Genomic DNA, 57,671 nt, shown 5'->3' with positions numbered 1-57,671 from the left:
CGAACTCATTCCTGAACGTGTTTCAGAAGCGGCTGATCGCGGCGGTTCCGAATGCGCTCGAGATCAATTTCGTCATGTACCTGCTGCTGAGTCTCGGGATGCTGCCTTTCGCGCCGGCGTTCCCGTTCGGGACGCTGCCGCCGGAATTCTGGTTCTGGGCCGCGCTGGTCGGCATCGCCGGCAGCTGCGGCAACGCGTGCATGGTCAAGGCGCTGGAACGCGGCGAGCTCTCCGTTCTCGGGCCGGTCAACGCCTGGAAGCCGGTGGTGGCCATGATCGGCGGCATTCTGCTGCTTTCCGAAATCCCGTCGGCGGGCGGCACCGCCGGACTCGGACTCATCGTCTGGGGCAGTTATCTCGTGCTCGGCGCGGATGAGGGGAAATTCCGATTCCGCATTCTGCTGCGGACGGATATCCGCTACCGGTTCGCCGCGCTGTTCTGCACGGCGCTCGAAGCCGTCTTTCTCAAGAAGCTCATCCTCCTGTCAAGTACCGGTCAGGCGTTTCTGGCGAACTGCTGGGCGGGGGCGGTTTTCTGTCTGCTCGGCACGCTTCTGCTGCCGCGGGGAGCGGTTTCTCCGGCCGTTCTGCTGCGGCCCCGGGGACACGCCGCCATGCTGATTTTGCTGGCACTCTGTTTCGGAGCGATGCAGTACGCGACGAACACCGCTTTTCTGCTGCTGCCGGTCGGGCCGGCGCTGGCATTGTTCCAGCTCTCCGCCGTGGTCAACCTGTGGCTCGGCTGGAAGCTCTTTCATGAAAGCGGGATGCGCAGGAAAATCGCGGGAACCGTCCTGACTGTCGCCGGGGCGGTCCTCATCATCCTTTTCAAATAGCGCCGGCGTGCCGGCACAATCCGGTTCCAGCTCCTTCAAGCGCACGTTTCCGGCTTTTATGCCGTAAAGTTCCTTTCGTCTCTTGCAAAACGACAAAATGGATTTATAGTTACTTTAAAATAAGGAAACTTTTCTCAATGATAAGGAAAACTCCAAGTGAAACGGCCATCCATCTACACCATCGCGCGGGAAGCGGGAGTTTCGACTGCAACCGTGTCGAAAATCGTCAACAACCACGGCAACATTTCGCGGGAGACCTCGGCGCGCGTGCTCGAGATCATCAAGAAACACAATTATGTTCCGCAGCAGCGCAAGCAGACCGAGAGCGCCGTCGGCGTCATCACCTTTCACAACAACCGGCGGCCGCTCGCTTCTCCGTTCACGGGGCGGCTGCTGAACGGCGTTTGCCTGCAGTGCTTCGAGGAGGGAAAAGATATGATCCTCATCGACGGAGACCGGCTCGCAACTTTTTCGCCGGAAGAACTTTACTGCTATTATGCGAGCAACTCGCTCGCGGGGCTCCTGATCTGCAACAAGGCGGCGGACGACCCGTTCTGCCTCCGGCTGCGGAAGTCCGGCATTCCGTTTATTCTGCTGGCCAACGCCGCGTCCGGCGGCGAGGTCAATTACGTGGCGACCCGGAATTATGAAGCCGTTTCGGAGCTGATCGACTATATGATCTGTCTCGGACACCGCCGCATCGCGTATGTCGGTTTGCTGAATCAGCTGCTCGACAGCCACCGCGAGCGGCTCCGGGCGTTCCGCGACATGCACAGGAAGCACGGCATCGACCTGCGCTCCGAGTTCGTTCTCGATTTGCCGGATGCCGAAAATGCGACTGTCAAGAACGCCCTGCTGCGGCTGCTGGCGCGCCCGGAACCGCCGACCGCCCTGTTCGTCGGAACGGATGAGTGCGTGAAGCTCTATCCGCTTCTGGCTGAAATGAAAATAGAGGTCCCTGAGACACTTTCCGTCGCCGGATTCCGCATGGAGTGCGACGAGGCTGAATCGGGGCGTGACTACTCCGGCATCGTCCAGCCCACCGAGCAGATCGGGCGACGCGGCGTCGCGGCGCTTCTCGATCTCGCCGCCGGCCGGTGCGACCATGTCTTCGAGCTGCTTGAAAATGCCGTGAATTTCGGGGAGACTGTAAAGCGAACCTATTGACGGGTTGAAAGAAAATTCCATTTTCGTCCATTTTCATCTTGACTTTTCAAGGTAAATCGCACATAATATAGATAACGAAACAGTTTATTAAGTAAGAGAAACATTTACCTGAAGAAAAGAGTGCGAATTTGATCATGCAGCGTTTCAAGGGAAACCCGATTCTGACCGCCGCCGACCTGCCGGCGAACACCGGCTATTTCATCCTGAATCCCGGTGCGGTGAAATTCAACGGCGAATATCTGCTGCTCGTCGATGTCTTTCATGTCGAGGGCGGCATCATCTTCTGGATTGCGCGGAGCCGGGACGGATACCGTTTCCGGTTCGATCCGAAGCCGGTGGACTGGCCGCGCCCGCCGTCCTGGTGGAATGAGAACGGCGTTTATGATCCGCGCATCACGCAGATCGGGGACGAATATTTCATCTGCTACGGCAGCCACGACAACACGCTCGGCACCCGGATCGCCTTCGCGAAAACACGCGACTTCGAATCATTCGAGTTCATTTCGGTCGGTTCGGAGATCAACAACCGCAACGGCGCGCTGTTTCCGGAGAAGATCAACGGTCTCTACTGCCGGCTCGACCGGCCGTTCGGCGGCGGCGAGCAGTCGCCGTGCGACATGTGGATGAGCTTTTCGCCGGACCTCGTCTACTGGGGCGGGAGCCGCCCGGTCATGACCACCCGGCCCGGCGGCTGGGATCAGCTCAAGCTCGGCGCCGGCGCTCCGCCGATCCGGGTGGACGAGGGGTGGCTGATCCTCTATCACGGCGTTTCGGCCAGCTGTGACGGGTCGATCTACTGCCTCTATGCGGCGATCCTCGACGCGAAGGAGCCGTGGAAGGTCATTGCGCGCTCGCCGCGCCCTCTGCTTTTCCCGGAGACGCCGTACGAGCGGAGCGGCCGTGCCGGAAACGTGGTTTTCGCCTGCAACGCGCTCGTCGAGCCGGACGGTATGGTCAAGGTGTACTACGGCGCGGCGGACGCCTGTGTCGGGCTGGCCGAAATGCCGCTCGCGAAGATGGTTGAAAGCTGTTACGAAACCGGTCGCTTCATGCGCTGACCATTAACGAAAAGGATTTCATGATGAGAAAAAACTTTACCCTGATCGAGCTCCTGGTCGTCATCGCGATCATCGCGATCCTCGCTTCGATGCTGCTGCCGGCGCTGAACCAGGCGCGCGAGCGCGGCAAGGCCGCCAACTGCATCAGCAATCTGCGCCAGCTCGGGCTCGGCGTCGGCCAGTATGTGAGCGACAACGCCGACTTCCTGCCGCTGACCTATGCGGAAGGCTGGACGATGCCGCGGCGTCTTTACACCGAGACGAAATATGTGCCGACCACCGGATTCGACTGCCCGTCCATGCAGCAGAGCTCCTACAGGCAGAACAAGGACGGCTGGTTCGCCCATTATGCCGTCAATGTCGGCGTCAACGGGGACAACGATACCGGGCGGCGCATGACGATGATCAAAAACGCGTCAGGCAAGCTCCACTTCCTCGACGCCTGGCAGAACAACGGTTCGACCGGAGCCGTGGAGGAGAACGGGTACTTCCGCGCTGCCTTCGACACTTCGGCGAAGGGCAATGCGAATTACGGACGCCCGGCCTCGCGCCATTCGAGCCGTGCGAATCTGCTCTATCTCGACGGGCATGCGGCCGTCGGCAACGCGACGAAAAATCCGCTCAATCCGTTCGACGTGGTGCCGTTCATTTACAGCACCGAACCGACTGAAAGCACCCGGGTCCTTTACTGGAATGTGAACTGATGCGGAAGCTTTGCGCCACTCTCTTCTGCTGTCTCGGCGCCGCGGTTCTGTCTGCCGCGCCGGGGAACGTCTTTGTCGAAGGGGAGACCGTCGCACTTGCGCTGCCCGCCGGAGCGACGGATATCCGTGTGACCGACGTCGACGGGAAAGCCTGTTCCTTCGACCCGGCGGCCGGCGGTTCCGTGCTCAGGCTCGGTAAACTCCCGGCCGGCTTCTACCGCATCGAATACAGGGACGGCGCCGGCCGGCCGGCGGTCGACGGCGCGGCGGTCCTGATCCGCCCGGTCGAAAAGCTGAACCCGGCCTCGCCGATCGCGGTTGACGCAGCCCTTTTTTATCCGTTTTACCTGCGGCGGATCGGCTCCATGAAGTTCGATTACACGCCGGGTGACGTCGCCGGGCTTCTGCGCAAGGCGAATCTCGGCTGCGTCCGCGAACGGATCATGTGGGAGGCGTTCGATTATCTCGACCCGAAACACTCCGACCGGCTCGTCGACGAGTTGACGGCGGCTTATGCGGAGCACGGCATCGAAATCGTCCAGAGTCTGTACGGCACGCCGGAACAGGACCGTTATCCCGCCGCGCTCTCCGCGCTCGGGGCCAAAAAGCCGCCGCTTGACCTGACGAAAATACACGATTACGCGAAGGCGGTCACGGCGCGCTTCGGGAAAAATATGCCGGCGCTCGAAAGCTGGAACGAGCCGGAGGGGATCGGCGGCAGTCTGCTTTCGTTCGAGATCGCGGCGGTCCAGAAGGCGGCGGCGCTCGGCGCGCTCCGCGCGAATCCCGCCGTCATCACCTTCATGGGCAGCGGCACGCCGGAACATCCGGCCGCGCTGGCGGAAAACCGGTTCAACGATTATCAGAATGTTTTCTGCTTCCATTCGCATTCGCGTCTTGAGGATACGGCGGCACGGGCCGCGAAGCTTGCTGCGGCAGCGGACGGACTTCCGGTCTGGCTGACCGAAGTCTCCACGGGCAGCTTTCCGACCGATCCGGAGACCGGCGAATTCGCGCCTGAAGCGGCGCGGCAGCAGGCGCTCGATATCCCGAAGGTCTGCGCGGCGCTGCTGGCGGAGGGGGCGGACAGGCTTTTCTACTTCTTCCTTTTCAACCATACGGAAGTCAGCGGCATGAGCTTCGGACTGCTGCGGCATCGTGATCTCTCGCCGCGCCCCGGTTTCGTCACGCTGGCTGTGCTCGCAAACTATTTCCAGAATTTCGGCGGAATCCGGCAGCTGGAAGAATTGCCGGCCGGTGTGACCGGCTACGAGGCGACCATCCTCCTCGACGGAACTCCGCACCGCGTCCGGCTGCTCTGGAGCGACTCCGGCAAGCCGGTCGCGGTCGAAACGGCTCAGGCGCAGTATGCCCGGGACGCCTTCGGGCGCCCGGTCGATATCGGAGGCGGGAAAATCGTCCTGACCGATATGCCGGTTTACCTGTTCCGGACGGCCGCCGGAATCGAGTTCGTCCCCATGCCGGTTCCCGAGCCGCTGAAAGCGCCGTCCCGGGTTGTGCTGAATCTCGAACTGCCGGACGGCATCAAGAATTCGGCCGCCGATACGTTTATGCTGCCGGTCGGGGAGGAGAGAAACTATCCGCTCGCGGTCTGCAACTTCTCCGATGCCCCGCTGTCGGGGAAAATATCGGTCGAGTTCCCGAACGGCGAAGCCGATTCATTCGAGCTGGCCGGAATCGAACTCCCGGCGGATTCACGCGTAGTGCTGCCGCTCAGGCTCAGGCTTGACCGGCTCTCCGGCACTGCGGCGCCGTCGCGGCTCGTCATTCGCGGAAACTTCGGCGGAGAGGGAGAGAGCGTGCTGGTTGCGAACTTCACTCCGGTTCGCACCCGCCTTCTGCCGGGGGACGCGGAGACTCCGGTTCCGGGGTGGGAGAAGGCCGGAAACTGGCGTAAATACCTCATCAAAGGCTCCGAAATGGAGATTTCCGCCGGAGACGGCGACATCCGGTTCGACTACCGTTTTCAGGAAGCGGAAAACCGGGTCGTCGGCCACGTCTGGGCTTCGCCGACGATGTCGCTCGATGTGCGCGATTTTCCCGAATATGTGCCGGATGCGTTCGCCTTCGAACTGCGGCTGCTGGAAGGGGAGGGGCTTGAAACGCTCGGGTTGAACCTGGTGGAAGCCGACGGCGCGACTTACTTCGCTACGCTGCCCTTCAAGACGGAGGAGCTGCGGCGCGGACAGACTTTCATCGTTCCGCTCTCGTCGATGGTGAATCCGAATTTCCGCAAGAAGGATATGAACGGGAAGCTGGATCTTGAAAAGCTCACGAGCTTCGAGCTGCCGCTCTGGGCCAAACCCGGTTCGCGCCTGCGGTTCGCCGTATCGAACCCGCGCTGGGTCAACTATAAGGAGACGAAAATGAAAAAACTCATGAGTTCACTGGTTGCGGCGACGGCACTGACGGCGGCAAATGCCGCCGGGCCGGCCAGAACCGTCCCCGTCGCCAACGCCGATTTTGCGCAGGCCAAGGCGGACGGAACGCCGGAAAAGTGGGGAATCAGTGCGAACAGCGACCCGAATTTTTCGGCGAAAATCGAAGACGGCGCACTGAAGCTTGAGGCGAAAAGCAGGACGAAGTGGTACTCCGTCTACCTGGCTCCGGCCGATGTCAAAGCGCTGCCGGCGCCGAAGGAGGGGGAGGTCTGCCGGATCGAGTTTTCGTACCGCCAGAAGAACGAGGGCCTGAAGGGGCATGCGTTCGGCACGGTCGAAATCCGTACCGGGGACCATAAGCGCCTGGCGCACAAGGACGGCATCGATCTTGCGCCGGATGCGGACTGGACGGAACGCAAGCTGGTTCTGGACCTCGCGGAGATTCCGGCGGACGGCAAGTACATTCTGCTCTCCTTCTTCCTCGGAGACGCGACGGGGACGGCCCGGTTCGACGACGTGAAACTGACCGTGCGGACCGTGAAGAAATGACGGAACTTCCGGCCGCCGCCGGGCGTTGCCCGGCCGGGCGGCGCGCCCCCGGAAGCGATGATGCGGAGGGGGCGCGTTTCTGCAATGTCCGCCGTTCTTACCCGAGGAAGATCGTTTCGCCGAGTTTGCGGGCGAAACGGGTTTTGTCCTCCAGCACCGGGCGGGGACAGCCGCGCTCGCCCGGAATCTCGAAGTTGATGAGACCGTCGTAGCCGGTTTCGCGGAGCGCCGCGGCGGTTTTCACCCAATCGACCGAGTTGCCGATATACGGCAGCCTGTGATCGTCCTTCACTCCGAAATTGTCCGCGATATGCAGCGCCTTCAGCGTTTTTCCGCAGTTGCGGATGAAGACGTCGTGCGGTTCGGCCTTCGAGAGCGCGAGATGCCCGGTATCGAGACAGATGCCGAACTGCGGCGAACCGATCCGGTCGATGATCCGGAGCAGGTCGGCCGACGAATAGGCCGGCTGGAGTTCATAATTTTCGCCGTACATGTTTTCGAGGCAGATCGTGACGCCGAACTTTGCGGCCTGTTCGCCGAGCTCCCGGAAACTCTCCAGCGCGACGGCCTGCGTCTGCTCCGCCGTCCACCCCGCCGCCCGCGCCTTTCTGCCGCCTGAATGCAGCACCATCGCGCGAACTCCGAGCACGGCAAAGAGCTCGATCTGCTCCTTCAGGCTGTCGATATGATGTCGCCGCGCCGCCGGATCGGGGTCCGCCGGGTCGCAGGTCACGAAGTCGAGATGCGCCTGCGGAATTGAGAAGCCGCGGTTATCGATATAGCTGCGGAATTCCGATCCGGCTCCGGCCGCGCTTCCCCGCTTGAGCAGCACGGCGGCGTGTTCGTACGAGAGCTCCGTCGCGGCGAGTCCGCAGCGCAGAAACGTTTCGACCGCCTCCTCCGGCGAAAGCTCCATGAACATCGATGACCAGACCGACAACATCTCCGTATTCATAATGACCGTCCTTTGATTGTTTTTTTATAAGTGAGTGGTCGCGGGTTTTCAGGTAAGTCCGGCAGAATGCCTGGTACGGCGCGATTCCGGCTCCGGCCGGAAACTGCCGGAGTTGAAGAAAGCGAGAAAAACTGCGCGGTCAGCTCCCGGATATCCACATCGTCGCGCGCCATCGCCCGCATCTCCGGCGAAATGTCGACGCCGCCCGACGCCGCAGCCGTGGTCGAGCAGGAGCTGGTTCTTCCTGAGATTGAGTTCGCGGCAGAGTCCGGCCGCAAGTGCCGGCGTCTCCTTCCGCCGGCACTCACCGGTATCCGCGGGACCTTCGTTCGTCAGAATGATCCGGCGCGCTTCGTCGAGATTGCGGACCCGGAAGATATCGGGGTTGTAACAGAGTTTTCCGTCGGCCACGGTTTCTCCTCTCTCCTCCCATGCGGGAGTTTCGCATTGACGGAAAAAAAGCCTTCCGGGCAGGCAGGGCTCCCGGAAGGCTTTGCGGCGGAATTACTTTTCGCAGCCGCATCCGCAGCCGCAGTCACCCTCTTCGCAACCGCATCCGCATCCGCAGTCGTCGTCCTCATCGGCGCAGACGAAGTGGTCGCCGATCCGGTCGAGCACGCCTTCCGGCGTGAAACCGAATTTCTCGGCCAGCACCTTGTACGGGGCCGACGCGCCGAAGTGGTCGAGTCCGATCGCGAGACCGTCGCGGCCGATGAAGCGTTCCCAGCCGAAGGTCGTGCCGGCTTCGATCGAGACGCAGCACATGCACCACGACGGCAGGACCTCCTCCTGATAGTCGATCTCCTGCTTCCGGAAAAGCTCCTGGCTCGGCATCGAAACGACGCGGACGCCGACGCCTTTTTCGCGCAGCAGCTTGGCCGAATCGAGCGCGAGGTTCACCTCGGATCCGGTGGCCACGAGGATGATGTCGAAATCTTCGTCCTCGTCGATCACATAAGCGCCCTTCGAGACGTCGACCTTCTTCGCCGTTTCGGCGTCATACGGGCGGAGGTCCTGGCGGGTCAGCAGCAGCGCGACCGGGCCGTCGGCTTCGAGCGCAACCGCCCACGCCTGTGCGACTTCGTGCGCCTCGGCCGGCCGGATGACCGTGAGGCCCGGAATCGTCCGCAGCATCGCGATCTGCTCGATCGGCTCGTGGGTCGGGCCGTCCTCGCCGACGTAGAAGCTGTCGTGGGTGAACACGTAGATCTCATGCAGCTTCATGAGCGACGCCAGGCGGATTGCCGGCTTCATGAAGTCGCTGAATACGAAGAAGGTCGAGGTGTACGGAATCGCCGTTCCGTAGAGCGCCATTCCGTTGCCGGCGCAGCCCATCGCGAATTCACGCACGCCGAAGTGGAGGTTGCGTCCGGCCGGATTCTCCGGCGTGAAGTCTCCGCCGCCCTTGATATCGGTCTTGGTCGAGGGCGCGAGGTCCGCGGCGCCGCCGAAGAGGGCCGGAACCAGCTCCGCCGCCTTCTGGAGCACGACGCCCGAAGAGGCGCGGCTCGCAACCGGCTTGTCGACCGGGGCTGCCGCAAGCAGCTGCTCCTTGATATCGGCCGGAACGGTCCGGTTCAGGTAGGCGTCGATCTGCTTCGCGCGGCTCTGGTCGGCATCGAGGAACGCCTGGAACTTCTTGTCCCATGCGGCGGCCTCTGCCACGAGCTCTTCGACGCGGCTGTGCAGGAATTCGGTCACTTCCGGCAGCACCTGGAATTCGCCTTCCGGCATGCCGAGGTTCCTGCGGAGCGCTTCGACCTCTTCGACGCCGAGCGGTTCGCCGTGGGCGCTGGATTTGCCCTGCTTGTTCGGGGCCCCGAAGCCGATCTGCGTTTTGCCGATGATCAGGGTCGGGCGGCCGTCGGTGTTCTGCGCTTCGGCCAGCGCCGCGTCGCAGAGCGCGGGGTCGTTCGCGTCGGCGAGCGTGATGACCCGCCAGCCGTAGGCCGTGAAACGGGCCGCGACGTTCTCGCTGAAAGCGAGGCTCGTCTGTCCTTCGATCGTAATGCTGTTGTCGTCGTAGAAGACGACGAGCTCATCGAGCTTCAGGTGCCCGGCGAGCGAGGCGGCTTCGCTCGCGACGCCCTCCATCATGCAGCCGTCGCCGGAGATGACGTAGATTTTGTTGTCGGCGAGCCCGGCCTTGTCGAGCCCGGTCTTCGCGGCGAAATGGCGCTTCGCGACGGCCATGCCGACCGCCGAGGCGAACCCGGTGCCGAGCGGTCCGGTCGTGATGTCGACGCCGGCGGTGTGGCCGAACTCGGGGTGTCCCGGCGTTTTGCTCTCCCACTGGCGGAAGTTTTTGAGTTCATCCATCGAAAGGCCGTATTCGAAGAGATGCAGCAGCGAGTATTCGAGCATCGAGCCGTGGCCGGCCGAGAGCACGAAGCGGTCGCGGCCGATCCAGGCCGGATTTTTCGGATTATGGCGCATGTACTTGTACCAGAGGGTCATGGCGTAATCCGCACAGCCGAGCGGCATGCCGGGGTGGCCCGATTTTGCCTTCTGAACGGCCTCCGCCGAAAGCATCCGGACGGTGTTGGCGGCAAGGCGCGCCTTCTTGAGATCGTACATCTGCTCGAATTCCTTTCTTTTTCTTTTGAGGAACTGGAAATTTTCCCGTTGTTGCGCTATCTTCTTTATATGACGTGACGATATTAAATTTAACACCTCTTCCGCCGGAAAACAAGTCATGCGGCGATACAATTTTATGAGATTATGACGGAACGATTCATCACATCGACCCTGAACAAGCGCGACCCCGCGAAGGAAACCAGTCTGCGCCCCCCGAAATTCGCGGATTTCCCGGGGCAGGAGAAGGTCAAGGACCAGCTCGAGCTCTTCGTCGCCGCCGCCAAGGCGCGCGGCGAGGCGCTCGACCATATCCTGCTCTGCGGACCGCCGGGACTCGGCAAGACCACGCTCGCCTACATCATTGCGAACGAGCGCGGCACGAACCTCAAGAGTTCGAGCGGCCCCGCCATCGAAAAGCCGGGCGACCTCGCCGGGCTCCTGACCGCGCTCGAACCCGGCGACATCCTGTTCATCGACGAGATCCACCGGCTCAACACGACGGTCGAGGAGTATCTGTACAGCGCGATGGAGGATTTCTTCATCGACATCATGCTTGAGCAGGGGGCGGGCGCCCGCTCGGTCCGGCTCACGGTGCCGCGCTTCACGCTGGTCGGCGCCACGACCCGGCAGGGGATGATCTCCTCGCCGCTGCGGTCGCGCTTCGGTTTGAATATCCGGCTCGATTACTACGACGTCGACAGCCTGACCCGGATTCTGAAGCGTTCGGCCGGCATCCTCGACATCGAGATCGACGACCTGGGGGCGCGGGAGATCGCCGGGCGCTGCCGCGGCACCCCGCGCATTGCGAACAACCTGCTTCGCCGCGCCCGCGACTACGCCCAGATCCGGGCCGACTCGGTTATTACCGGGCAGGTCGCGGCCGACGCGCTCGGCATGCTCCAGATCGACAACGACGGGCTCGACGAGATGGACGTGCGGATTCTCGAAACCATCATCGCAAACTTCCGCGGCGGCCCGGTCGGGCTCAAGAATATCGCGGTTTCGGTCGGCGAGGAGGAGGATTCGATCGAGGAGGTCTACGAGCCGTTTCTGATCCAGCGCGGCTTTCTCGTGCGCACCCCGAAAGGGCGCGTGGCGACCCCGAAAGCGTGGGAGAAGCTCGGGCTCAGCCCGCTTCGCGGCAGCGAACAGCAGACATTGTTCTGAAAACCAGGAAAGGCTGTCTGATGAAAATATATTGTCCGTTCTGCAACAAGGCGCATGAGGCGGAAGATGAATCCGCCGGCCGGGAAATCCGCTGTGACGGCTGCGGCCGTTTTTTCACGGTCCGTCCGCCTGAAGCCATGAATACCTGTCCGTTCTGTCTCGAAGAAATCAAGGCCGGGGCGCGGAAGTGCCGTTACTGCGGCGAATATCAGGAAGGCGCGGGGGCTCTTCCGGTCCGGTCCGTCCGGGCGAAAGCCTCCATCAAAGACGAGGTTCTCATTGCGGAACACCATCCTTCTTGGAAAAACTTCTACGGCGATATTATTTTCGTCGGGCTGTTGTGTTTCGTCGGAATTGGATTCGTCATCCTGCCGGTCATGCTGATCAACTATTGGCTGATCATTCGCTGTTACCGCTATGAGATCACGACGGCGCGCATCATCTGCAATACGGGTATCCTTCAGAAAAGACAGACCGAGATTCGAATCAGGGATATGCGGGCAGCCAAGCTGAATCAGATGTTCAAGCAGAGAATTTTCGGCGTCGGGGACATCATGATCGGAACGGCCGCCGGAGCGGGAGATGAAATCCGGATCATCGGCGTCGAACAGCCTCAGTTGCTGGTCAATAAAATCAACGAACTGCGCTCGGACGACTGAGCACGGACAACCGGGAGGATACAGAATGGCGGCAAGATGGGCGGAAGCTCTTTTGAAACTGCAGAGGGTCGATCTGAAGATCCGGGAACTCGAAGCGCGCCTCGCGCTGCTCCCGAAGGAGATGACCGAGCTCAAGAACAAGCGCGACGCGGCCGTGGCCGAAGTCAATGCCGCCGCGAGCGCGGCGAAGAAGATCGAGCTTGAACGCAAGGGAGTCGAATCCGAAATCGAGAAGCTGAACGCTGAAAACAAACGGCTTCAGCAGCAGTCCGCCATGGTCAAGAAAAACACCGAATATCAGGCCATGCTCGGTACGATCGCGCTGAACGAGAAGAAGGTCGGCGACCTCGAGAGCCGCGAACTCGAGCTGATGGACCGGTTCGAAGAGGCCAGGAAGGCCTATCGGAAGATCAGGCAGGACAACGAAGCCGCCGTCAATGCGATCCGCGCTGAATTCGACGAGCTCGTCGCTTTCGCGGGCGATCTCAAGAAGGAGATCGCGCAGCTGAAGGAGGAACGCCCGGCGGACATCCGCGGCGTCGACGGCGAGACGCTCGCGCGCTACAACCGGCTGCTCGCCGGCAAGGACGGCATCGCGCCGCTCGTCCGGGTCGAGAACGAAATCTGCGGCAGCTGCCATCTCCGGGTCACCCGGCAGGCGCTGACCAACATGCAGAAGGGGGCCGTGACCAGCTGCGAGAACTGCATGCATTTCATCTACCTCGAAGATGTGGAGTAACCGGTGACTTCCGATGGATAAGCTGCCCGGAAAACTTTCGAACGATTTCGCCGAACTCGTCCACCGCGGCGTCGAATCCGACGTGCTGGACTACAAGGCGGCGCTCTGCTGGACGAAAATGACCCGGCAGGCGAAGGGAAAGATCGTGCGCCACTGCCTCGCGCTGGCGAATACGAAGGGCGGCTGCATCGTCATCGGCGTGGGGGAGGACGCCTCCGGACACCCGTCGGTCTACATGGGCCTCTCCCGCGAAGAGGTCCACTCCTTCGACCCGACCACCGTCGGCCAGTTCGTGAACCGCTACGTTGAGCCGCCGATCGAATTCACCATCGAGCGCCCGGTCGTCGACGGCAGGCGGTATGCGATCTTCATGGTGCGCCCGTTCCGGACGCTGCCGCATGTCTGCACGAGCAGCATCGAAGGCGAGCTTCAGACCGGCGTTTTCTATATCCGCACGCCGGATGCATCGAGCCGGCCTGCCTACCGGGCGATCGAGATGCAGATGCTGATTCAGCGCGCGCTGCGGAACCAGCGCGAAGAGCTCGGCCGCATGCTGCGCGGCATTCTCTACGAAAACCGCATGTCGGCCGAGGCGGAGAGTGACGAGGAGTTCAAGGCCGCCGTCGCGAACGCCGCCGTCTTCTTCAAGCGGCGGAAGAATCCGCCGGCCGGCGTTCCGTCGCTTCTCGTGAATCTGACGGTGACTCCGCCGAGCTTCCACTCCGAGGCGTTCAGCCTGAGCGCGCTGCGGCGTGCGGTGGATGCGGCGCTGCCGTCGCTGCCGACGCCGGAATTCCTCGACTCGGACGAACTCAGGAAGGCGTATGTGACGAATACCTCGCTGCGGGCGCTCTCCCGGAAGGAGCCGCGCATGTGGCAGGTGTTCAAAAGCGGAATGTTTCACTATATCGCCTATCTGCCTGTGCCGGAGCGCGAACTCGAATTCACACTGCTTGTCCGCAAGATCGCCGAGGCGTTCCGCTTCCTCGGCAATCTGTACACGGAGCTCGGTTATGCCGAAGAGCTGCTGACGCTCGCGTTCACGCTCGAAAACACCGAGGATGTGCGGCTCCTTCTGCCCGAGAAGCCGCGCGCGAAGTTCATCTGCCGGATTCCGAAAATTTCGATTGAGATGACCCGCAGCGCCGCCGATCTCGCCAGCGGCGAGGCCGCCCACGCGGCCCGGCTCACCAGCGAGATCGCCGAGCGGTTCAATATTTCCGACCAGTATCTGCAGAATTTGCCGGCGCTGATCGACGACTATCTGGAGCAGCGCTGACGGCGATGATCAAACCGATCGATTTCAACCTTCCGCCCGGGGAGGAGCCGGATGATGTGCCGGAAGCGGCGGCTCCGCATTTCGACCCGTCCGAATTCAATGTCGAGTACGAGTTCGATCCGCCGCCGGTGGAGATCGACATCCGCTCCGAATGCGAGGCGTTTTTCGCACCCGGCGGCCCGCTCAAGGCCGCAGCCGAATACGGCGGCCGCCCGTATGAATTCAGGCCGCAGCAGCTTGAGATGGCCGGGGCGATCGCCGACGCGCTGTGCTGCGGCGACAACCTCTGCATCGAGGCGCCGACCGGGGTCGGCAAGAGCTTCGCTTATCTGATTCCGCTCATCTACCGTTCCCGCCTCGCGGCGCGGCCGGCGCTGGTTTCGACCGAGACGATCAATCTGCAGGAACAGCTGATCGACAAGGACATCCCGCTGCTCAGGAAGCTGACCGGCATCGAATTCAAGGCCGCGCTCGCCAAGGGACGGCACAACTATCTGTGCCGCCGCCGGTTCGCGCTGCTCTCCGGCGAACAGCGCGACGCGCTGCTGCCCGCTCCGGCGCTTGCGCTCGACATCGGCCGCCTCGGGCGGTGGATGGAGTACACCACCGACGGCGAACGCGATTCGATCGATTTCCGGCTTGAGCCCGAGACCTGGTCGCTCGCCTGCTGCGACGGCGCCAGTTGCCTCGGGCCGAAATGCGAATTCTACCGCAACTGCTTCTACTACCGGGCGCGGCAGTCGTGGGAGACGGCCGACATTGTGGTGGCGAACCACGCGCTTTTCTTCACCGACCTCGCCATGCGGGCGGCCAGCGGGGCGGCCGGCGCGCTGCTGCCGAATTACGGCGTCGTGCTGCTCGACGAGGCGCATACGCTCGAGGATAACGCGGCCGACCATCTCGGGCTCCACCTGTCGCGGTTCGGCATCGTTGCGACGCTGAACCGGCTCTACAATCAGGAGAACGCGCGCGGGCTGCTGATGCGGAAGGGAGCCGACCCGGCTCTCCGCGGCGCGGTGGCCGACAGCCGGGACGAGGCGTACGGGTTCTTCACTCCGTTCGAAAACGTGCTGCGCGAGCATAACGAGAGCGCGCTGGAGATTCAGGACCCGTCCCGCTTTCCGAACCGCCTCAGCGCGAAGCTCGAGCAGCTCTACCGGAGTCTCGCGCAGTTTCTCGAGGGGCAGGAGGACGCAAGCTTCCGGACCGAGGTCGAAGCGCAGCTGACCCGCTGCCGCGAATTCATCGTCGGCATCGACCAGTTCACCCGCAAGCTTGTGCCGGATGCGGTCTACTATGCCGAAAGCGAGCGCGGCAGCGTCAGTCTGCACGCTACGCCGCTGAATGTTCCGGAGCTGCTTTCGGAGCTGTTGTTCCATCAGGATTTCCCGGTCATTCTGTGCAGTGCGACGCTGACCGTGCGGAATTCGTTCGACTACTATACCGGGCGCACCGGTTTCTGCAACGGCAGGACACTGCTGCTCGACTCCCCGTTCGGCGCCGACCAGGCGCGGGTCTATATTCCGCGCGACATGCCGGACCCGAAGGACGACGGCTATCAGGCCGCGCTCGAGCGGGAGGTGCCGCGCTTCGTCGAGTTGACTCAGGGCAAGGCGTTCGTGCTGTTCACGAGCTATGCCTCGCTGCGCCGGACGGCGGACGACCTGCGCGAATATTTCCGCGGCAAAGGGTGGCAGCTGCTGGTCCAGGGGGAGAATATGACCCGTTCCGGGCTGCTGCGCGAGTTCAAGGAGGATACCGACTCCGTGCTGTTCGGCACCGACAGCTTCTGGACCGGCGTGGATGTTCCGGGCGAGTCGCTGTCGAACGTGATCGTGACCCGGCTGCCGTTCGCGGTTCCGAGCCATCCGCTGATCGCGGCCCGCATGGAGCGGCTTGAGCGTGAAGGGCAGAACTCGTTCGCCGCCTACAGCCTGCCCGAAGCGGTTCTGAAATTCCGTCAGGGCGTCGGGCGGCTGATCCGCAGCCGGAACGACCGCGGCATCGTGGTCGTGCTCGACCGCCGCGTGATCTCAAAACACTACGGGAAAATGTTCCTCGACTCGATTCCCTACCGCTTTGAACTGGTCTGATTCCGCGATATTCTAAGAGGACAGAGACGGCAGTGTGTTCAGCAGCCCGGCATAGCGGCCGGGCCGGGCGAGATGGCGGATCCAGCGGCGGGCGACCCGCATGCGGAAGAAGGGCGACCGGCCGAAGGTCAGGTCGAGCAGACGGATGGTGCGCTGCATGGCTTCGCGGCCGATGACGTCTTTTCCGGCCGCCAGCGCATAGGCCGAGGCGAGGGTGAAGGCGACGGGAACCGACAGCAGCAGATGGGCGAACCCGGTTTCGTAGTCGAAGTTGTGGATGCGGCTGCCGCAGAAATGCATCGAATCGAGTTTCCCATAGAAAAACTGGCGGAAGGGGTCGAGCGCGGCCGGCTCGCAGGAGAGTCCGTGCGCCGCCTCCGGCAGTCCGCGCATGGAACAATTCGGCGCTTCGGCGTTCAGCTCCGACATGAGGCCGAAACCGGAGTAGGCGCGGAAATGGCGCCAGCCGCGGCGGAGCCGTTTGGCGGCGGAGCGGTCGAACGGATCGTCGTCGCGCAGGTAGGCGCAGATCAGGTTGCGGAATTCGGCGCGGATCAGCGCATCGCACCGCCCGGAGGCGAGCTCATTTTCGAGTTCCTTCGCCGCTTTCCCGACGAACTCCCGCAGGTCGCTGCGGAAGCTTTCACCGGCGGTCCGGACCGCCCCGGCCATGTCGGGACGGGCATGGAAGTCGAGGATGCGCGCCGCGGCGTAGAGCCGGAAGGCGAGCGGCTTCTCTTCCTCGTGCAGCAGGGCGCGGAAGGCGCCGTGAACGCTGCGGACCGCGGCGAGGGGGGCCGGGTTCGCGTGCGAGTAGATGCAGTCGTTTCTGCCGCCGAGTCCGGCGAGCTGCCGCGAATAGATCGCGATTTCATCGAGCATGTCGCCGGTGCGTTTTCCGTCGGCGGAACCGGCTGACGGACAGATGAAGCGCAGCTCGGCCGATATGCGCCCGTCCGCCCACGACTGGATATTGAGCGGAAAAATCCGGCACGCCAGCGGTTTGGCCGCGAAGCCGTGATGCTTGTGGATCGCGCAGAGCCGCCCGTCGGCGAAGACGCAGTGGTGCTGTGCATCCTTGGCGATTACCAGCCCGGCATTCATGATGCCGGGCCGGAAGCAGTCGTCGAAAGACGGCGCGCCGGGGATATGGAGCGCGTCGATGGCGCGCGCCTCCTCCGGGCTCACCGGAATTTCAAAACGGTCGCAGCAGCCGAAGCTGCAGCAGAGACAGCGGAAGCGCTGTTCCGGATACAGATCGCACTCGAAGCGGCTCATCGCCGTTTCATTTCCCGGCTTTGACCGTCCATTTTCCGGCGCCGTCCTGGACCCAGGTCCCTTCGGCGGAACGTTCGGCCATGCGGGCTCCCATGCGCTGCGCGACCGACTCGACCGGGATGTTCTGTTTGCCGGCGATGGCCTGGAAGACGAGCCGGCGGTCGGCGTTCTCGGCGTCAACCACCTTTTTGACCGAGTCGCTGAGGCTGCCGTCGGCCGTGCGCGCTTCGAGGAGCCCCTTGTTGTTTTCGCCGATCAGCTGCGCGCTCTTCCACGCCTTGATCTGGTCGCGGCGCGAACGGCGGCGTTCGCGCACGTCGCTGCTGTTCGGGTCGGCCTTCACATTCGGTTTGTCGGTCGAAAGCGCCTGATTCAGCTCCTGATCGACTTTCAGATTCACGTCGAGCGTGATCTGGATCGGTTTGATGGTCACCTCATTTTCGGTTTTGATGGTCGGGGTGCAGCCGGCCAGGATCGCCGCAGTGACGGCGGCAGCCGGGAGAATCGTTTTCGCGTACTTCATTTCTTTGCCTCCTTTGGAGCGGCTGCGGGAGCCGCTTTGGGTTTCTCTTCGGGTTTGTTTTTCTTGAACTGCTTGAATTTATCGTTGAGCTGCAGCAGCCGGTTGAGCGGCAGCCGCGTGTTGATGTTGAGCTGAATGCCTTCGAACACGGCTTTTCCGGCCGGGTCGCGGCGGAGCTGGCCGGAATTTTCGTCGTAGGCGAACGGCAGCGGCTGGTTCGGCCGCCCGTCGAACTGGAGCGAGAGAACGAGGTTCTCCTTTTCCGTCGTGAAGTTCAGTTTCGCCCAGCTGTAAGTGAAGTCGCGGAGCGCCTCAAGCGCAAAATCGAGCTGGGACTGGCGCAGCGCCGCGTCGGCCATGCCCCCCGCGATCTTTTCGGGATCGGCGAGTTTGATCGTATTGCTGCCGCCGGGACGGCTGTACAGATAGCTCGATTCGATCAGAATGCCGCGCTGGGAGCTGAAGCGGACCGGGATTTTCCCGAAAAGCGCGCCGTCTCCGCTCGCGTTGCTGAGTCCGAGCTGGCTCACGAGTTCGGCCAGCGACAGGTTTTCGCAGTAAAGCTCGGTGTTGACCGCGAACCGGTCGAGGTTGGAGGGATTCAGCCGGATCGAGTGGACCATGACGGTCCCGCCGCACCATTCGACGCTGGCGCGTTCGATATTAGCCTGTTCCTTCGAGGCGATATCGAAGAGAATGGTCGCATTGCCGAAATCGAGGTCGCCGCAGCGGAGGCGGCCGATCCGGAAACTCTGGCCGCCCGGCGTGTTCATGCCGAGCAGGTCGTTGAAGCGCAGGTCGAGCCGGATGTTTTCGGCGTCGAGTTTCAATTCCGGCCATTGAAAACTGCCGTTCTCGAGCAGCAGCTGGACGCCGGTGGTCAGTTTCCCCGCCTCGAGCCGGGCCGCGCCGCCCAGCGAGACGATGCCGTTTGCGGTTGCATCCCCGAAGGCCGGATTGATTTCGGCAAGTTTGACCGGCGACTTCGGCGACCAGGGCGGCACGTTCATCTCGAACAGCATGTCCGGCATCTGGCCGGGACGCGGCATGACTTCCCCCCGGAAGTCGATCCGGGCGCCCGGAATGAGCTTGTTCTCGAAATCGCCCTTCATCCGCATGCCGCTGCCCTTGATGTGGAAGCTGCTGCGCAGAGCGCCGAGCTCGCGTTTGTCCATGCGGATCGACCCGGCATTCAGCGTGGCGGGCAGCTGCTCAGTCGGCAGCAGCGGAATCAGCAGGTTGATTCCCGCCGCCTCGAGCTTCAGCTCCGGATTCGAGACCGTCATGCCGGAGCCGGTGATCGTGTAATGGTCGTTCAGCCGTTCGAAGCGGAGCTGCGGCGCATTCAATGTGAAGCCGTGGGCGTCGAAGCGGACGCGGCCGGTCGAGAGGCCGGCCTCCGCAAAACGGAGCCCGTCGGCGGGAGTGCTCGACAGGACGAATTTCCAGCGGACCTTTTCCCCGGTTTCGGCCCGGATCGCCTCCTGGTCGAATGCGATCGCGGTCGGCGCCATTTCGCCGTCGAGAATGGCGTGCAGTTCCCGGGCGGCCGTCCGGTACCGCAGGTTCAGGTTCTGGTGCAGTTCGACCGGGCAGCGGAACACGACCGGCAGCCCGCTTCGGTCCCCGAGTTCAAGCGTCGCATCGAACGTGCCGACCGCGTTCAGGTCGCCGCCCGCAAAGCCGGCCGAGAGGTCGTAGCGGAGCGCGGCGCTGCCGCCGGCCTTCACGCCGGTCAGGTCGGAAAGCGCTTCGAGCTGCAGCTTCGCGTCGCCCGTGAGTTTGACCGTCGAAGCGACGGAATCGTATTCGACGAGGGCGCCGATCCGTTGTCCGCGCGGCGTCAGCGTCAGGTCGGCGCGGATGTTTTTCCATTCATTGTTCTCGGAGGTGACGACGGCTTTGACCGGGATGACGATCAGCCGCCCCTCAAGGTCGAGGTGGAGGCGGATATCCCGGAGCGTGATTTTTTCCAGCACGACCGCGGCCTCCCGTGCCGCTTCGTCGTCCGGGGCGGGGGCGGGAGCACTGAGGGCCGCCACGCGTTCGAGCACACGATCAAGCTCGAATCCGGAGATGGCGAGTCTGCCGTCTTTCACGGAGGCCCGGATGTCGCCGCCCGCCAGCGTCAGGTTCGTGATATCGAGCGCGCGCGGCGTGCGGAAGGGCAGGTGCGGGGTATAGTCAGCCCGGATCGAATCGATCGCAAGCGTCCGCCCGTCCGCGCCGGTCAGGGTGAAGGTCTCAAGATCGAGCCCGGAGAGGCCGATCCGGCGGATCCTGAGCTCCATTTCGTCCAGGCCGAGCTGCTCGCGGACCGGCGGGAGGAGCCGGTCATTGATGTAGTCCGGCAGATACCAGTTCCAGTAGATGATTCCGCCTGCGGTCGCGGCGATCAGCAGCAGCGCGAGGCCGCAGACGGCCCAGAGCAGGCTTTTCAGAATGATCTTCCGGAGATTGCGCGGTTTCTTTTCCATGAAAAAATTATTTCCCTATGCAGAAGCGGCTGAAAATATTGTCGAGGATGTCCGGCTCGACGGTCTTGCCGGTGATCTCTCCGACCCGGTTCATCGCCGTGCGGATGCCGATGGCGGCGAGCTCGTACTCCTCCTCGCGGAAACGCGCCGTCGCTTCGGGCAGCAGCTCGAGCGCTTCGGCGAGAAGCCGGGCCGCGCGGGCGTTGACGGCGACTTCGGGGACGGCCGGACGAGGCGACTTCGCGACCATGACGGCGAACGCTTCGCGCAGCTCGTCGAGTCCGGCTCCGGTCCGTGCGGAAATCCGCACGGCGGGGCAGGGGAGCTCCGGCAGCGCGCGTTCCGGCACGAGATCGATTTTGTTCCAGACCGCGATGCGGTTCACCGCATCGGCCCTCTCCATTTCGGCAAGCTCGGCTTCGAGTTCGCCGCCCGACGCATCGAGCAGCCAGAAGGTGACCGACGCGGCCGCGATCGATTTGCGGCTGCGTTCGACGCCCATCTGCTCGATCGGGTCGGCGCTTTCGCGCAGCCCCGCGGTGTCGGTGATGCGCACCGGCAGATTGCAGATGACCGTCTGCGCTTCGACCGTGTCGCGGGTGGTTCCCGGAATCGGCGTCACGATGGCGCGCTCGTAACCGAGCAGCCGGTTCAGCAGGCTCGACTTGCCGGCATTCGGGCGCCCGGCGAGAACGACGGAGACGCCGTCGCGCAACGCGCCGCCGATGTCGCGTGTGTCGTAGAGTTCGCGGAGTTGAGCGGTGAGCGCTTCGAGCCGTGCGGGAACATCCGGCTCCCACGCCAGCTCTTCATCCGGGAAGTCGAGGTGCGATTCGCATTCGGCCCGGAGCGCGTTGAGTTCGTCGTAGGCCGCTTCGAGCCGGCGGGAAAGGACGCCGTCGAGCTGTTTTTCGGCAATTCTGAGCGCCAGGTCGCTCCCGGCGGAAATCACGTCGTTGACCGCTTCGGCCTGGGCGAGGTCGAGCTTGCCGTTCACGAAGGCGCGGAAGGTGAATTCCCCCGGCTCCGCAAGACGGCAGCCCGCCGCGAAGACGCTCCGCAGCGCCTGGTCGGCCGCCGACTGGCCGCCGTGGCAGTGGAGTTCGACCACGTCGTCGCCGGTGTAGCTGGCCGGGCCCGGCATGAAAACGGCGAGGGCGGAGTCGATGCCGACCCGGCCGAGCAGCAGTTCGCGCCTGCTTTCGGGCCCGAGCTCGCGCCTGCCGCGCCAGACCCGGCGGCCGATGGCCAGCGCATCCGGGCCCGAGATGCGGATGATCGAAACGGCCCCCCCGATTCCGGTGGCCGGAGCTGCGATGTTGTCGAATGTGTTCATATGAAGACAATATAGCATAAGTAGTGCTAAAATCAATGCTGCCCGGCGAAACGGGCGGCATAGGAATGCGGATGTATCCGGACGCGGCGCCGGCGCGGCTTCCGAGTCCCGGTCCGCTAGGGCCCTCCCGTCGTGCCGGAAAGCCCTGTTCCGGTCTCCGGAAACCGCTGCTTTTCGGCCGGATGGCATAAAATCGCCGTTTTTTTCCGCCGGCCTATTGACATTTCAACCGGATTTTGGTATAATATATTTAAATCGATTAAAATAAAATTAAATCGATTTGGTTTTCTTTTTAAATCGATTAAAACAGGGAATGAAAATGACCATATACGATATAGCCGAAGAGCTGAAAGTGTCGCCTGCGACGGTTTCGCTGGCGCTGAACGGGGACCGGAGGGTGGCGGAGAAGACGCGGCTGCGGATCACGGAATTCGCGGCGCGGCGCGGTTTCACCCGGAACGAACAGGCGCGGAATTTCCGGCTGCGGCGCACGAACAACGTGGCGATCGTCGTGCACAACATCGACAACGACTTCTGGTTCGGCGTCGTCCGGGCGGTCGAAAACGGGCTCGGGGAGTCGTACAACGTCATCCTCTGCAATACGGAGGGCGATCTTGAGAAGGAGCGCAAGATCTTCCGGAACCTGATGCAGCGCAAGATCGACGGCATCATCGTCCAGCCCGCTTCGGCCGAGGAGAGCCATTTCGTCGAGAGCATCGAGGCCGGGATTCCGGTGGTTTCGCTCGAGGAGACCGACCATGAACTGATTTCATTCGTGAAGGGGCACGACTTTCAGAGCGCCTACAACCTGACCGGCGAGTGCATCCGGCAGGGGCATCGGCGGATCGCGTTCCTGACCTTCCGATTCGACTGCATCGGGCTGGCGGAGCGGGTCAGGGGCTTTCGGGCCGCGGCCGAGGAGGCCGGGATCGAAAAGAATTGTGAAGTCATTACCGCCGAAGATCTTTCGTTTGAAGCGGTCGACAAGGTTTTTTCCGGGAGGGAATATGATTTCACTCTTGTTCTCGGCTCCGACGACCGGATCGCCTGCCGTCTGCTGCGGGTGCTGGCGGCCCGGAAAATCCGGGTGCCGGAGCAGGTGTCGGTGGTCGGCTGGAACGACAGCCGTTTTCTCGAATACCTGACGCCGCCGCTCGCGTCGGTTTCGATTCCGATGGCGAAAATCGGACAGAAGGCGGCCGAGATCATCCTGGCGAATCTGAATGACGGTCCGACCGTGCTGAAGGCGTATGTGCAGGAGGAGATCATCCTGCGCGAATCGTTTGCACCGGTCCGGCCGGTCCGCTCCGGCCGGGAGAACCGGCTCCCGGAGCGGTAAGCGAAGCATCATCAACCCTGAAAGGTTCTGTCATGTCAAGATCGATTCTGCATCTTCTGCTCGCGGCGGCGTCGTGCCTGGCCGCACTCTCCGCCGCGGCGGCCGGGGCGCCGCCCTCCTTCTGGTACTGGCACGAGGCGAAGCCGCTCGACCGGAGCACACGCTTTTTCCGGGTCGAGCTGGAGCTTCCCGGAGAAGTGCAGAGCGCCCCGGTCTTTTTCGCCTGCGACGACCGCGGCATCATCCGGGTGAACGGTACGCAGCTTCAGAAATTCCAGAGCTGGCACGCGAAACGGCACAACCTCGCGCCGCTGCTGAAGGCCGGGAAGAATGTGATTTCGTTCGAAGTCTACAACGGCCTGCCGCCGGCCGGCGTGCTGTTCCGCGGGGAGATTCTGCTGAAGGACGGCACGGTCATCCCGCTGGCCAGCAACGGGAACATCCGTTCCTCCGCCGAAGCGCCGGAGGGGTGGACGCTGCCGGAATTCGACGCGTCCGGCTGGAAGATGGCCGAGAAGATCGGCCCGGCCGACAGGAAGCCGTGGTCCGAACTGGCGGACATGACCCCGTTCTATGCGGTGGAACGCCCGGTGATCGACGAAAAGAACCTCGGCAGAATACCGCTCGACGATTTCGCCGACATCTCAAGCTGGCTCGGCGGCTATGGCCCGGGCGCGCGTCCGGGGGCGGCGCATCCGTTCAGTTTCAGCTTCGGTTCGGTTCCGGACCCGCGCCGTGAGGACGGCTGGGCAGGCGCGATGCATTTCGACACGGTCGCGCCGCGCGGGGAGGCCCGGTTCGGCAAGAACAGCATCTTCAAGATGCCGGCCGTGCCGGCTGCGCTGCTCTTTTCTGCGGACCCGGAGGGGAATGCGGGCGAGGTCCGCTTTGCGTTCGTCGACCGTTTCGACCGCACGTTCACGACCGTTCCCGTCCGGATCGAAGGGCGCGGCTGGAAGGATTACCGGCTCGACCTGAATGCGGAAACGCTGCCGGGCTATGAGAAGATCGGGTTCCCGATCGCGCTGCGCACGATTTTCTACCGCAACGACAAACCCGCGAAGAGCCGGATTCTGCTCGACGATTTCTTTTACATTGCGGATATGTCGAATCCGGCCAAGCAGCTTGAGGTCCGCCCGGATTACACGGCGCTCAACCGTCCGGCCGGGGAGCCCGTGTTGCTGAGCTACCGGCTCCGGAACGCCCGGAACGAACGGATCGACGCTTCGCTTGAGCTCAAGGTGTACGATCCGGAACGGAAGCTCGTGCAGAGCCGCCGCGCGAAAGCTTCGGTCGGCGCGGGCGGTTTCGGGCGCGTCTCGTTCCGGCTCGACCCGTTCCGCCGGTTCGGCGGCTACTGCGTCGAAGTGACCGCCTCGAACGGACACGTTTCGCATACGGTTCGCGGCTGGCTCGGCGTTTTTACGCCGAACAACGGCAGGTTCAACAAAATCCCGATGTGGTTCGGCGTCGAGGACCAGGAGGTCAACACCGCTCCGTACGAGGCGAAGCTCCATGCGGAGTGGATGAAACTGCTCGGCGTCGATATGATCCGCGGCGGCCTGCTCGGGCACGGTGTCGAAGGCGCGCGCGGTGAATCCATCGGCTTCGACGGCTACCGGCGGCTCTGGCAGCCGCATGTCGATGCGGGGCTCGACATCTGCCTCGATTACGCGGGCGGCATCCCGAACTGGACGAAGGGGAAAGATCCGAAGCCGGCGGGGGCGCTCTGGCCGTCGGGCCGGAATCCGGAACTGTTCCGCGAGCACATCCGCCATGTCGCGGAGTTCACGAAAAGCATCCCGGCCGTCAAATACTTCGAGTGGTTCAACGAGCCGAACCTGAGCCGCGGCATCAATGTGCCGGAGTATATGGAGTCGATGCGGCAGCTCTACCCGATCTTCAAACAGATCAACCCGTCGGTCAGGATCGGGACCGGCGGCAACGTGATCGGGCCGCACCCGAATGCGGCGCCGGGATTTCTGGAGCAGGCGTACCAGGTCAATTCCGACTTCTACGACATTGCGCTCTACCACGCCCATGACGGCACGCGCGACTACAAACGCTTCACACAGCGGCTGCGGGACATGCTTGCGGAGAAGAAGCTGAAGAAACCGTTCGCGAACACCGAGACCGGCTACCGCTCGTACCAGAACCAGCCGGAGCTGTTTTACAACCAGGCCCGCATCCTGGTTCAGAAGCTCGCGTACTCCCGCTCCGTCGGCATGGAGTTCTACGTCTGGTTCATGCTGCAGGACTACTGGGACAAATACATCAATGCCGACGACTCTTTCGGTCTCGTGACCGTCGACAACCAGCCGAAGCCGTCGTTCGTCGCTTACAACGAGCTGATCCGGCAGCTGGCGAACACGGTTCCGGCGGCGGCTCCGGAGCTCGATTCGCGGCTCGAAAGCTACCGCTTTACGACCGGAGAGGAAGAGGTGTACGCCGCATGGCCGAAACAGGAGAAGGCGGAGTTCAGTTTCTGTCTCAGGAGCGAGGTTCCGGTCCGGCTCATCGACATCTTCGGCAACGTCGAGGTGCTCGCTCCGGTAAACGGCATCGTCTTTGTGAATACGAAACCGCTGCCGTTCTATCTGCGGGCGAAGAAGGGGGCCGTCTCGGCGGTCGGCGAACTGGTGAAAACGGCGGAGAACGCGGTCCGGCTGCCGGGAGAGACGCGTCCGCTCGAACTCGAGTTCCGCAATCCGTACCGCGAGACGGTCAAATTTACGCTCAGACAGGGGGACGAAACGCTTTCGGGCTCCGCCGCGCCGGGCGAACGTAAAAAGCTTGCGCTGAAGCTGGCGGTCGGCGCCGATGCGGAACCGGGCGTGCTGCGGCTGCCGGTTTCGCTGGAGCTGGCGGCCGCGAAGGGACGGCTGCTCTATCGGGGAGACCTGGTTCTGCGGGCTTTCATCGCGCAGCCGGTCGGCGCGGTCGATGCGGCGCGGCCGATCCGGCTCGATGACGAATCGAAACTGACCGAACTGGTGTTTGATCCGACTACGCCGCGCTGGGCCGGCAAAGACGACCTGTCGGCGGAAATCCGGGTCGGTCGCCGGGCGGACCGCCTCGTGTTCGAGGCCGACGTGCGCGATCAGGATCACTCCGTGCCGATGAGCGGCGCGATGAACTGGCGCAATGATTCGATCCAGCTCGGCTTTGCGAACCGGAGGGGGGAACACTCCGAGCTGACCGTCTCCGGCGGACCGGACGGCAGGCCGATCGCCTGGTGCCACCATTCGCCGGACCCGGCGAAGATCGGAGCCGCCGCGATTCCGCTAGAGATCACCCGGGAGGAGGGCGTGACGCATTACCGCTTCGAGATTCCGCTCGCGTTCCTGAAAATCGGGACGCAGCCGGGCGAGCTTTTCCGGATGGCGCTTCTCGTGAACGACAACGACTCCGGCAAGCGGCTCCGGCTCATGGAGCATTTCGGCGGAATCGAAGGCGGCAAGGATACGGAACTTTTCGGCTGGTGCCGACTCCAATAAGAAAGGAAAACGGATATGAGAAAGTCGTTTACTCTGATCGAGCTCCTGGTTGTGATCGCAATCATCGCGATCCTCGCTTCGATGCTGCTGCCGGCGCTGAACCAGGCGCGGGCGCGGGCCAAAAGTGCGAACTGTCTTGCGAATTTGAAGCAGATCGGGGCGTCGAGCCAGTTTTACTCCTCCGACCACAAGGATTACTGGCCGATCGGACAGTACGTCATGTCGGCGAACGGCAAACCGGTGACGCACTGGTACATGCGCCTCGCACACCTGTATGGGGCCGGCGCGAAAATTTTCTCCTGTCCCGGCGCCACTCCGGTCGAAGGGTACAACAGTGAGACCAAAGGCGGCGGCAGTTTCACCGAAAATCTCGGAGACACGCGCAGCGATAAAATGAATTATCGGATAAACGATAAGCCGACCTGGGTTTCGTATGCCTGCATCGCGACGACCGCAGGCGTCTGCAATCAGGCGTGGACCGGCGGTTCACAGCAGTACAATCCGCTGCCGGTGACCCGGATGCGCCGCCCGTCGGTCACCGCCTATGTGATGGACGGCAGAGACATCTTTCACCTCGGGTCGGAGATGGCCGGCGTTACCAATGCGCGCTATCCGCAGATCTACCGCCACAACGGGCTGGCGAACACGCTTTTCATGGACGGCCATACCGGAACGATCCGGTCGGGTCAAAGCTGGGGCACGCTGTCGCACAAGTATGTGTTCCAGTGGCCGGACAGCCCGAAAATGAATGACCGTTGAGCGGAGAGGTCCGAAGCATATGAAGGTGTGGTTGTACGGCGCCCTGGCGGGAGTGCTCTGCTGGGGCGGTTGGAACGCGGCAGCGGCGGAGTCCGGCGTGGTGCGCGAGTGGCGGCCGGGGACGGACACGCCTCCGGCGAAGGTCGCCTGGACTCCGTCGGGCGGGGCGCTGCTGAAGGTGAAGGAGCCCGCGGCAGCGGCGGAGGGAATCGGCAGGGTCTGGCGCTTCGACTCGAAAGAGACCGACAAGGCGCTGGCCTGCTCGGTGAAGCTGGCGGAGACCGGCCTGAAGCTCGAAAACGGCTGGTTCGAATTCACCTACTGGCTGCCGGAGGATTCCAAAGTTGTCAAGCTGCGGCCCGGAGTGCGGGTGCGCGAAGGGGAGCGCAAAGGCAAACTGATCGCCGCCGACGTGACGCCGGTGAAAGGGATGTGGACGACCGTCCGCTGGCCGCTCGACGGCGCTTATTCGGCGGCCGCGCGGCGGGCCGGGGGAGAGCATGCCGATTCGCTTGAGCTCGGCGTTCTTGCCTCCGGCGGGCCGATCGTGCTGGAGATCGGCCGTCTTGCGGCCGGAGTGAGCGCGCCGCCGGCATCGGGCGGCGCGGCGGCGGCCGATGCGGGCAACATCTATTCGGCCGCTCTCGCTCCGGAGGTGCTCGGCGTCTGGAACGCGGGGGAGGAGCTGCCCGCCTTCGCCGGAGTCTGGGCTCCCGGCCGGGTGACGCGAGAAAGGGCGAAGCCCGCCGCGTCTTCGCCGCCGATGGGGAATCCGGAACAGGTGTTCCGGTTCGAAACGGAAGCCAATGCGCTGGCGCTGACCTTCCGGGTCGAGGCGCCGCTGGCGGACACCTGGCTGGAGTTCGCCTATTTTCTGCCCGAAGGGTCGTCCGTGCGGTCGGTGAATCCCGGCATGACCGTCAGGGAGTGGGACGGCAGGAGGCGGACGCTCCGGCTGCCTCCGGTCACCGGACGCTGGCAGCGTGAAAAAATTTCGCTTGCCGAACTTATGGGCGGCGACACCTGGCGCGGCGGCGCGGCGGCGACCGCGTCGTCGTTCGAGATCGGCTTCCTCGGCGACAAGGGGTCTCCGCTTGCCGTGGAAATCGCCGAGGTGCGGCTGACCCGAGAGGCGACACCGTTCACGCCGCTCGTCCGGCCGCAGTGGCTGGTGGAACCGGGATCGTATCGCCGCACGTTCACAGTGAACGGCACGCCGGAAAAGGCGTGGATCATGGCGCTGGCCGAACCGGCCTTCACTTTGCGCGTCAACGGCCGGGAGATCGGCCGAGGCGTCCTCGGCAACCACAACGGCTGGGCGATGAATCCCCGATGGCCCGTCGCGGCCGAGTGGCCGCTCGACGGCGTGCTGCGGGAAGGCGAAAACCGCATTGAGTTCGAGATCGCGCCGGGAACGGCGCGCGGCATGGTTGCGCTGGGATGGGTGGAACAGGATCTCCGCCGGGTGATCGTCTCGGATGCGGCGTGGAGCGGAGCCTCCGGCAAGGCGGCGGTCCGCCCCATCAGGGAACAGCTCCGGCTTCGGGGACTGGACATCTATCCGGTCCGGATGCCCGGGGCATGGCGACCGCCCGCCGAACGGCCGGATTACGCCGGCGGACCCGCCTTTCGTCCGGCCGCCGCCAGATTGCAGGTCGCGCCCGAGGCGGGCAGGTGGAGCACCGTTGAGGTGAACGGCCGCTGGTATCTGCGGAGCCCGTCGGGCAAGCCGTTCTTCTTCAACGGGACCCAGGTGGTAGGCCGCATTTATGAGAATTACAGCTATTCCGACTGGGCGCGCCGCGCCTATTCCTCCGAGAAGGAGTGGGCCGACGAGGCGTCGGGATTCGTGCAGCGGCTCGGCTTCAACGGGCTGGCGGTCTCCGCCACGAGCGACACGGCGTTCGCGGCGGGTGCCCGCCGGGGCATGGTCTACTTCACCTACCTCGGATGTCACGACGGCGGTCCCGGCCTGATGAACCGGAACGGGGAAAAGCTTCCGGGCGTTCCCGATCCCTTCAGCGAAGAGTGGCGGCGGAAGCTGCGCCGCCGGGCGGCGGAGGCCGGAAAACGGTGGAACGGCGATCCGGCCTGCGTCGGGTTCTTCGTGAACAACGAAGCCCATCTGGAAGGCAATCTCGCCGGGCGCTCCTCCTCCGGATTCGTCTATTCGGAGGCGTGCGGCCGGGAGTTCGTCCGCTGGCTGCGGGAGCGTTACCGGGACGATCTGCGCATGTTGAACCTCGCCTGGTTCGGCAAGGCGGAAAAGGAGTACCTCGACAGCTTTGAGGATGTTCTCGTGAAGAAGCCCGACCCGCTCGGCAAAGTTCCGTTCATGGCCGATCCGACGGCGGCCGCGGCGATGGCGCAGATCGGCCGCCGGCTGGGCGGCGACGAGCGCGACGAAAAGAAGGGACGCATGCGCCGGGACTTCGACGACTTCGCCGTGTACACCGTCGGCGTCTATGCCGATTACGTGCTCAGGACGATGCGCGAGTTCATGCCGGACAAGATCATCGGCAGCAACCGCTTCATGGGGGCGTCGACCGAGGAGATGCTGGCGGTCTGGAAGGATTACGATGTGATCGCGTGGAACTCCTATCCGATGTGGGTCTGGAAGGATGCGAAATACGTCGACCGCCAGATCGCCGAGATCGAAAAGGCGCACCGGGTGACCGGCAAGCCGGTCCTGCTGACCGAATGGGGTGTTCAGGCGCTAGATGTGCGCATGGCGTCGCCGTCGGCGCAGCTGACCACGCAGCACGAGCGCGGAATCGGCCACGGCAAGGTCGTGAAACAGGTCGTCGAGAGCTTCCCGTTCGTGGCCGGCATGGTCCATTTCGCCTATCAGAATCTGGCGGACAGCGAAGGGCAGGGGTGGGGCCTGGTGGACAACGAGGGCAGGCCGTACCGCGATTTCGTATCGGGCGTCGTCGCCGCCAACCGGTGGCTGGACGGTTATTTTTCCGACAAGTGAAGCGTGTTGCGGAATCATTTCCGCATGCAGCCCGAAGCGGCGGGGCGGGGTGGAAACGCCTCCTCCGCCGTATTTTTTTTAAGTTTTCAACCGAAACAAGCATCAATTCGATTCGCACGTATTGGCAAAACCGCCTTGCCGGTGTATCTTCTCTCCTGCGGGAGAGCGGACGAATCATGAGATTTTTTCAGATAAAACGTTTTTTGCCCGGGCATCCGGTCTGGGCCGGGTGCATTCTGCTTCCGCTGTTTCTGATTTTGCTCTGGGCCGGGTTTGTTTTTTACTCTCGACTTCAGCTCGAGGCGGCGGTGCGGAGGCAGGAACTGCAGGGGATTGCGTGTTCCGCTCCGGGGTTGCAGAAGCGGGTGGGATCGCCCGATTCCGCCGCATTCGACCTTCTGATGGGCTCGGTCCGGCGAATCGTCGAAGCGGCTCCGGAAGAGACGCAGCAGTGGTTTCAGGATTTGGAGCCGGAAGAGCTGGCCCGTTTTCTGGCCGCTCACCGTTCCGATATCGAACAGGCGGACCGCATTTGGGAACAGCATCCGGAGGCCGGATATGCGTACCGGGTCGTCAGCGGGAAAATCATGGAAATCGATTCGCCGTATTGGTGGTTCATGCGGAACTATATGCTGTTCCGTAGTCAGCATTTCCGGTATCTGGCGGGGACGGGTGATATTGCCGCGGCCATCCGGGTTTTCGATACGGGTTCCGTGTTGTGGAAGCGCATTTCGCGTGAACCGTTTTTTACTTCGCGGATTCTGGGCAATGCCTTGCTGCAAATTCACTTGGGCGGTTTGATGGATGCCGCTCGGGAGGGAACGATCGGGAAGTTCGATTCGGCGACGCTGCAGCGCTGGGCGGACTCCATGCCGCCTCAGGAGGCGAAATGGCGGGAGCGCTTCTCCCTGGCTTTGGAGAGCGAACAGTCCATGATTGCCGACTATGCCTTGAACTGGCCCCGCACCTGTGTTCTTCTCGGATTTGGTTCGGATATCCCGGAGTGGCTGATTTCGGTTTTGAAGCCGCTTTATCTGCCGCATGTCTATTCGGAGGCCCGGGAATTTATCGACCGCAATATGCGCCTGCGGCAGCTTTGCCGGGCCGAGTGCCTGGAGGACATCCGCGCGGAACTGGTGGAGATGTCACGGGGGCACGACGATACGATTGCATATCCGTTCGAACCGTTTCGGCAGGATGCGGAGTTTCTGATCATCAGGCGTATGGGGCGGTCATGTGCCTTCATGCGGACGATCCGCGCCGGACTGGCGGTCGAGCTGTATCTTCGGAAGTACGGGAAACTGCCGGAGGGGCTTTCGGCGCTGGTGCCGGAGTTCCTGCCGGAAGTCCCGAAGAACCCGTTCACGGGCGAACCGCTCCGGTTCGAGCGGGGCGTATTGCCGTATTGGAACATGGAGAGCGAAGCGGTCGAAACCTTCGAAGGATACCGGGTTTACGGCGGCGGCGATCCGGAGGTGGCGGAAGTCGGTGACACCCGTTCCGACAAGGATGGCCATATCCCGGTCTGGAACCGGCGCATGACGGGGGAGGGGAAATGAGCGAATATCAGGACGTTGAAACAAAATCACGGACTGCCGTCTGGCTGAGGGGCACCGGACCGGAATTTGCCTCTGTTCAATTCTGCTGCTGCCGGTGCTGCTCCGGCTGGCCTTCCTGTATGCGGACTGGCGGCTTTCGGCGGCGGTTCGCCGGACGGGGAGGAGGCGCTTCCTCCCTCCTGCGAGAGATTCCGGAGCCCGGATGCAAATGGTGAGACGCGGGAACGGAAGGTGCGCTGAACGTTCGACCGGGTCCGTTTATAACCCCGTTCCGCACAGGCTGCTCCGGGCCGCGCGTCTGCGCTGCACCCGGAGCCGGCCGTTTCGCCGGTTCAGTTTTTCAGGCTCTGGATCGGGGCCGGGATGCGGCCGCCCCGGCCGATGAATCCGGCCGGAGAGCAGGTGTTCACCGGGATGACCGGAGCTTCGCCGAGCAGGCCGCCGAAGGAGATGGCGTCCCCGACCTTGCAGCCGATGGCGGGGATCAGGCGGACCGCCGTGGTTTTCGAGTTCACCACGCCGATGGCCATCTCGTCCGCGATGATACCGGAGATCACCTCCGCCGGGGTATCGCCCGGAATCGCGATCATGTCGAGCCCGACCGAGCAGACCGCCGTCATCGCTTCGAGCTTTTCGAGGCTGAGCGCTCCGCAGCGGGCCGCTTCGATCATGCCGGCGTCTTCGGAGACGGGAATGAACGCGCCGGAGAGCCCGCCGACGTGCGACGAGGCCATCACGCCGCCCTTTTTGACGGCGTCGTTCAGCATGGCCAGCGCAGCGGTTGTGCCGTGGCAGCCGCATTTCTCGAGTCCCATCGACTCGAGGATGTAGGCGACCGAGTCGCCGACGGCGGGCGTCGGGGCCAGCGAGAGATCGACGATTCCGAACGGGACGCCGAGCCGTTCCGAGGCTTCGCGGGCGACCAGCTGGCCGACGCGGGTGATTTTGAAGGCGGTGCGCTTGATTGTCTCCGCCACTTCGGTCAGGTCGCAGGCGCCTTTGCGGCGGATCGCGGAGGCGACCACCCCGGGACCGGAGACGCCGACGTTGATGACGGTCTCCGGCTCTCCGATTCCGTGGAAGGCTCCGGCCATGAACGGATTGTCCTCGGGGACGTTGGCGAAGACCACGAGCTTCGCGCAGCCGATGGACTGCCGCTCCCGGGTCCGCTCCGCGGTTTCGCGGATCACGCGCCCCATTTCGGCGACCGCATCCATGTTGATGCCGGCCTTCGTGCTGGCGACGTTGACCGAGGAGCAGACGCGTTCCGTCTCGGCGAGCGCCTGCGGGATTGAAGAAATGAGCGTGCGGCTCCCGTTCGTGAATCCCTTCTGGACCAGCGCGCTGTAGCCGCCGATGAAGTTGATTCCGAGCTCGTGCGCGGCGCGGTCGAGCGTCCGGGCCAGCTTGACCGCGCCGTCGACGTCGAGTCCGCCGGCCATCAGGGCGATCGGGGTGACCGACACGCGCTTGTTGATGATCGGAATGCCGTATTTCTTTTCGATCTCCTCCCCGGTTTTGACCAGATCGCGGGCGCGGCTCATGATGCGGTCGTAGATGCGCGTCGCGAGACGGTCCGCGTTGTCGCACTGGCAGTCGTAGAGCGAAATGCCCATGGTGATCGTGCGGATGTCGAGACACTCCTCGCGGATCATGCTGATGGTTTCGATGATGTCTTTGGCTTCGAACATGATCAGATCCTGTGCATGGAGTTGAAGATGTCCTCGTGCATGACGTGGATGTCGAGACCGTCCTTTTTGCCGAGCGCGCTCATGCGGTCGACGAAATCGTTGAACGGCATGGCCAGCTCGCGGATGTCGACGATCATGATCATGGTGAAATATTGGTTGAGGACGGTCTGGGAGATGTCGAGAATGTTCGCGCCGCACTCCGCGCAGCCCGCACTGACCTTGGCGATGATTCCGACGGAGTCCCGCCCGATGACCGAAACGACGGCTTTCATGATGAATTCCTTTCCTGATGCGATTTACCGCAATAACATAGCGCCGAATTGCGGATAATCAAACCGGGAACTGTTCGAAAACGGAAGGTTTTGTCCCGCGCCTCGGAGGGGCGCGGAATTTGCGAAAAACGGCGTGCGGGCTTTGACAACGGCTTTTTCCGGATGTAGTGTATGGCGGAAGGCGGAATGGTTGCCGCCTGTGGAAATCAGGAATAAGGATCTGCTCATGAAGTACACTGCCGCCGTTTGGGTTGTGGTTCTCGCCGTCGTGATGGCCGGCTGCGCCGGAATGCCGGGGAGCGATGTGGCGGAGAGCGCGGCGGCCCGGCCGCTGCCGTACCGCCAGTTCGTCGTCGGAGCGGAACGGCCGGGGCCGTTTGCGCTGGTGCTTTTTCTGCACGGCGCCGGGGAGCGCGGCGACGACAATGCCGCGCAGCTGAAGCACGGCAGCGCCGAGCTGATCGGCTACTGCCGGAAAAACGGGATCAAGGCGGTCCTGCTGTTTCCGCAGTGTCCGCGCGACCGCTGGTGGGCCGGGAAGGAGCCGCCGGAAGGCGGTTCGATGCTGACCGCTCTGGAGGCTTTGCTCGACGCCAAGACGGAGGAGTTCAAGCCGGACCGCGTGTATGCGGTCGGGTTGTCGATGGGCGGATTCGCCGTGTGGGAGCTGGCGCTGCGCAATCCGGAGCGGTTTGCCGCCGTCATGCCGGTTTGCGGCGGCGGCGATCCGGCCCGGGCGGCGAAGCTGACCGGGCTGCCTGTGCTGGCCGTGCACGGCTCCGCCGATACGGTGGTCCCGGTCAGGCTCTCGCGCGAGATGGTGCGGGCGATCTGGAACGCGGGCGGCGAAAACGTGGTCTATCAGGAGCTGCCGCTTTGCGGGCACGACGCGTGGACTCCCGCCTTCCGCTGCGCCGACAACTGGAAGTGGCTTTTCGCTCAGCAGAATCAGCAGAATCAGTAGAAACGGGGGGATTGCATGAAACGACTGTTTTCCGTATTCGGGGCCGGGTGTCTGTTTGCCGGGCTCACTCTTTCCGCGGCGACGCTCACTGTGGACCGGAACGGCGGCGACGGAGTTTTCCGGACGATCGGGGAGGCGGCGGCGAAAGCGGCTCCCGGCGATGTGGTCCTGGTCCGTCCCGGCGTCTACCGGGAGCATGTCGCGCCGGAACGCGGCGGCGAGGCGGGCCGCCCGATCACTTTCCGGGCCGAAGAGCCCGGCACGGTTTTCGTCCGCGGCAGCGAGGTGTGGAAGCCGGTGCTGACGCCGGTTGCGGGGGCGGAGAACGTGTTTGCGACGCCGGTCCCGGAGGATGCCTTTTTCGGTGAATTCCCGAATCCCTTCCGGCGCAGGCTCAATGCGGGCGGCCGGGATAAGCAGGAGGCTCCCCGGCCGGCCGACGGCGCGCTGCTGCCTTATTCGCTCGGGCAGATCTTCTGCGACGGCGCCGAACTGCGCCAGCTGCAGACGGAGAAGGAGGTCCGGCGCGTGCCGGGCAGCTGGATCATCACGGCGGACGGAAAATCGCTGCTGATCCATTTCCCGGCCGATTATGACCCGGCGGAGTCGCTGCTCGAAATGACGGTCCGCGACCGGGTGTTCGCCCCGGCGCGGCGCGGCCTCGGCCATATCAACCTCGAGGGGTTCGTGTTTGAACACTGCGCGAACCAGGCGCCGTTTCCGCAGCTCGGCATGGTTTCGACCCGCAGCGGCCACGACTGGGTCATCCGCGACAACGTGATTCGCCGCGCCAAGACGGTCGGGCTCGACGTCGGCAGCGAATATTGGCGGACGGACCTGATTCCGCGCACGCTCCCGGAGGATCAGAAGCTGCTGCGCAAGGGCGGCCGGCATCTGGTCACCGGCAATCTTGTCGTCGACAACGGGCTCTGCGGCATCGCCGGGTGGAGCTGCCGGGGCGTCCGGATCATCGGGAATACCGTCGAGCGCAACAACGCCCTGTCGCTGACCACGAACGAGTGCGACTGGGAGGAGTGGGCCGGGATCAAGCTCCATGAGGCGGACGAGGCGCTGGTCGAGGGCAACCTGGTCCGCTTCAACGGCGCGCACGGCATCTGGTTCGACAACGGCTACAACCGGGCGCGGATCACCCGGAACGTGCTGTTCGGCAACGTCGGCTCCGGCATCTTCATCGAGCTCGGAGCCGGCAGCGTGCTGGTGGACAACAACATCGTGGCGAACACCACGCCGTACTCCGGGCTCTATCCGGGCCGCGGCATTTACGTTCACGACGCCTCCGGCGTCAGGGTCTGCCACAATCTGGTTTTCGACAACGCGGCCGAGGGGGTGTACATGCACAATGTGACCGACCGGAAGTATCACGGCAAAATCGTCGAAACCTCCGACGAGCTGGTGGTCAACAACATCTTCTGCAACAACGGCGGCGGGGTGAGCCTGCCGTACCCCGGCGACCGTTCGGAAAACTGCGTGTCGGACCGGAATCTGTTCGTCGGCCGGGTCGGCTTCCGCTACAGCGGCAAAACGCCGTGGGAGAAGATCGCCGCCGGAGCCGCGGAGCGCCTGACCCCGGAGGAGCGGACCCGCGCGGAAATTCTGCGGAGCTTCGTGCCGGAGGTCTGGCCGAAGGTTTCGGGACGAGAAGAAAACTCGGTGTTTCTGGCCGAACGGGAGTTCGGAGTCCGGATCAAGCCGTTCGAGCCGTCGCTCTATCTTTCGAACCGTTCCGGCCGGGAGTTCGCCCTCGAGCCGGTTCCGGGCGTGGACCGGGACTTCACCGGCAACCGCTACGGGGAGAAGGTGCTTCCGGGGCCGTTCCAGGATCTCGGGAAGAAGAACGAATTCCGGCTGCTGTTCCCGGTCATGTGACCGCGGCGCCGGGAAGAGCGGCGGGGCGGCTCCCGCTTTCAGCGGCAGCGGGTGCGCAGGCCGGCGTTGAGTTTCTCCGGCACGGCGATGAAGGCGTCGAGCTCCTCCGGCGGGATATCCCGCAGCAGTTCATCCATGACGGTGTTCCGGAATCGGAAATGGGCGTCGCGGCAGCGGCGCCCTTTGTCGGTCAGCCGGATCACGACCGCGCGCCGGTCGGCCGGGTCGGCGGAGCGCTGCAGCAATCCCTGCCGGACCAGGTTTTCGATGCCGGTCGACACCGTGCCGGGCGTCAGGCGCAGTTTGCCGGCAAGCTCCTTCAGCCGCGCGCCGTCCGGGAACTGCCGGGTGAGCACCCGCAGCAGCTTCAGCTGCGGGAAGGTGATGAGTCCGATTCCGGGGGCGATGGAGTCGTTCCGCACGGCGCGGATATTGTCCACCAGCTCGAGAAAATTTTTGCCGATTCCGGAGTCGTGACGAGCCTTTCGGCCGGAACGGGCGGCCCGGAACGCTTTCTGACCTGCGAAACGACCCCGGTTCAGCCGAAGTTGTACGGGGCTCCGTCGGCGGGACGGCCGGACGCCTGACGCGCGGCGAACTCCGTCCGGAGCGTGCCGAGCAGTTTCTTCAGTTTGTCCAGCGAGACCGGTTTCATGAGGATTCCGTCGATGCCGGACATGTCGAAGTTGCTGTGGCTTTCGGTATCCGCCGTGACTGCGATGATCGTTATGCCGGAGGCGGCCGGAATGGCCCGGACCCGGGAGGCGAGTTCGGCTCCGTTCATTTCCGGCATCCACATGTCGGTCAGCAGCACATCCGGAATCCCTTTTTCGAGCATGTCCAGCACCTCGGCGCCGGAGGCGGCCGTGGCGATTTCGGCGCCGAGTTTCTTCAGCATGGCGCCGAGCACCTTGAGATTCATCGGCACATCGTCGACCAGGAGGATGCGGAGATTCCGGCTCATTTCTTCCGGGAGCTGCGCCGATGCTCCGTCCACGGGAATTGCGGCCACCTCGATGACCTTGTCCAGCCGGAAGGTGAAGGTGCTGCCTTTGCCGGGCTCGCTTTCGAGCGTGATGTCGCCGCCCATGCAGCGGGCCAGCCGGCGCGAGATCGCCAGCCCGAGGCCGGTCCCCTCGCTGGAGTGGCTGTCCCTGACCGTGCTCTGGCGGATGAACGGATCGAAGACGGCCTCCTGCGCTTCCGGCGCGATGCCGGACCCGCTGTCCGAGACGCGGATCACCAGACTGCCGTTCCGCCAGGCGAAGAGGACTTCCACATGTCCGCGCTGCGTGAACTTGACCGCATTGCCGATCAGGTTCAGCAGGATCTGGCGCAGGCGCAGGCCGTCCAGCATCATCGGCGGCAGCGCCTCCGGACACTCGACACGATACTCCAGGCGGCGTTTCGCCGTTTCGCGGCGGAACATCGCGTAAAGTTCGCGCGCCACGGCGGGCAGTTCGGTCGGCTCCGGCGAGATTTTCATCTGGTTCGCATCGATTTTGCTGAGGTCGAGAATGTCGTTGATGAGCTTGAGCAGCGTGTTTCCGGCGAGGTTGATCGACCTCAGGTAGTCGTCAAGCTCCTCCGGCGGGATCGGGTTGTCGCGCAGGAGCTCGCTGAAGCCGATGACCGCATTGAGCGGCGTCCTGAGCTCGTGGCTCATGGTGGCGAGAAACAGGCTTTTGGCTTTGTCGGCGTTCTGCGCCTCCGTCAGCGCGCGGGCGAGCTGGCGCTGCGATTCGTTGAAATCGGTCATGTCGACCAGGGTTTTCAGCACATAGGAGAGTTTGCCGTCGATCAGGATCGGGTATGAGCTCATCAGGTAGTCCCGCTCCTTCAGGCGGATGTCGCAGTTGTGCCCGCGCCGCTCGATCGCATCGTCCGGCTGCTTCGCCTTCTGCCCGCAAAGCTCCGGGAATCTCCGGCCCGCGCACTCCTCCGCGTCGACCCCGAGCAGGGATTGCGCCGCATTGTTCAGGCGGACCAGCTTCAGTTCCGGATCGAAGAGGAAAATCGGAATCCGGATCGAATCCATGATCAGGAGCTTTTCGTACTCGCTGCGTTCGAGCCGGACGCGGCTCAGCTTCCGCGCCATGATGATTTCGATCACATGTGCGGCGGCCCGCAGGAACTGCAGGTCGTATTCCGTGAATTTCCGCATCGGCGAACCCGGGTCGTTGACGATGCCCAGGTGGCCCCAGAGCTCGCCGTTCACGCGGATGGCGGCGCAGTAGAGCGAGTTCATATTGAACCGCTCCGCGTCACTCCGCCAGCTGCCGAGGTCGGAGACGAGCGTTCCGGTACAGACTCCGCCCCAGATGCCGTCGTGTGAGAGCCGCCGGAACCAGCCCTCGTTCCGCAGCAGCGGACGGCGTTCGAGGTTTTTCACATAAGGCGCATACCCGGGGGCGACCCATTCGGCGGCCGGATACACCTGCCAGTGCTCGAAGTCGTATTTCATGATGTAGCCGCGGGTGGAAGCCAGGTGCCGGCAGACCGTGCTGATCACGATTTCGATCGCGGTGTCTTCGTCCTCGTTGAGCATGACGGTTTCGAGGCAGGTGTTGAGCTGCCGGTTCTGTTCGGAACGCTCCTTCAGGTCTTCGAGCAGTTTGCGGCGCTCGTTTTCGAGCTGCCTCTCCTCGGTGACGTCGAATGCCATGACGAGAACCAGGTCGCTGTTGTCGGGGCTCTCGACCTTGCACAGCTGCGTACGGAGACTGCGGGGGGCGTCTCCGGTGAAAACGATGGATTCGTCCAGCGCGATGCCGTTTCCCGTGCCGTGGACGTACATGTCGTTGCGGCGGAATTGTTCGGCCGTTTTCCGGAAACATTCCAGCTCGTAATCGGTCCGGCCGAGCACCCGTGCCGCCGGTATGCCGGTCAGCCGTTCGGCCGAACGGTTCCAGAGCACGTAGCGGAAACCGTTTGCGGCGTCTTTGGCCGCGATCATGGCCGGAAGCTGGTCGAGGATTTTCTGAAGCAGTGAGTTGAGCCGGGCCATCTCCCGTTCGTCCTCCTTCTGCCGGGTCACGTCGATTCCCATGCCGAGCAGCCGGCGCTTGCCGTCCGGACCGGTCAGCAGAAGCCTGATGCTCCGGATGAAACGGCGCTTGCCCGTATGCGGCTCGTTCAGCTCCTCGAACAGATCGACCGGCTGGTCGCTGCCGGCGGCGCTGAGGTCGTTTTCGCGGAAGCGGGTGGCGACCGCTCCATTGCGCAGCAGCTCGAAATCGCTTTTCCCGACGGCCTCCTCCGGGCGGAAGCCGTACAACCGGCAGAAGTTGCGGTTGACCATCAGGTAGCGGAAATCGTCGTCGGCGTCTTTCAGGAAGAACTGGCAGGGCAGGTTGTCCATGATGCTCCGGAGCAGAATATTGGCGTGTTCGAGCGCATTGCGGCTGTTCAGGAGTTCGGTCACGTCGAAGCTGATGCCGAGGAGAATCCGGCGGTCCGGGCGGTAGCCGGTCAGCGGCAGCTTGGCCGTGTGGACGATTCGTATGCCGCCTTCGCCGTCGCGCACCTCCTCGTCGCATTCGAAACGCTCGCCGGACTCGCGCACACGCAGGTCGTCAGCTTCGTATTTGCGGGCGAATTCGGGCGGAAACAGATCCGCGTCGCTCATGCCTGCAAAGTTTTCTTCCGGCACGCCGAGCAGCCGGCAGAGGCTGCGGTTGCCGAGGATATAACGGTTGCCGTCCGAGACGTCCTTGAGCCAGAGAGAGCAGGGCAGGTTGTCGATGATCGTCTTCATGAGGTGGTTGGTTTCGCGGAGCTCGGCCTCCCGGGCGCGTTCCTGCGTGATGTCGCGGATGATTCCGAAGATTTCCGCCTGGCGTCCGTCCTCTCCCGGGACGTGTCTGAGCTGCATTTCGAACACGGTCCGGCGACCGCTTTCTCCGGCCCGGTAGACGATGGTCTCCTGTTCCGATGCGCCGGAGAGCACTTTCCGCCAGGTATTCCGGAAAGCGTCCCGGTCTTCCCGGCAGATCCAGACGTCGATCGGATACGGCCGCCCGTCCGGATATTTGCCCCAGAAAGCCGGATCTTCGATCTCCCGGATCGGGGTCTGGTCCGGCGCATTGCAGAAATAGTTCATCCGCACGGCCCGGGCGGAAGCTTTGAGCCATTCGTTCTGGCGGTACATCCAGTCCCGCTTCTCATACTCCTGCGTGACGTCGCGGAAGATCAGCACGGCGCCGGTGACGGTTCCGTCCGCATCCCGGATCGGGGCGGCGCTGTCGGCGATGTGCCGCCGGGAACCGTCCTTCCGGATGAGGTCGGTGTGGTTGGCCATCTCCACCGCACGTCCTTCGCGCAGCGCCCGGCTGAGCGGGGACGGCACCGGCCTGTCGTCGATGTAGCTGCGGAGCCGGAAGCGTTCGTCGAGGCTGTGCCCGATCAGCTCCTCCGCCTTGTAACCGGTCAGTTCCGCGGTGACCTGGTTCACGAGGGTGACGATTCCGTTTTCATCGGTCACGACCACGCCGTCGCCGATCGACTTCAGCGTCAGTTCGAACCGTTCGGCGAGCGCTTCGGCGGAGCGGCGCAGGGCGTAGAGTTCGGCGATGTTGGTCGACACCCACAGCACGGTTTCGCAATTGAAAATACGGTCCGGCAGCTTGACGAATTCAGCCCGGCGGCGCTCCCCCGCCGAATCGTATTCGAGTGTGATGGGCCTGCCGGTGTTCATGACCGTGTCGACCGGATCGCCGAATAGCCGGAGCAGGTCGTCCGGCAGGTCCTTCAGGTGCCGGAGCTTCGTGAGGCTGTCGTATTCCGGCCGCCCCGAGGCCTGCAGAAAATGCAGCTTCCCCTTCCGGTCCACCGCCGCCACGCGCACCGGAAGATTGGCGAAGATGGCCGAGAGGCGGCGCGCCCGCCGGCTGCTTGAGATGTAGTTCAGCAGCATGAAGACGAGCAGCGCGCCGGACAGGGAGCCGGCCACTGCCAGTTCGGTTCGGTACTGCGTCGTGAAGGGCGGCGGCAGCCCGGCGAGAAGGGAGCCCGGCGGGAGCTTGTCGACCGGAATGGAGAATTTCCGCAGCGCCTCGTAATCGAAGATCGGGAGGATTCCGGCCGTCTTCACCTTGATCGCATCGGGATTTTCGCCGTTCAGGATTCGCGCCGCAAGGGCCGCTGTTTCGCCGCCGTGCTGTTTGCCGGGGACGAAGAAGCCGCCCACTACGCCGACCTCGAACCGGTTTTCCCGCGCGAGCAGAACCGGATTCGGATTCGCATCGGTCAGCTTGGAGAAAATGGCGAAGAAAGGTTCCTTCGGTTCCCGCTTGCTCGATCCCCAGTTGTTCAGGATGACGAACGACTCCTTCGGCATGGCCGCGATCTGGTTCAGCATTTCCGCCGTTGTGTACTCGCTGCCGTTGATGAGCCGGATTGTGATTCCGGGCCGGTCGGGCGGCGTCTGTTTCAGCCTGGCGTGAACGTTGAGTCCGCCGGCGCTCCCGTCGGTCAGAATCGCGACTTCGCGGGCCTCCGGCCAGAGGCGCCGGCCGAGCTCGAGGTTCTGCCGGTTCGAGGATGGAACGGTCAGCCCGGTCATGCCGGGTTTCCGGGGCGGAAGCCCGGATTCGGCGGCATTGTAGCCGCTGAATACGAGCGCGGTTCCGGGCGGCAGTTCGAGCTGCCCGCTGAAAAACAAGTCCGCCGCCGGATTGTCCAGCGTGACGATGAGGTCGTAGTTCCGGGTGCGCAGCTGCTCGCGCAGCGCTTCGATCTCCTCCGGGTCCGGTTTCAGGGCCGGTGCGGTGTAAACATTGAGTTCGACCGTGTCGATGCTGGCGGGGATGCCGCTCTCCTGAAGGTGGGTGCGGAACCCGATATTGTTGTTGCTGCACCAGAGATAGGTGGAGTTGGAGGAGTTGATGTAGAGAATTCGTTTTTCCGCCGGAACGCCGTTTCCCCCTGCCGTCAGGGAAAGCGCGGAAAGCAGAAACAGGAAAAACGCCGGAAATAATTTTTTATCTGCAAATAACATGTTCTTTGCCGTGTCTGCCTGTCTGCCGGAGGCGGAAACCGCTTCCGGCCCGGAGTTCATACGGTTGTTTCGAGCCAACTGTCTGATGGAACCGGAAATACGGCAGGTCTTGATTGTGTTTGAATCCTCTTTGGCTAATATACCGCCTCTTTCCTCGTTTGCAAATGTTCGGGGGAGAAAACGGCGCCGGATGCTCCGGCGCGAGTGAATGCCCGGTTGCGGAAACACCGGTCCGGGTGTATATTAAAGACCGGCTTGCGGAGAAAGGGAGGTCCGGAGTGTATCAGGATGACAGAAGACGGCGCTGGGCGGTGTTTGCCGCCGGGCTTGCCGTGGCCGGCGTCGGCGTGGCGCTGACCACCCGGGCCGGACTCGGAACCAGTCCGATTTCAAGCGTGCCGTATGTGTTGACTTTCGTTTTCCCGCTGAGCTTCGGGCTGCTGACGCTTCTGGTCAACCTCCTGCTGGTGGCCGGACAGGTCGCGCTGCTCCGCCGTGAATTCCGGGCGGTTCAGTATCTGCAGATCGCGGCGACCGGGATTTTCGGGCTCTTCATCGATCTCGGCATGTGGCTGACCGGGCCGCTGGAGACCGGGCTGTATCCGCTTCAGGTCGCCGAGCTGGTGGCCGGGTGTCTGCTGCTGGCCGCCGGGATCAGTCTGCAGATCGTCGCGGATGTGATGTACATTCCGGGGGAGGGGATGGTCAAGGCCATCGCCGGCAAATCCGGCCGGGAGTTCGGCACGGTCAAAATCTGCTTCGACATATCGCTGGTTCTGACGGCAATTGCTCTGTCGGTGCTGTTCCTCGCTGAAATCCGCGGCCTCCGCGAAGGGACGCTGTTCGCGGCGCTGCTGGTCGGGACCTTCACGCGTTTTCTGCTCCGCCGCGTCCGCGGAATCCGGCTCTGGTTCTATGTCCGCCGCCCGGCGTAAGAGCTTATCCATGAATAAAGAATCGGCATGATGCCGCACCGAAATGTCAGTCGCGAAGCCGGATAAAATTGACGATACTGGAGGTATCGGCGATTTCAGCGGGCAAACGAATGGCGTTTCGCAGCAAATCAGGATGATTTGGCTTATTTCGGGATAAGCTCTAAGGCGATAATGCCGCTGCGTTCGGCGGCCGCGCCTGTTCCGGGGCGCAGGGCGGAAAAGAAAACCGGGGCCCGGCGCGCCGGATACGCCTGACTCCGGTTTTCTCCCATAGCGGAGCCGCCGGTTCAACCGGCGGCGACCGGGCGTTATTTCTTCAGCAGCCGCGGCGCGGCCGTGATGCCGAAAGGCTGGACCTGGTAGTCGTAGCTGAACATGTCGCCCTCTGTCCGCCAGGCGCCCGGGCCGGCCCAGCGGATGCGGAACGTCAGATGCACGGAGCCGGCGCTGTTGACCCGGCTGCCGTAGAGCGTCAGATCGAGCGTATGCTCGCCCTTCGCGACTTCCCCGAGTTCGCTCTGGTACGGGGCGAACGCGAGCTCTCCCGCCGGTTTGCCGTCGAGCGCGGCGCTGACGAGGACGCCGCGGTAGCCGCCGAGCGGAACTTCGCGCGCCGCGACGCCGTTGTTCAGGGAATCCGGCATGCTGGTCACGCGCGACGGAATCCGCAGCAGCAGCTTTTCCGCCTCGTACTGCATGAATTTGCAGTGATAGGTGATGTTGCCGCCGTAGAACGGCAGTCCCTGCCGGGTCACGTCGCCCCAGACGAGTTCGCGGACCGGTTCGACGATGCGGGCCGTGTCGCCGCGCAGCTCGACGCCGAAATCGCCGAGCAGGAAGCAGCGCTCGACGTTGCCGGAGCGCGTATAGGCGATTTTCACGACGAGCTCATGCGTTCCGGCGGTCAGCTTCGGCAGGAAACCGGTCCGCAGCGAGCGGTCGGTCCAGTAACCGTTGTCCTCGAACGGGACTTTCACGCCGTCGAGGAAGAGTTCGGCGTTGTCGGGCTCCTCCATCGCGAAGAGCGGAGATTCGACATCGATCAGCGTTTCGATCGTGTAGGCGAGCTCAAGCGTGCCGAGCACTTCGGTCGATTTGCCGTAGACCCACGGCTGCACGATGTGGCCGCCGCGCTCGCGCTGGCCGAGCCGGGCGCGCACTTTGTTGTCGAGCCGCAGGATCTCTTCGGCCGGCTGCCACTCCGCATCGCCGGCCATGCGCCACTTCGGGCGGTCGAGCAGCAGGACGTTCGGTTCGTCGAGCGACACCGGAATGGTTCCGGACAGGTGTGCTTCGGTCGCGGCTTCGGCCTGCGCGTCGGTGAGCAGCGGGGTGCCGATCCGTTCGCCTTTGCACTCGTCCGACGGCGTCAGTTTCACGAGCAGGTGCCCGTGCGGATAGATCGCGTAATCAAAGAGCGTCCAGCCGTTCTCCTGCCGCCCTGCGACCGGCTTCGATTCGCCGGTCATGGTGTCGAGATATTCGACCTGCCAGCTGCCGCGCACCTTCACGATCACGTCGCGGGCGAGGCCGAGGCGTTCGGTGTTGACCAGGAACAAGTAGCGGTCCGCCCCCTCTTCGCGCATCTGGTAGAGGAGCTTATCCATCGGGTAGCCGTCGGCGCTGCGGATGACGGCGACGTCGCGCAGATTGTTTACCGCGGTCAGGACGGCATTCCGCGTGAACGGGATGGTTTCGGACTTTTCGGCCAGCTTCTTCGCGCGGTCCGATTCGACCGCATCGCAGCAGACCGCCACGTCGCCGGCGAAGATGACCCGGCCTCCGGCCGCCTGGAATTTTTCGAGCCGCTCCAGCGTCGAGCCGCGCAGCGTGAGGGTCGGCGGCACGATGACCACATCGTAGCCCATCTCCCCGACGATAAAGGTTTTGCCGAGCTGGACGGGGGAGAGCTCCGGCAGCAGCGATTCCGCCACGAAGTCGAAGTCGACGAGTCCGTGCAGCAGCCAGTGGATCAGGCTTTCAAAAGTTTCGTGCAGCATTTCGCGCTTGCCGGCGGTCATGTCCTGCGGCCCGTAGGCGAGCCAGTAGGATTCGACCGGATGCACGACGGCGACCCGCACCCGGGCGCGGCCGCGGGTCATCGCGGCGTTGACCCGCGCGAAGTGATCCGCGATGATCGGATATTTTTTGTACCACGGCGACTGATAGCTGATCGAGGCCGGATAGTCGCGCTTCGCTTCGCCGCCCATCGACAGCCAGGAGAGATGCGGGACCCGGACCGTTACGCCGAGCGCCGCCTGCCAGTCGCCATGTCCCTTGTGCCCCTTGAAGTCGAAGTCCCAGTCGGTTACGCCGTTGAGTTCGGAGAGCACGCCGCCGCGCCCGAACTGGCGCGAAGCGCTCTGCGCCTGCTTGGCGGTGCTGAACTCGTACGCATCGCAGAGCATGTCGATGCCGGGCAGCTGGAACGAGCGGTAACTGCGCATCGCTTCCCCGAGCGCGCAGGTCTGGGATTCGAGCGACCCCTCTTCCATCATGTGTCCGGAGAAGCGGATGTCGTGCTTTTCGCACCAGCTGCCGATCGTGTCGGCGAACGCCGAGGCGAACCGCTCCGAAACGTGGTCGTGATAGCGGTAGCGGGCGAGCGAATATTTGCCGTCCGGCAGTTCCCAGATCACTTCGGGAAAGGTGTCGAGAAGGTCCGCGCCGTAGGCTTCGCGGTAGGTTTCCGGCAGGTCGTCGGTGAACGGGAACACCGCATCGCGTTTTTCCTGCGCGAATTTGAGCGCGCTTTTGCGGGTGAACTGCGGTTCGTCGGTGAAGATCGCCGGAACGGTCCTGTCGAACTCGCCGCCGACCGCCTTGAAATACGCTTCGTAGGTCACGTCGACGAATTTTTCAATCGCCTTCGGATTCAGCGTATCGACATAGGTCTGGTCGTTGAACCACGGATGCGGCTCGGCGACGATAAGGTAAGCGTAGAACTTCCCGGCTCCGGCTTCAGGTTCATCGTCTTCGCCGAGGCGCCTGTAGCTCTCGAGCGCGCCGGAGGCGTCGAGTTTGACGGAGTAGGCGGCGAGAAAGCGCCCGGAGTTGTCGTTGGCGGCGTCCGGCGCGGCTTCGCGCTTTTCGGGCGTGAACAGGAGGTGGCGGGCCCGGAATTTCGGATCTCTGGTGACCAGTCCGCCCGCCGCGCCGGAGGGCCAGCGGTCCTCGTCATAGAGCCAGGCGAGCATATCGAGTTCTTTGGCGGTGCTGACGCACTCCTTGACCCGCTCCATGAATTCGGGACTCAGGTACGGCGTGCCGAGCCCGGTGCGGGCGTGCATATGGAAACCGCCCATGCCCATTTCCTTGAACACGCGGATCTGCCGCTTGAGCTCCTCCGGATCGAGATCGCAGTTCCACGCCCAGAACGGCGTGTCGCGGTAAAGAGCACCCGGCGATGCGAAAACCGCATCGAATTTTTTCCGGTTGTCGGCAGCGTAAAGAGTTTCCATATCCCACCTCTGTTTTGGATTGATTTTCAGGGTACGGATATAGAATACTCGGGAAAGTGCGGATTTTCCATGACAATCGAATCAAAAAACCGCACAAAACAATCAAATGACGAAAAATGGAACCGGCAAGAGGAGAGACGCGCATAAAATCCGGCCGCTCCCTCCGGCCGCTCCGGCGGCCTCCGGGCGCTTTCGCCCACGCCGCCGGGGCCGGATGGCCCGGGAGCGCGGGCCGTTCCCCTTGCAACCGCCGGTACGGTCAGAAATTGTGCGAGACGAGGCCGTCGCGAAGCTTCGGCTCGAACCAGGTCGATTTCGGCGGCATGATCTCGCCCGCGTCGGCGATCGCCATCAGCTGATCGACCGTCGTGGCGTGCATCGAAAACGCAATTGCATACTCCTTCGAGTCGACGAGCCGGATCAGCTCCTGCGTGCCGCGGATTCCGCCGATGAAGTCGATCTCCCTGCTCGTGCGCGGATCATCGATTCCGAGCAGGGGAGCGAGCACGTTGTCCTGCAGGATGCTGACGTCGAGCTGTTCGATCACATTCAGCTTCGAGAGGTCGAATTTCGGCCGGGCCAGATACCATTCGTGCGCCAGGTAGAACTTGAATTCACCCGAATGGGCGACTTCACCGTCTTCGGCCGGACTGATCCGGAATTTTTCGCCGATCAGCGTCAGGAAGGTCGCCGGCGTGTGGTGGTTCAGCGTGCGCACCGCCCGGTTGTAGGGCAGGATCTTCAGCTGATCGGCCGGAAATGCGACGGTCAGAAAATAGTTGTAATCCTCTTTGCCGGTGTGGTTCGGGTTCTTCGGCGCGCACTCGGCTGCGGTGCGTGCGGCTGCGGCGCTGCGGTGATGGCCGTCCGCGATATAGAACACCGGCACCTCGGTCCGGAACAGTTCGGAGAGCTTTTCGCTGGTCGCCTCGTCGATCCGCCAGAGCGTGTGGCGGATGCCGTCCTCCGCCGTGAAGTTGAACAGCGGCGTCCTGGCGAGCTCCTTCGCCACAACCGCGTCGATATCGGGTTTGCCGCGGTAGGTGAAGAAGGCCGGGCCGGTGTGGCTGCGCAGCTCCATGACGTGGCGGGTGCGGTCGTCCTCCTTGTCCTGCCGGGTCTTCTCGTGCTTTTTGATGATCCCGGCCTTGTATTCGGCAGCGGAGGCCGCGCCGATGATGCCGGTCTGGACCTGGTCGCCCATCTGCAGCTGGTACAGATAAAGATGCTTGCCCGCGTCGACGGTCAGCGGCACCTCGCGGCAGAGCCGCCGGAACGCCTCTCCGGCCTGGCGGTAGACTTTTTCGTCGTGCAGATCGATGCCGTATTCAAGGTCGATTTCGGGGCGCGAAACATGCAGGAAGCTGTAGGGATTCCCTTTGGCCAGCCCGGCCGCTTCGCGCGTATTGACCACGTCGTACGGAACCGCCGCCACGGCGGAGGCGCGTTCGACCGACGGAAGCAGTCCGTGAAAAGGAAGAAGTTCGGCCATTTTTTATGATCTCCTCATTGAGTTGAGTGGTTTGTCTCGCAAATATCAGTCGTCCCGGCCGGAATCGAGGATCTCGTCCTCGAGCGCCGGCAGCGTCCCGTTCCAGTGGGCGAGGCGGACGATCCGGCTGTGCACGCATTCGCCGGGCGCGATTTCGCAGTTTCCATGCGGTTTCACACCGCCGCAGGGGCCGTTCGGCAGCCGTTTCGGACAGCCTTCCGTGCAGATGAACTCGGTTTTCGGCAGCCGGCAGCTCGAACAGCCTCGGCACGAGGCGAATAGCTTTTTCAGCAGCCGCCGCGACTCGGCGCGCTGCCGGTCGGCATGCGGGAACAGGAAACGGCGCAGCTTGAAACGGAATTTTTCGCCGGGCGTGATCTCCGGTTCCCCGAAGTCGCGGGCGACCGGAATCTCCTCATCCGGATAAGCCCGGCGCAGCGTGTGGTCGTACAGGTAGAAACTCCCCGTGAACGGCGACATCTCGGCCCGGGCCAGGTAGGAGTTGTACTCCTCGAGCCAGCTGTCGAAGCTGTTGAATTCCCGGAGCGCGTTGCCGATTCGCTCCGCCGCGATTTTCGCGCGGCCGGGCGTCTCCGCCCCGGCCAGTTGAATGCCGCTGAAGCCGAGCAGCCGGCAGCCCGCCGCCTGCAGCTCGAGCCGCCGGTATTGCGCGGCTTCGAACTGGTTCAGCGAATAACGGAGCTCTTTCTCGAGAATTTTCTGGAAGTCCGGCGAGATATTGATGCCGGGATACTCTCCGGCCAGGATTTTTTCAACCAGATTCGGTGTCAGCAGCACGAGGCGGGCGATCATCGGGTAAAAGAGGCTGCGGCCCGAGAAATACCAGCGCAGCGACTGAAGCTTCAGCATGTCCCAGCCCGCCTGCGCCACCACAAAGGAGGCCCCGGCATTGAGCTTCTTGACCAGTTTGAAATACTGCCCCATCATCGTGAACGGCGTATAGGCGTAAGGATTCGTGGTGCCGCCGAGAAAGAACGGCTCCTTCCGCTCCGCGAGGTTGCGGATCACGCCGACGCTCTCCGAAAATACCCGCTTGCGGCATTCGCGGAGCGTGTCGCCCGGCACGCAGTTGCCGCTGACCGGGACCACATTGAACAGGCGGCTCTTTGCGGCCGCATCGGAGAGCTGGCGCAGCTCCTCGCCGGTCGTGTTGCGGCCGGAGAGGTAGATGACGTGACGGTCCCGGTTCTCCTCGCGCAGCGCGTTCGCGTACTCGACCGCGCGCCAGGCGTCGAGCGACAGGTAGCGGTCGGTGACGGCGAGCGCCGTGTTGACGTTCGAAACCGACAGCACGGCCTCTTCAAAAGCCGCGAGGCGCTCGCCGGCCGCGATCGGGTCGTTCGAAAGGCTCGGCGACGAGCTCTCCACCAGCAGCACGAATTCTCCGTTGCTGAGGGAATCGCGGAAACGGTTGGCGGGTGCGGCGGGCGTCACGGGGTCACTCATCGGCGGTCTCCATCTCTTTTTTCAGAATCTCCTCGGTATGTCTGCGGCCCGGGTCCAGCAGGAAGAAGAGCCCTCCGAACAGATTGAAGAACAGGACCACCGCAGTGTACAGCAGCTGTCCGGTTTTCGCGTCGCCGGCCGCGAGGCCCCCTGCGACGAGAATCGTGATGGTCACCACGTCGCGCCCGCCGATGCCGCCCGGAAAAAGCGGGATGAGCCCGGCGATGTTGCCGATCGTGACCGCGGCGACCAGCGTGAGCACCGGCACCGAAACGCCGAGCCCGGCCAGCAGGCAGCCGAAGGCCGCCACCGTCATCAGGTGAACGAAAAAGACGCTGACAATGGTCAGCAGCGTGAGCTCTTTCCACTGCTTCGCATAGGTGTCGGTAGCCGTGGTTAGGCGCGTGACCATGCCGTGCGTGATCTTATCGCCCCAGTGCATGAGCGCGCCGAGCAGCGGAAGCTTTTCGATCCAGCGGTGAAAGAAGATCACGCACGACGCGCCGAGTCCGGCGAGGCAGAGTCCGGCCAGCGCGAGGATGCCGAGCTCCCGCATCGTGTCATTCAGCGCGATCTGCGGCAGTTCGATCTTCATGAGCAGCGGAAGGGACGGCACCAGCAGCACGAGCGCGAGCGAAAAGAGCGCGATCATGCCGATGATGCGGTCCATCAGGATCGTGAAGGCCCCCTCCACCCGGCTGCCGGCCGCCGAGCGCTTCGAAAGCACCCCCATCTTGACCACGTCGCCGCCGATGGCGCCGCCCGGAATCACCAGGGAGAAGAAATACCCCTGCATGGTCAGCGAAAGCGCCTCGAACGGCGACAGCTCGACGCCGAGCATCCGGGTCAGCCGGAACCAGCGCCAGGAACAGACCAGCATATGGGCGAAGTAGATCGCTACGGCCGGAACGAGCCACTTGTAGTCGAACGCCTTGAAGCCGTCGGCGATCTCGGCCGGATTGCGGGCGACGAGATAGCCGACGATGCCCCCCGCAATCGCAAGCTTCAGGAAAAACCAGAAAAACTTTTTCAGCTTTACAAGAGAACTCATTTGCAAAAAACCTCATTGTATTGTCTATTAAAATAGCACCGCATTCCCCGTTCGGCAATCGCGGAAACGGTCTATTTTTTGTTTTTTAGCTGCATGGAAAGAGGGAGGACGGCAGATGGCTGCGCCGGCAATTTCACACTACTGGTCCTGGGGGGCGGTCCCGGAAAAATTTTATGGGAACGTGATGGCGGAATTCCGCGACAACGGCGTGAACCGGCTGATTCTGACCCACTTTCTCCTGCCCCGCTTTGCGGAAGAGCCGGAGTTCCGCAAATCGGTGCTTTCGCTCTGTTCCCGGTTCAGCATGCGTTTCGACGGCGCCCATGCGCCGTGGGGAAACGCCTGGGACCTGAACGAGACGGATTCCGATGCGCGGAAACTCATGCTGCGGAATCAGAAACGCATGATCGAAGCCGCCGGGGAGGCCGGCGCCGGCAGCATCGTGATCCATATCGGGGATTCGATCTGCAAACGCGCGGACGCCCCGCCGGTGCCGGTGCTGCGCGACCTCGCCGTCGCGGCGCTTGAGGAGCTGCTCCCGGCGGCGGAGAAAGCCGGAGTGACCGTGGCGATCGAGAACATCATCGCTCCGACCGACACGATCGGGGAGCTGCTGGCGATTTTCGAACGGATCGATTCGCCGTATCTCGGCTGTTGCTACGACTCCGGGCACGAGAACGTCATGACCGCGACGCCCGGCAAACGGCCGGACATGCTGTGCGAATATATCCGCGACACCCTCTGGCACGGAAAGCCGCAGCTGCAGGAGCGGATTCTCGAGCGGCTGACGCCCCATATCGTCTGCTGCCATCTGCACGACAACGACGGTTTGAACGACGCGCATACGCTGCCGGGGCTCGGCACGATCGACTGGGCGGAGAAGATTCCGCTGCTCAGACAGTCGCCGCGGCTGATGAGCGTGCAGAATGAAATGAACTGCGTCGGCCACGAAATTTCGGTCCGGCGCATGGTGGAAACCTGTGACGCACTGTGGAGAGGAGAGCATCTATGAAATATATCGGAGCACATGTCAGCATTTCGGGCGGTGTTGAAAACGCGCCGCTGAATGCACACGGGATCGGCGCGACCGCGTTTGCGATGTTCACGAAGAACCAGCGTCAGTGGAGCGCGCCGCCGCTGGCGGAGGAGTCGATTGCGGCCTTTCGGGCGAATTGTGAAAAATACGGCTACAAACCGGAACTGATCCTGCCGCACGACACCTATCTGATCAACCTCGGCCAGCCGGATGCGGAGAAGCGGAAGCGTTCGCTTGCGGCCTTTATCGACGAGCTGAAGCGCTGCGACGCGCTCGGGCTTGTGAAGCTGAATTTCCATCCCGGCAGCCATCTGAAGGAGGTGACGCTCGAGGAGGACCTGAAGCTGATTGCTGCGAGCGTCCGCGAGGCGGTTGATACGGTTCCGAATGTCTGCGCGGTTTTTGAGAATACCGCAGGGCAGGGGACGAACGTCGGTTTCGCCTTCGAGCAGATTGCGGCGATGTTGGAGCTGACCGACCGGCCCGGCCGCGTCGGCGTCTGCCTCGACACCTGCCACACCTATGCGGCCGGCTACGATCTCGCTACGCCGGAGGGATATGAAAAGACCTTTTCGGAATTTGAACGCCTGATCGGATTCGAATATCTTCAGGGCATGCACCTGAACGATTCGAAGAGCGTCCTCGGCGGCCGGCTCGACCGGCACAACAGCATCGGCAAAGGCGAGCTCGGGCTCGATTTCTTCCGCCGGCTGCTGGCGGACGACCGATTCGACGGCATCCCGCTCATCCTCGAGACGCCGGACGAAACGCTCTGGGCGAAGGAGATCGCGTTGCTGAAAGAGTTCGCGGCGGAAGAGTGATGCGCGCGTTGCGTCAGATTCGGCGGCCCTGCCAGCGGGCTTTCTTCAGATACCAGAGGGACGCGGCGAGCATGACGAAGCTGTAATAGAATTCGGTGCTCCAGCACCAGCCGGTTCCGAGCCGGCGGAAAAGGACAATGTACCAGACTGAGACGAGGTAGACCAGCAGTGTGCCGACTTCGATGAAAAGCGCGGTCCGGGTGCTGCCTGTGCCGGAGACGACGTTGAACCAGATTCCGGCGACGATCTGGAGCGGCTGGATCGCGGCCATGACGATCAGCGTTCCGGCCGCGGCGGCGATCAGCTCCGCATTCCCGGTGAAGACGCCGAGAACGGTCTGCGGGAACAGCGCGACGAAGAGCAGGAACGGGGAGACGATGACGAGGGCGAGCACGGCGATGCGCCGCCCGAGTTCCATGACTTCATCGGTGCGGTCCGCGCCGATCAGGTTGCTGACCAGCGAGCTTGCCGCCGTGGCAAAGGCGTTCGTGAAGATGAAAACGAGAGCCGAGACGTTGCGGACGAGGTTGATCACGGCGAGCGGACGCTCTCCGAGATGTTCGACCGCGATGAAAAAGAAGAACCAGACGCTGACCGAAACGAACGACTGGAGCATGGTCCACACCGAAAGATTCAGCACGCGCCGCAGAACGGCGAAATCGAAGGTGAATATCTTTTCGAGCCGGTATTTGTGCAGGTCGACCCGGCAGCGCGTGTAAATGCAGTAGAAAAGCACGGAAAAAAGCTCCGCCGCGCTTGAGGCGATGGCGGCGCCGGCGATTCCCATGGCCGGGAAACCGAATTTGCCGAAGATCAGCGCGTAGTTGAGTACGGCGTTGGCCAGCACCATGACGACGGAGTTGAAGGTCAGGATGTGCGTGCGGGTGATGCCGACGTAAAAGGCGCGGAACATGACCGCCAGGTAGACGAAGAAGAATCCGTAACTGCGGTATTCGAGATAGCTCGCCGTGGCCGCACAGACCTCCGGGGAACGGATCATGCGGGGCAGCAGGAGCGGCGACAGCAGCCGGGAGAGCGCGAACACGATGCAGGCCAGCAGGAGCTGGAACGCGATTCCGGAATAGAAAATCCGGCCGATTTCGCTGTGGTGTCCTTCGCCGTTGCAGCGCGCGATCAGGATCTGCACGCCGACGCTGAAGCCGAAGCCGAGCATGTAGACGGCGAGAAACCAGACGCTGCCGAGCGCGGCGGCTCCGAGCTCGACTTCTCCGACCCGTCCGAGAAAGGCGGTGTCGGTGAGGCCGATCATCTGCTGAAACAGGAGACTGAGGAGAATCGGGCCGGCGACCCGGAAGATTTCGCAGTTGCCGAGCCGGTTCATCGGCTGTTCTCCTGCGGCGGAATCCGCCATCCGGTTTCGATGAGCCAGGCCCGGCAGCGGGCGCGGTGCCGTTCGAGCTCCTCCCGGGTCGGGCGCCTCGTGTCCCGCTTGCGCATTTCGGCGGTGACTTCGGCGAGCGGGGGCAGGCCGAGCGCGGCGCGGCGGCGGTCGACCAGTGCCGGGTCGTCGCACGGGACGGGCGAAAGCAGGCCGTCGTCGTCCCGGTCGAACTGGGTTCCGTAGCGCTGCGGCTTTCCTTCATACATCCGGATGCGGTCCTCAAGGTAAGCCGCGTTTTTCGGGTCGGCCTCGTGTTCCGGCTGGGAGCGGAGCACGGCGAGCATCCGGCGCAGGAAGGCGGGGCGGCTGATGGCGTGCTGGATGATGAGCCATGCCGCGTTCGAGGCGTCCGCCCCGACCCGGCCGATGGTCGGGTAGCCGTATTTTTCGACGACGGCTTCGAGCCAGGCGGCGTTGCCGAGATGGACCGCCTCCATTTCGGGGTCGTAGCCGTCATTCAGCCGCCCTGCTTCGAGCAGGCGTTCCCGCACGGAAAAATCGTGCTCGCGGCGGCGGACCAGCTCTTCGGCGATCATCCGGAAATCTGCGTCCACGCGATCACTTCCCCGGTTCGAAAAGCTCTTTCGCCTTTTGGGCGACCCGTTCGCCGAACGTGCGGAACATCGGCTTGCTCGCCTCGAAGTTCTCTTTGAGCGCGACGGCGCCGAGATGGATGTACGGCAGCCCCCAGGCGCCGCCGCCGGAATAGACCAGCATCCCCTTGACCAGCATGTGCCCGAGCACGCTCTGGATCGCGACGTCGGCGCCGCCCTGCGCGAAATCGGCGGTGGCGAATACGGCGCCGAGTTTGCCGGCCAGCGGATACATCGTCGATTCGTCGAACCACTTCTTGAGCTCCCAGCAGGTGCTGGCCAGATAGGTCGGCGTGCCGAAGAACACGGCTTTGCATTCGGCGAGGTAACTCTTGTCGATGCGGTCGAGCTCGAACAGGCGGACCTCGACGCCGGAAACGCTTCCGGCGCCGTCGGCGATGACTTCGGCCATGGCGCGGGTTCTGCCGGTTTTACTGAAATAGATAATTGCAATTTTCATGACGGGCTTCTCCTTGCCGGACCTCCGGGCGGAGCGGAAGCAATTCCGTCCGGAAATGGGTCCTCCTCATTTCACTTGTTCTTTTTTACATATTATACTCCCGGTTTGCCGGGAAAGAAAGGACAAATTCCGTGTTTCTCCGAAATAAACTTGCATTTTGTCCGCGGCGCCTTATATTCCTGTCAATTACAACGGGAGGCAGGATGATGATTTACAGAGAGCTCGGCGGAACCGGAATCGCGGTTTCGGAAGTCGGATTCGGCGGTGAACACCTCGAAGGCAAGGAGTCCGCAATTGTGGAGCGGACTGTGCACGCCGCGCTCGACGCGGGGATCAATCTGTTCGATGTTTTCATGTCGGAGCCGAATGTCCGGACGAACATCGGCCGGGGACTGGCGGGGCGGCGGGACCGTGCCGTCGTGCAGGGCCACTTCCGCGCCGTCTGGAAAGACGGCCAGTACGGCCGGACGCTCGACCTTGCCGAAACGAAGTTCTTTTTTCAGGACCTGCTCGACCGGCTCGGAACCGATTACATCGATATCGGCATGATCCATATGGTCGACAACAAGGCCGACTTCGATGCGATTTTCAACGGGGAAATCTACCGGTACGTGCTTGAACTGAAGCGGAAGGGGGTCATCCGGGCGATCGGGCTCAGCAGCCATATTTCCTCGATTGCGCTCGAAGCCGTGAACCGCGGGTTGATCGATGTGCTGATGTTCAGCTTGAACCCCGCCTACGACCTGCTGCACCAGGAGGCGATCGAGGAACTGATTCAGATCAATGGGACGGCCTTTGAGTCGGCCGAGATCCGCGGCGTCAGCCGCGCCCGCAGCGAATTGTACCGCGCCTGCGATGCAAAGGGGGTCGGCATCGTGGTCATGAAGGGGCTCGGCGCCGGGCTGCTGCTGGATGCGAAGCGTTCGCCGTTCGGTGTGGCGATGACGGTGCCGCAGTGCATCCATTATGCATTGACCCGGCCGGCGGTTTCGAGCATCGTGGTGGGAGTGCAGACGCCGGAGGAGGTGGCGGCGGCGGTCCGTTACGAGTCGCTGCCGGAACGGGAGAGGGATTACTCGCACATCTTTGCCGCGGAGCCGCGCTTCAATCCGAAGGGGCATTGCATGTATTGCAACCACTGCCTGCCGTGCGTGGCGCATATCGACATCGCGCAGGTCAACCGCTACCTCGACCTGGCGGAGGCGGAGGGGACGGTTCCGCCGACGGTCCGGGCGCATTACGACAGCCTCGCGCACAAGGCGGCGGAGTGTGTGTCGTGCGGGGCATGCGAAAAGCGCTGCCCGTTCGATGTTCCGGTGATGGCGAGAATGAAGCAGGCGAAAGCGCAGTTCGGAGCGTAAAAGTACCGGCGGCCTGCCGTGCGGATGCCCGGAGAGCATGCGCCCCGGGAAGGCGTGTGCTCTCCGAATCAGGCGTTGTCTCTGACTCCGCCGGAGCCCTCCGCGCCGGCACTCCCCTTGCGCCAGCCTGCCATAATCCCGCAACCCGCGAAAATGGCGTTAGCGGGGTGTGGAGTAGAGAAACAGGCGCTGTCCGGCATTTTCGGGGAGCTCGAAAGGCTCCGTCGCATGCCAGAGCACCGGCAGTTTCCGGCAGGCGATTTCGAGCGCCGGGAGGTCTTCTGCGGCCTGCTGCGGAGTTTTGTACAGGATGAACCGCCCGCTCTTGCGCTTGATGAAATCACAGGCGTCGAGATAGATGACCGGGGCCGGAGCCACGGCGCGCGCCGTCACGACGTCGAACTGGTGCCGGATTTCGGGGCGGCGGTTCAGTTCGCAGCTGCGGCCGTGGATCACCCGGACGTTCTTCAGCCCGAGTTCCTTTGCCGCCCGTTCGACGAAGGCGGCCTTTTTGCCGGTCGAGTCGATCGCCGTCAGGCGAAGATTCGGAAAGGCGAGCGCAAGCACCAGCGACGGAAAACCCGCACCGCAGCCGATGTCGGCGATTTTCGTGTATTCGGAGGTCAGGAACGGAAATTCGCGGGCGATGGCGATCGAATCCGCGACATGCTTGACCGCAAACTCCTCCGGTTCCGTGATGCGGGTCAGGTTCATGGTCCGGTTGGTTTCGACGATGATTTCCCGGAGCTGCCGGCTCAGCGCGGCGAATCCTTCCGGGTCCGGCACACCGCACGAAGCGGCATAGGAGGCAAGGCTGAAACTCATGGCGTCATTCTCCCGTCGTCATGGC

41 protein-coding genes (2 of these 41 cut by a window edge) are annotated in these 57,671 nt (G+C 63.2%); 21 read left to right on the top strand and 20 right to left on the bottom strand.

Annotated elements, in window-relative coordinates; genetic code table 11:
* From FYJ85_RS02470 to FYJ85_RS02450, 5 genes are all read left to right on the top strand, one after another.
* Nucleotides 1–836, top strand: the 3' portion of a protein-coding gene (locus FYJ85_RS02470; protein ID WP_154416888.1) for a DMT family transporter. Its footprint begins 49 nt before the window's first position; the window shows 836 of its 885 coding nt (coding positions 50–885); the start codon falls outside the window, past its left edge; it ends in the stop codon at nucleotides 834–836.
* Between the two features lie 156 nt (nucleotides 837–992).
* Nucleotides 993–2,003, top strand: a complete 1,011-nt coding sequence (locus tag FYJ85_RS02465; RefSeq protein WP_154416887.1) for a substrate-binding domain-containing protein — start codon at nucleotides 993–995, stop codon at nucleotides 2,001–2,003.
* A gap of 134 nt (nucleotides 2,004–2,137) precedes the next feature.
* A complete protein-coding gene (locus FYJ85_RS02460) occupies nucleotides 2,138–3,061 on the top strand; it encodes a glycoside hydrolase family 130 protein (RefSeq protein ID WP_154416886.1) in 924 nt (307 codons plus the stop codon).
* A 20-nt stretch (nucleotides 3,062–3,081) separates the two neighbouring features.
* Nucleotides 3,082–3,765: a prepilin-type N-terminal cleavage/methylation domain-containing protein gene (locus tag FYJ85_RS02455; protein WP_154416885.1), complete on the top strand. Its 684-nt coding sequence runs from the start codon at nucleotides 3,082–3,084 to the stop codon at nucleotides 3,763–3,765.
* On the top strand, nucleotides 3,765–6,716 hold the full coding sequence (locus FYJ85_RS02450) for a hypothetical protein (protein ID WP_154416884.1): 2,952 nt from the start codon (nucleotides 3,765–3,767) through the stop codon (nucleotides 6,714–6,716). Before FYJ85_RS02455 ends, FYJ85_RS02450 begins: the two co-directional genes overlap by 1 nt.
* Before the next feature lie 97 nt (nucleotides 6,717–6,813).
* Here the strand turns inward: FYJ85_RS02450 and FYJ85_RS02445 are convergent, their stop codons facing one another.
* The 3 genes from FYJ85_RS02445 to tkt all read right to left on the bottom strand — a co-directional run bounded on the left by FYJ85_RS02445 (nucleotide 6,814) and on the right by tkt (nucleotide 10,248).
* The gene (locus tag FYJ85_RS02445) at nucleotides 6,814–7,671 is read right to left on the bottom strand and encodes a sugar phosphate isomerase/epimerase family protein (protein ID WP_106054980.1); all 858 of its coding nucleotides are present in this window, start codon (nucleotides 7,669–7,671) and stop codon (nucleotides 6,814–6,816) included.
* Between the two features lie 48 nt (nucleotides 7,672–7,719).
* On the bottom strand, nucleotides 7,720–8,082 hold the full coding sequence (locus FYJ85_RS02440; protein WP_154416883.1) for a hypothetical protein: 363 nt from the start codon (nucleotides 8,080–8,082) through the stop codon (nucleotides 7,720–7,722).
* 93 nt (nucleotides 8,083–8,175) lie between these two features.
* Nucleotides 8,176–10,248 carry a transketolase gene (gene tkt / locus FYJ85_RS02435; RefSeq protein ID WP_154416882.1) on the bottom strand — a complete coding sequence of 691 codons (2,073 nt, stop codon included), beginning with the start codon at nucleotides 10,246–10,248 and terminating at the stop codon, nucleotides 8,176–8,178.
* A 144-nt stretch (nucleotides 10,249–10,392) separates the two neighbouring features.
* On the opposite strand from tkt, the gene ruvB reads away from it, so the two are divergent.
* Genes ruvB through FYJ85_RS02410 form a run of 5 tightly spaced genes read left to right on the top strand, consistent with a single transcriptional unit; the run spans nucleotide 10,393 to nucleotide 16,185 of the window.
* On the top strand, nucleotides 10,393–11,415 hold the full coding sequence (gene ruvB / locus FYJ85_RS02430) for a Holliday junction branch migration DNA helicase RuvB (RefSeq protein ID WP_106054983.1): 1,023 nt from the start codon (nucleotides 10,393–10,395) through the stop codon (nucleotides 11,413–11,415).
* Nucleotides 11,416–11,435: 20 nt separating this feature from the next.
* Nucleotides 11,436–12,074 carry a PH domain-containing protein gene (locus FYJ85_RS02425; protein WP_106054984.1) on the top strand — a complete coding sequence of 213 codons (639 nt, stop codon included), beginning with the start codon at nucleotides 11,436–11,438 and terminating at the stop codon, nucleotides 12,072–12,074.
* A gap of 25 nt (nucleotides 12,075–12,099) precedes the next feature.
* Nucleotides 12,100–12,813 (top strand): zinc ribbon domain-containing protein, encoded by a 714-nt coding sequence (locus FYJ85_RS02420; protein ID WP_154416881.1) that lies wholly within the window; start codon nucleotides 12,100–12,102, stop codon nucleotides 12,811–12,813.
* A gap of 13 nt (nucleotides 12,814–12,826) precedes the next feature.
* The gene (locus FYJ85_RS02415; RefSeq protein WP_154416880.1) at nucleotides 12,827–14,092 is read left to right on the top strand and encodes an AlbA family DNA-binding domain-containing protein; all 1,266 of its coding nucleotides are present in this window, start codon (nucleotides 12,827–12,829) and stop codon (nucleotides 14,090–14,092) included.
* A gap of 5 nt (nucleotides 14,093–14,097) precedes the next feature.
* Nucleotides 14,098–16,185 (top strand): ATP-dependent DNA helicase, encoded by a 2,088-nt coding sequence (locus FYJ85_RS02410; RefSeq protein ID WP_154416879.1) that lies wholly within the window; start codon nucleotides 14,098–14,100, stop codon nucleotides 16,183–16,185.
* Nucleotides 16,186–16,197: 12 nt separating this feature from the next.
* On the opposite strand, the gene FYJ85_RS02405 is transcribed toward FYJ85_RS02410, so the two are convergent.
* From FYJ85_RS02405 to mnmE, 4 genes are read right to left on the bottom strand one after another with little or no spacing between them, the layout of a single operon-like run.
* Nucleotides 16,198–17,463 (bottom strand): YkgJ family cysteine cluster protein, encoded by a 1,266-nt coding sequence (locus FYJ85_RS02405; RefSeq protein ID WP_154416878.1) that lies wholly within the window; start codon nucleotides 17,461–17,463, stop codon nucleotides 16,198–16,200.
* Nucleotides 17,464–17,470: 7 nt separating this feature from the next.
* Nucleotides 17,471–17,986 (bottom strand): YdbL family probable chaperone protein, encoded by a 516-nt coding sequence (locus FYJ85_RS22920; protein ID WP_106054989.1) that lies wholly within the window; start codon nucleotides 17,984–17,986, stop codon nucleotides 17,471–17,473.
* Nucleotides 17,983–20,463: an intermembrane phospholipid transport protein YdbH family protein gene (locus tag FYJ85_RS02395; protein ID WP_154416877.1), complete on the bottom strand. Its 2,481-nt coding sequence runs from the start codon at nucleotides 20,461–20,463 to the stop codon at nucleotides 17,983–17,985. The genes FYJ85_RS22920 and FYJ85_RS02395 overlap by 4 nt, the downstream gene beginning before the upstream one ends.
* A gap of 7 nt (nucleotides 20,464–20,470) precedes the next feature.
* Nucleotides 20,471–21,799 (bottom strand): tRNA uridine-5-carboxymethylaminomethyl(34) synthesis GTPase MnmE, encoded by a 1,329-nt coding sequence (gene mnmE, locus FYJ85_RS02390; protein WP_154416876.1) that lies wholly within the window; start codon nucleotides 21,797–21,799, stop codon nucleotides 20,471–20,473.
* Nucleotides 21,800–22,118: 319 nt separating this feature from the next.
* Between mnmE and FYJ85_RS02385 the strand changes: the two genes are divergently transcribed.
* The 5 genes from FYJ85_RS02385 (at nucleotide 22,119) to FYJ85_RS02365 (ending at nucleotide 31,930) form a co-directional block, all read left to right on the top strand.
* Nucleotides 22,119–23,138: a LacI family DNA-binding transcriptional regulator gene (locus FYJ85_RS02385; protein ID WP_158704254.1), complete on the top strand. Its 1,020-nt coding sequence runs from the start codon at nucleotides 22,119–22,121 to the stop codon at nucleotides 23,136–23,138.
* 32 nt (nucleotides 23,139–23,170) lie between these two features.
* Complete coding sequence (locus tag FYJ85_RS02380; RefSeq protein WP_154416875.1) at nucleotides 23,171–26,635, top strand: hypothetical protein; 3,465 nt, start codon at nucleotides 23,171–23,173, stop codon at nucleotides 26,633–26,635.
* Nucleotides 26,636–26,650: 15 nt separating this feature from the next.
* On the top strand, nucleotides 26,651–27,394 hold the full coding sequence (locus FYJ85_RS02375) for a type II secretion system protein (protein WP_106054994.1): 744 nt from the start codon (nucleotides 26,651–26,653) through the stop codon (nucleotides 27,392–27,394).
* A 19-nt stretch (nucleotides 27,395–27,413) separates the two neighbouring features.
* Nucleotides 27,414–30,371, top strand: a complete 2,958-nt coding sequence (locus FYJ85_RS02370) for a beta-galactosidase (RefSeq protein WP_154416874.1) — start codon at nucleotides 27,414–27,416, stop codon at nucleotides 30,369–30,371.
* 176 nt (nucleotides 30,372–30,547) lie between these two features.
* The gene (locus FYJ85_RS02365; protein WP_154416873.1) at nucleotides 30,548–31,930 is read left to right on the top strand and encodes a hypothetical protein; all 1,383 of its coding nucleotides are present in this window, start codon (nucleotides 30,548–30,550) and stop codon (nucleotides 31,928–31,930) included.
* A 332-nt stretch (nucleotides 31,931–32,262) separates the two neighbouring features.
* Here FYJ85_RS02365 and FYJ85_RS02360 read toward each other — a convergent pair whose 3' ends face one another.
* Nucleotides 32,263–33,621: a PFL family protein gene (locus tag FYJ85_RS02360; RefSeq protein ID WP_106054997.1), complete on the bottom strand. Its 1,359-nt coding sequence runs from the start codon at nucleotides 33,619–33,621 to the stop codon at nucleotides 32,263–32,265.
* 2 nt (nucleotides 33,622–33,623) lie between these two features.
* Nucleotides 33,624–33,893: an ACT domain-containing protein gene (locus tag FYJ85_RS02355; protein WP_106054998.1), complete on the bottom strand. Its 270-nt coding sequence runs from the start codon at nucleotides 33,891–33,893 to the stop codon at nucleotides 33,624–33,626.
* A 226-nt stretch (nucleotides 33,894–34,119) separates the two neighbouring features.
* Here FYJ85_RS02355 and FYJ85_RS02350 point away from each other — a divergent pair, with 226 nt between their 5' ends.
* Complete coding sequence (locus FYJ85_RS02350; RefSeq protein ID WP_154416872.1) at nucleotides 34,120–34,857, top strand: carboxylesterase family protein; 738 nt, start codon at nucleotides 34,120–34,122, stop codon at nucleotides 34,855–34,857.
* 15 nt (nucleotides 34,858–34,872) lie between these two features.
* The gene (locus FYJ85_RS02345; protein ID WP_106055000.1) at nucleotides 34,873–36,744 is read left to right on the top strand and encodes a right-handed parallel beta-helix repeat-containing protein; all 1,872 of its coding nucleotides are present in this window, start codon (nucleotides 34,873–34,875) and stop codon (nucleotides 36,742–36,744) included.
* 38 nt (nucleotides 36,745–36,782) lie between these two features.
* On the opposite strand, the gene FYJ85_RS22915 is transcribed toward FYJ85_RS02345, so the two are convergent.
* Together FYJ85_RS22915 and FYJ85_RS02335 are read right to left on the bottom strand one after the other, a co-directional pair.
* Complete coding sequence (locus FYJ85_RS22915) at nucleotides 36,783–37,184, bottom strand: MarR family transcriptional regulator (protein ID WP_206212934.1); 402 nt, start codon at nucleotides 37,182–37,184, stop codon at nucleotides 36,783–36,785.
* Nucleotides 37,185–37,282: 98 nt separating this feature from the next.
* On the bottom strand, nucleotides 37,283–42,742 hold the full coding sequence (locus tag FYJ85_RS02335; RefSeq protein ID WP_206212933.1) for an ABC transporter substrate binding protein: 5,460 nt from the start codon (nucleotides 42,740–42,742) through the stop codon (nucleotides 37,283–37,285).
* 278 nt (nucleotides 42,743–43,020) lie between these two features.
* On the opposite strand from FYJ85_RS02335, the gene FYJ85_RS02330 reads away from it, so the two are divergent.
* Nucleotides 43,021–43,677 carry a YczE/YyaS/YitT family protein gene (locus tag FYJ85_RS02330; RefSeq protein WP_154416869.1) on the top strand — a complete coding sequence of 219 codons (657 nt, stop codon included), beginning with the start codon at nucleotides 43,021–43,023 and terminating at the stop codon, nucleotides 43,675–43,677.
* Between the two features lie 308 nt (nucleotides 43,678–43,985).
* Here the strand turns inward: FYJ85_RS02330 and FYJ85_RS24160 are convergent, their stop codons facing one another.
* The 4 genes from FYJ85_RS24160 to FYJ85_RS02310 all read right to left on the bottom strand — a co-directional run bounded on the left by FYJ85_RS24160 (nucleotide 43,986) and on the right by FYJ85_RS02310 (nucleotide 51,148).
* Complete coding sequence (locus FYJ85_RS24160) at nucleotides 43,986–47,138, bottom strand: type 1 glutamine amidotransferase family protein (RefSeq protein ID WP_154416868.1); 3,153 nt, start codon at nucleotides 47,136–47,138, stop codon at nucleotides 43,986–43,988.
* 259 nt (nucleotides 47,139–47,397) lie between these two features.
* Nucleotides 47,398–48,630 carry a DUF1015 domain-containing protein gene (locus FYJ85_RS02320; protein WP_154416867.1) on the bottom strand — a complete coding sequence of 411 codons (1,233 nt, stop codon included), beginning with the start codon at nucleotides 48,628–48,630 and terminating at the stop codon, nucleotides 47,398–47,400.
* A gap of 45 nt (nucleotides 48,631–48,675) precedes the next feature.
* On the bottom strand, nucleotides 48,676–50,097 hold the full coding sequence (locus tag FYJ85_RS02315; protein ID WP_154416866.1) for a methylenetetrahydrofolate reductase C-terminal domain-containing protein: 1,422 nt from the start codon (nucleotides 50,095–50,097) through the stop codon (nucleotides 48,676–48,678).
* On the bottom strand, nucleotides 50,090–51,148 hold the full coding sequence (locus FYJ85_RS02310) for a lysylphosphatidylglycerol synthase transmembrane domain-containing protein (RefSeq protein WP_106055007.1): 1,059 nt from the start codon (nucleotides 51,146–51,148) through the stop codon (nucleotides 50,090–50,092). The genes FYJ85_RS02315 and FYJ85_RS02310 overlap by 8 nt, the downstream gene beginning before the upstream one ends.
* Nucleotides 51,149–51,263: 115 nt before the next feature.
* Between FYJ85_RS02310 and FYJ85_RS02305 the strand changes: the two genes are divergently transcribed.
* Both FYJ85_RS02305 and nfo read left to right on the top strand, forming a co-directional pair.
* On the top strand, nucleotides 51,264–52,160 hold the full coding sequence (locus FYJ85_RS02305; protein ID WP_154416865.1) for a sugar phosphate isomerase/epimerase family protein: 897 nt from the start codon (nucleotides 51,264–51,266) through the stop codon (nucleotides 52,158–52,160).
* The gene (gene nfo / locus FYJ85_RS02300) at nucleotides 52,157–53,005 is read left to right on the top strand and encodes a deoxyribonuclease IV (protein WP_106055009.1); all 849 of its coding nucleotides are present in this window, start codon (nucleotides 52,157–52,159) and stop codon (nucleotides 53,003–53,005) included. Before FYJ85_RS02305 ends, nfo begins: the two co-directional genes overlap by 4 nt.
* Before the next feature lie 13 nt (nucleotides 53,006–53,018).
* On the opposite strand, the gene FYJ85_RS02295 is transcribed toward nfo, so the two are convergent.
* From FYJ85_RS02295 to FYJ85_RS02285, 3 genes are read right to left on the bottom strand one after another with little or no spacing between them, the layout of a single operon-like run.
* Entirely contained in the window at nucleotides 53,019–54,347 is a 1,329-nt protein-coding gene (locus FYJ85_RS02295) for an MATE family efflux transporter (RefSeq protein ID WP_154416864.1), read from the bottom strand.
* Complete coding sequence (locus FYJ85_RS02290) at nucleotides 54,344–54,961, bottom strand: DUF6624 domain-containing protein (protein ID WP_154416863.1); 618 nt, start codon at nucleotides 54,959–54,961, stop codon at nucleotides 54,344–54,346. The genes FYJ85_RS02295 and FYJ85_RS02290 overlap by 4 nt, the downstream gene beginning before the upstream one ends.
* A 4-nt stretch (nucleotides 54,962–54,965) precedes the next feature.
* The gene (locus FYJ85_RS02285) at nucleotides 54,966–55,460 is read right to left on the bottom strand and encodes a flavodoxin family protein (protein ID WP_106055012.1); all 495 of its coding nucleotides are present in this window, start codon (nucleotides 55,458–55,460) and stop codon (nucleotides 54,966–54,968) included.
* A 203-nt stretch (nucleotides 55,461–55,663) separates the two neighbouring features.
* Between FYJ85_RS02285 and FYJ85_RS02280 the strand changes: the two genes are divergently transcribed.
* Nucleotides 55,664–56,821 carry an aldo/keto reductase gene (locus FYJ85_RS02280; protein WP_206212932.1) on the top strand — a complete coding sequence of 386 codons (1,158 nt, stop codon included), beginning with the start codon at nucleotides 55,664–55,666 and terminating at the stop codon, nucleotides 56,819–56,821.
* 159 nt (nucleotides 56,822–56,980) lie between these two features.
* On the opposite strand, the gene rsmG is transcribed toward FYJ85_RS02280, so the two are convergent.
* Nucleotides 56,981–57,646, bottom strand: coding sequence for a 16S rRNA (guanine(527)-N(7))-methyltransferase RsmG (gene rsmG, locus FYJ85_RS02275; RefSeq protein WP_106055013.1), 666 nt, complete (start codon nucleotides 57,644–57,646; stop codon nucleotides 56,981–56,983).
* A 4-nt stretch (nucleotides 57,647–57,650) separates the two neighbouring features.
* Nucleotides 57,651–57,671 carry the end of a hypothetical protein gene (locus FYJ85_RS02270; RefSeq protein WP_106055014.1) on the bottom strand. The gene runs 525 nt beyond the window's last position, so only the last 21 of its 546 coding nucleotides appear in the window; its start codon lies beyond the right edge, outside the window; its stop codon occupies nucleotides 57,651–57,653.

The organism is Victivallis lenta (assembly GCF_009695545.1).
In the GTDB taxonomy this organism is placed as follows: Bacteria; Verrucomicrobiota; Lentisphaeria; order Victivallales; family Victivallaceae; genus Victivallis; species Victivallis lenta.
Note: the sequence above shows the minus strand (reverse complement) of the source record. Positions and strands in the feature narration are given on the sequence as shown.

What these genes read in the sequence shown, in the direction of transcription:
- FYJ85_RS02460 (WP_154416886.1), top strand. Translation starts at nt 2,138, where the DNA reads ATGCAGCGTTTCAAGGGAAACCCGATTCTGACCGCCGCCGACCTGCCG.
- FYJ85_RS02455 (WP_154416885.1), top strand. Translation starts at nt 3,082, where the DNA reads ATGATGAGAAAAAACTTTACCCTGATCGAGCTCCTGGTCGTCATCGCG.
- FYJ85_RS02450 (WP_154416884.1), top strand. Translation starts at nt 3,765, where the DNA reads ATGCGGAAGCTTTGCGCCACTCTCTTCTGCTGTCTCGGCGCCGCGGTT.
- FYJ85_RS02445 (WP_106054980.1), bottom strand. Translation starts at nt 7,671, where the DNA reads ATGAATACGGAGATGTTGTCGGTCTGGTCATCGATGTTCATGGAGCTT.
- tkt (WP_154416882.1), bottom strand. Translation starts at nt 10,248, where the DNA reads ATGTACGATCTCAAGAAGGCGCGCCTTGCCGCCAACACCGTCCGGATG.
- ruvB (WP_106054983.1), top strand. Translation starts at nt 10,393, where the DNA reads ATGACGGAACGATTCATCACATCGACCCTGAACAAGCGCGACCCCGCG.
- FYJ85_RS02425 (WP_106054984.1), top strand. Translation starts at nt 11,436, where the DNA reads ATGAAAATATATTGTCCGTTCTGCAACAAGGCGCATGAGGCGGAAGAT.
- FYJ85_RS02420 (WP_154416881.1), top strand. Translation starts at nt 12,100, where the DNA reads ATGGCGGCAAGATGGGCGGAAGCTCTTTTGAAACTGCAGAGGGTCGAT.
- FYJ85_RS02415 (WP_154416880.1), top strand. Translation starts at nt 12,827, where the DNA reads ATGGATAAGCTGCCCGGAAAACTTTCGAACGATTTCGCCGAACTCGTC.
- FYJ85_RS02410 (WP_154416879.1), top strand. Translation starts at nt 14,098, where the DNA reads ATGATCAAACCGATCGATTTCAACCTTCCGCCCGGGGAGGAGCCGGAT.
- FYJ85_RS02405 (WP_154416878.1), bottom strand. Translation starts at nt 17,463, where the DNA reads ATGAGCCGCTTCGAGTGCGATCTGTATCCGGAACAGCGCTTCCGCTGT.
- FYJ85_RS22920 (WP_106054989.1), bottom strand. Translation starts at nt 17,986, where the DNA reads ATGAAGTACGCGAAAACGATTCTCCCGGCTGCCGCCGTCACTGCGGCG.
- FYJ85_RS02395 (WP_154416877.1), bottom strand. Translation starts at nt 20,463, where the DNA reads ATGGAAAAGAAACCGCGCAATCTCCGGAAGATCATTCTGAAAAGCCTG.
- mnmE (WP_154416876.1), bottom strand. Translation starts at nt 21,799, where the DNA reads ATGAACACATTCGACAACATCGCAGCTCCGGCCACCGGAATCGGGGGG.
- FYJ85_RS02385 (WP_158704254.1), top strand. Translation starts at nt 22,119, where the DNA reads ATGACCATATACGATATAGCCGAAGAGCTGAAAGTGTCGCCTGCGACG.
- FYJ85_RS02380 (WP_154416875.1), top strand. Translation starts at nt 23,171, where the DNA reads ATGTCAAGATCGATTCTGCATCTTCTGCTCGCGGCGGCGTCGTGCCTG.
- FYJ85_RS02375 (WP_106054994.1), top strand. Translation starts at nt 26,651, where the DNA reads ATGAGAAAGTCGTTTACTCTGATCGAGCTCCTGGTTGTGATCGCAATC.
- FYJ85_RS02370 (WP_154416874.1), top strand. Translation starts at nt 27,414, where the DNA reads ATGAAGGTGTGGTTGTACGGCGCCCTGGCGGGAGTGCTCTGCTGGGGC.
- FYJ85_RS02365 (WP_154416873.1), top strand. Translation starts at nt 30,548, where the DNA reads ATGAGATTTTTTCAGATAAAACGTTTTTTGCCCGGGCATCCGGTCTGG.
- FYJ85_RS02360 (WP_106054997.1), bottom strand. Translation starts at nt 33,621, where the DNA reads ATGTTCGAAGCCAAAGACATCATCGAAACCATCAGCATGATCCGCGAG.
- FYJ85_RS02355 (WP_106054998.1), bottom strand. Translation starts at nt 33,893, where the DNA reads ATGAAAGCCGTCGTTTCGGTCATCGGGCGGGACTCCGTCGGAATCATC.
- FYJ85_RS02350 (WP_154416872.1), top strand. Translation starts at nt 34,120, where the DNA reads ATGAAGTACACTGCCGCCGTTTGGGTTGTGGTTCTCGCCGTCGTGATG.
- FYJ85_RS02345 (WP_106055000.1), top strand. Translation starts at nt 34,873, where the DNA reads ATGAAACGACTGTTTTCCGTATTCGGGGCCGGGTGTCTGTTTGCCGGG.
- FYJ85_RS02335 (WP_206212933.1), bottom strand. Translation starts at nt 42,742, where the DNA reads ATGTTATTTGCAGATAAAAAATTATTTCCGGCGTTTTTCCTGTTTCTG.
- FYJ85_RS24160 (WP_154416868.1), bottom strand. Translation starts at nt 47,138, where the DNA reads ATGGAAACTCTTTACGCTGCCGACAACCGGAAAAAATTCGATGCGGTT.
- FYJ85_RS02320 (WP_154416867.1), bottom strand. Translation starts at nt 48,630, where the DNA reads ATGGCCGAACTTCTTCCTTTTCACGGACTGCTTCCGTCGGTCGAACGC.
- FYJ85_RS02315 (WP_154416866.1), bottom strand. Translation starts at nt 50,097, where the DNA reads ATGAGTGACCCCGTGACGCCCGCCGCACCCGCCAACCGTTTCCGCGAT.
- FYJ85_RS02310 (WP_106055007.1), bottom strand. Translation starts at nt 51,148, where the DNA reads ATGAGTTCTCTTGTAAAGCTGAAAAAGTTTTTCTGGTTTTTCCTGAAG.
- FYJ85_RS02305 (WP_154416865.1), top strand. Translation starts at nt 51,264, where the DNA reads ATGGCTGCGCCGGCAATTTCACACTACTGGTCCTGGGGGGCGGTCCCG.
- nfo (WP_106055009.1), top strand. Translation starts at nt 52,157, where the DNA reads ATGAAATATATCGGAGCACATGTCAGCATTTCGGGCGGTGTTGAAAAC.
- FYJ85_RS02295 (WP_154416864.1), bottom strand. Translation starts at nt 54,347, where the DNA reads ATGAACCGGCTCGGCAACTGCGAAATCTTCCGGGTCGCCGGCCCGATT.
- FYJ85_RS02285 (WP_106055012.1), bottom strand. Translation starts at nt 55,460, where the DNA reads ATGAAAATTGCAATTATCTATTTCAGTAAAACCGGCAGAACCCGCGCC.
- FYJ85_RS02280 (WP_206212932.1), top strand. Translation starts at nt 55,664, where the DNA reads ATGATGATTTACAGAGAGCTCGGCGGAACCGGAATCGCGGTTTCGGAA.
- rsmG (WP_106055013.1), bottom strand. Translation starts at nt 57,646, where the DNA reads ATGAGTTTCAGCCTTGCCTCCTATGCCGCTTCGTGCGGTGTGCCGGAC.